Source organism: Streptomyces tauricus (genome assembly GCF_014650955.1).
GTDB classification, from domain to species: Bacteria; Actinomycetota; Actinomycetes; order Streptomycetales; family Streptomycetaceae; genus Streptomyces; species Streptomyces tauricus.
Genome location: NZ_BMVY01000038.1, coordinates 1 through 56,708 on the forward strand (window position 1 = coordinate 1; position 56,708 = coordinate 56,708).

General features: G+C 71.2%; 54 protein-coding genes (1 of these 54 running past the window's edge). 22 read left to right on the forward strand and 32 right to left on the reverse strand.

The genetic code is table 11. The features are described 5' to 3' along the window. Positions 1–179: 179 nt before the first annotated feature. Complete coding sequence (locus IE278_RS35400; RefSeq protein ID WP_189778803.1) at positions 180–740, reverse strand: hypothetical protein; 561 nt, start codon at positions 738–740, stop codon at positions 180–182. A gap of 163 nt (positions 741–903) precedes the next feature. Here IE278_RS35400 and IE278_RS35405 point away from each other — a divergent pair, with 163 nt between their 5' ends. Next, positions 904–1,509, forward strand: a complete 606-nt coding sequence (locus tag IE278_RS35405; RefSeq protein WP_189778675.1) for a TetR/AcrR family transcriptional regulator — start codon at positions 904–906, stop codon at positions 1,507–1,509. A gap of 207 nt (positions 1,510–1,716) precedes the next feature. Here IE278_RS35405 and mqnE read toward each other — a convergent pair whose 3' ends face one another. The 6 genes from mqnE to IE278_RS35435 all read right to left on the reverse strand — a co-directional run bounded on the left by mqnE (position 1,717) and on the right by IE278_RS35435 (position 7,120). Next, complete coding sequence (gene mqnE, locus IE278_RS35410; RefSeq protein WP_189778677.1) at positions 1,717–2,880, reverse strand: aminofutalosine synthase MqnE; 1,164 nt, start codon at positions 2,878–2,880, stop codon at positions 1,717–1,719. A gap of 74 nt (positions 2,881–2,954) precedes the next feature. Further along, positions 2,955–3,410, reverse strand: a complete 456-nt coding sequence (locus IE278_RS35415) for an Lrp/AsnC family transcriptional regulator (protein ID WP_189778679.1) — start codon at positions 3,408–3,410, stop codon at positions 2,955–2,957. Between the two features lie 56 nt (positions 3,411–3,466). Continuing rightward, positions 3,467–4,141, reverse strand: a complete 675-nt coding sequence (locus IE278_RS35420) for a UbiX family flavin prenyltransferase (RefSeq protein ID WP_189778682.1) — start codon at positions 4,139–4,141, stop codon at positions 3,467–3,469. Positions 4,142–4,172: 31 nt separating this feature from the next. Further along, entirely contained in the window at positions 4,173–4,361 is a 189-nt protein-coding gene (locus tag IE278_RS35425; RefSeq protein ID WP_246571186.1) for a hypothetical protein, read from the reverse strand. A 399-nt stretch (positions 4,362–4,760) separates the two neighbouring features. Beyond that, positions 4,761–5,663, reverse strand: a complete 903-nt coding sequence (gene mqnP, locus IE278_RS35430; protein ID WP_189778683.1) for a menaquinone biosynthesis prenyltransferase MqnP — start codon at positions 5,661–5,663, stop codon at positions 4,761–4,763. Next, positions 5,660–7,120, reverse strand: a complete 1,461-nt coding sequence (locus tag IE278_RS35435; RefSeq protein ID WP_189778685.1) for a menaquinone biosynthesis decarboxylase — start codon at positions 7,118–7,120, stop codon at positions 5,660–5,662. The genes mqnP and IE278_RS35435 overlap by 4 nt, the downstream gene beginning before the upstream one ends. Positions 7,121–7,219: 99 nt before the next feature. Between IE278_RS35435 and IE278_RS35440 the strand changes: the two genes are divergently transcribed. Next, positions 7,220–7,600, forward strand: coding sequence for a PLD nuclease N-terminal domain-containing protein (locus tag IE278_RS35440; RefSeq protein WP_189778687.1), 381 nt, complete (start codon positions 7,220–7,222; stop codon positions 7,598–7,600). Between the two features lie 46 nt (positions 7,601–7,646). On the opposite strand, the gene IE278_RS35445 is transcribed toward IE278_RS35440, so the two are convergent. The 5 genes from IE278_RS35445 to IE278_RS35465 form a co-directional block, all read right to left on the reverse strand. Beyond that, complete coding sequence (locus IE278_RS35445) at positions 7,647–7,835, reverse strand: hypothetical protein (RefSeq protein WP_189778689.1); 189 nt, start codon at positions 7,833–7,835, stop codon at positions 7,647–7,649. A gap of 200 nt (positions 7,836–8,035) precedes the next feature. After that, positions 8,036–8,560, reverse strand: coding sequence for a hypothetical protein (locus tag IE278_RS42590; protein ID WP_246571188.1), 525 nt, complete (start codon positions 8,558–8,560; stop codon positions 8,036–8,038). Continuing rightward, entirely contained in the window at positions 8,544–9,035 is a 492-nt protein-coding gene (locus IE278_RS35455) for an RNA polymerase sigma factor (RefSeq protein WP_189778691.1), read from the reverse strand. Before IE278_RS35455 ends, IE278_RS42590 begins: the two co-directional genes overlap by 17 nt. Before the next feature lie 131 nt (positions 9,036–9,166). After that, a complete protein-coding gene (locus tag IE278_RS35460; protein ID WP_189778693.1) occupies positions 9,167–9,817 on the reverse strand; it encodes a class F sortase in 651 nt (216 codons plus the stop codon). Then, positions 9,814–10,191 (reverse strand): Tat pathway signal sequence domain protein, encoded by a 378-nt coding sequence (locus IE278_RS35465; protein ID WP_189778695.1) that lies wholly within the window; start codon positions 10,189–10,191, stop codon positions 9,814–9,816. The genes IE278_RS35460 and IE278_RS35465 overlap by 4 nt, the downstream gene beginning before the upstream one ends. A gap of 362 nt (positions 10,192–10,553) precedes the next feature. On the opposite strand from IE278_RS35465, the gene IE278_RS35470 reads away from it, so the two are divergent. Together IE278_RS35470 and IE278_RS35475 are read left to right on the forward strand one after the other, a co-directional pair. After that, positions 10,554–11,702 (forward strand): sensor histidine kinase, encoded by a 1,149-nt coding sequence (locus tag IE278_RS35470; RefSeq protein ID WP_246571207.1) that lies wholly within the window; start codon positions 10,554–10,556, stop codon positions 11,700–11,702. Between the two features lie 24 nt (positions 11,703–11,726). Next, a complete protein-coding gene (locus tag IE278_RS35475) occupies positions 11,727–12,728 on the forward strand; it encodes an aldo/keto reductase (RefSeq protein ID WP_189778807.1) in 1,002 nt (333 codons plus the stop codon). A 43-nt stretch (positions 12,729–12,771) separates the two neighbouring features. Here the strand turns inward: IE278_RS35475 and IE278_RS35480 are convergent, their stop codons facing one another. Continuing rightward, positions 12,772–13,632 carry an alpha/beta fold hydrolase gene (locus IE278_RS35480; protein ID WP_189778697.1) on the reverse strand — a complete coding sequence of 287 codons (861 nt, stop codon included), beginning with the start codon at positions 13,630–13,632 and terminating at the stop codon, positions 12,772–12,774. 93 nt (positions 13,633–13,725) lie between these two features. On the opposite strand from IE278_RS35480, the gene IE278_RS35485 reads away from it, so the two are divergent. From IE278_RS35485 to IE278_RS35500, 4 genes are all read left to right on the forward strand, one after another. After that, positions 13,726–14,187 carry a GNAT family N-acetyltransferase gene (locus tag IE278_RS35485; RefSeq protein WP_189778699.1) on the forward strand — a complete coding sequence of 154 codons (462 nt, stop codon included), beginning with the start codon at positions 13,726–13,728 and terminating at the stop codon, positions 14,185–14,187. A 173-nt stretch (positions 14,188–14,360) separates the two neighbouring features. After that, positions 14,361–14,828: a nucleoside deaminase gene (locus IE278_RS35490; RefSeq protein ID WP_189778701.1), complete on the forward strand. Its 468-nt coding sequence runs from the start codon at positions 14,361–14,363 to the stop codon at positions 14,826–14,828. Then, complete coding sequence (locus IE278_RS35495) at positions 14,821–15,804, forward strand: isopenicillin N synthase family dioxygenase (protein WP_246571192.1); 984 nt, start codon at positions 14,821–14,823, stop codon at positions 15,802–15,804. Before IE278_RS35490 ends, IE278_RS35495 begins: the two co-directional genes overlap by 8 nt. 155 nt (positions 15,805–15,959) lie before the next feature. After that, positions 15,960–18,152: a hypothetical protein gene (locus tag IE278_RS35500; RefSeq protein ID WP_189778705.1), complete on the forward strand. Its 2,193-nt coding sequence runs from the start codon at positions 15,960–15,962 to the stop codon at positions 18,150–18,152. On the opposite strand, the gene ccsB is transcribed toward IE278_RS35500, so the two are convergent. The 7 genes from ccsB to hemL all read right to left on the reverse strand — a co-directional run bounded on the left by ccsB (position 18,153) and on the right by hemL (position 26,212). Further along, positions 18,153–19,274, reverse strand: a complete 1,122-nt coding sequence (gene ccsB, locus IE278_RS35505) for a c-type cytochrome biogenesis protein CcsB (RefSeq protein ID WP_189778707.1) — start codon at positions 19,272–19,274, stop codon at positions 18,153–18,155. Further along, on the reverse strand, positions 19,271–21,100 hold the full coding sequence (gene resB / locus IE278_RS35510; protein ID WP_189778708.1) for a cytochrome c biogenesis protein ResB: 1,830 nt from the start codon (positions 21,098–21,100) through the stop codon (positions 19,271–19,273). Before resB ends, ccsB begins: the two co-directional genes overlap by 4 nt. 3 nt (positions 21,101–21,103) lie before the next feature. Further along, positions 21,104–21,871 carry a cytochrome c biogenesis CcdA family protein gene (locus IE278_RS35515; protein WP_189778710.1) on the reverse strand — a complete coding sequence of 256 codons (768 nt, stop codon included), beginning with the start codon at positions 21,869–21,871 and terminating at the stop codon, positions 21,104–21,106. Positions 21,872–21,877: 6 nt separating this feature from the next. Continuing rightward, positions 21,878–22,501: a TlpA family protein disulfide reductase gene (locus IE278_RS35520; RefSeq protein WP_189778712.1), complete on the reverse strand. Its 624-nt coding sequence runs from the start codon at positions 22,499–22,501 to the stop codon at positions 21,878–21,880. A 54-nt stretch (positions 22,502–22,555) separates the two neighbouring features. Continuing rightward, positions 22,556–23,806 carry a polysaccharide deacetylase family protein gene (locus IE278_RS35525; RefSeq protein WP_246571197.1) on the reverse strand — a complete coding sequence of 417 codons (1,251 nt, stop codon included), beginning with the start codon at positions 23,804–23,806 and terminating at the stop codon, positions 22,556–22,558. Positions 23,807–24,221: 415 nt separating this feature from the next. Continuing rightward, on the reverse strand, positions 24,222–24,896 hold the full coding sequence (locus IE278_RS35530) for a histidine phosphatase family protein (RefSeq protein WP_189778716.1): 675 nt from the start codon (positions 24,894–24,896) through the stop codon (positions 24,222–24,224). After that, on the reverse strand, positions 24,893–26,212 hold the full coding sequence (gene hemL / locus IE278_RS35535) for a glutamate-1-semialdehyde 2,1-aminomutase (protein WP_189778718.1): 1,320 nt from the start codon (positions 26,210–26,212) through the stop codon (positions 24,893–24,895). The genes IE278_RS35530 and hemL overlap by 4 nt, the downstream gene beginning before the upstream one ends. Positions 26,213–26,351: 139 nt before the next feature. Between hemL and IE278_RS35540 the strand changes: the two genes are divergently transcribed. The 3 genes from IE278_RS35540 to IE278_RS35550 all read left to right on the forward strand — a co-directional run bounded on the left by IE278_RS35540 (position 26,352) and on the right by IE278_RS35550 (position 30,136). After that, positions 26,352–27,014, forward strand: a complete 663-nt coding sequence (locus IE278_RS35540; RefSeq protein WP_189778720.1) for a hypothetical protein — start codon at positions 26,352–26,354, stop codon at positions 27,012–27,014. A 198-nt stretch (positions 27,015–27,212) separates the two neighbouring features. Further along, positions 27,213–28,376, forward strand: coding sequence for a 4-hydroxybenzoate 3-monooxygenase (locus tag IE278_RS35545; RefSeq protein WP_189778809.1), 1,164 nt, complete (start codon positions 27,213–27,215; stop codon positions 28,374–28,376). Positions 28,377–28,438: 62 nt separating this feature from the next. After that, positions 28,439–30,136, forward strand: a complete 1,698-nt coding sequence (locus tag IE278_RS35550) for a methyltransferase (protein WP_189778722.1) — start codon at positions 28,439–28,441, stop codon at positions 30,134–30,136. Between the two features lie 72 nt (positions 30,137–30,208). Here IE278_RS35550 and IE278_RS35555 read toward each other — a convergent pair whose 3' ends face one another. Continuing rightward, entirely contained in the window at positions 30,209–31,522 is a 1,314-nt protein-coding gene (locus IE278_RS35555; RefSeq protein WP_189778811.1) for an ABC transporter permease, read from the reverse strand. A gap of 5 nt (positions 31,523–31,527) precedes the next feature. Then, positions 31,528–32,352, reverse strand: coding sequence for an ABC transporter ATP-binding protein (locus tag IE278_RS35560; protein ID WP_189778724.1), 825 nt, complete (start codon positions 32,350–32,352; stop codon positions 31,528–31,530). Positions 32,353–32,670: 318 nt separating this feature from the next. Here IE278_RS35560 and IE278_RS35565 point away from each other — a divergent pair, with 318 nt between their 5' ends. Genes IE278_RS35565 through ppk2 form a run of 3 tightly spaced genes read left to right on the forward strand, consistent with a single transcriptional unit; the run spans position 32,671 to position 35,026 of the window. Continuing rightward, on the forward strand, positions 32,671–33,813 hold the full coding sequence (locus tag IE278_RS35565) for an inorganic phosphate transporter (RefSeq protein WP_189778726.1): 1,143 nt from the start codon (positions 32,671–32,673) through the stop codon (positions 33,811–33,813). Between the two features lie 37 nt (positions 33,814–33,850). Beyond that, entirely contained in the window at positions 33,851–34,084 is a 234-nt protein-coding gene (locus IE278_RS35570; protein ID WP_189778728.1) for a hypothetical protein, read from the forward strand. 48 nt (positions 34,085–34,132) lie between these two features. Beyond that, a complete protein-coding gene (ppk2, locus tag IE278_RS35575; RefSeq protein WP_189778730.1) occupies positions 34,133–35,026 on the forward strand; it encodes a polyphosphate kinase 2 in 894 nt (297 codons plus the stop codon). 142 nt (positions 35,027–35,168) lie between these two features. Here ppk2 and IE278_RS35580 read toward each other — a convergent pair whose 3' ends face one another. Then, positions 35,169–36,611 (reverse strand): sensor histidine kinase, encoded by a 1,443-nt coding sequence (locus IE278_RS35580; RefSeq protein ID WP_246571201.1) that lies wholly within the window; start codon positions 36,609–36,611, stop codon positions 35,169–35,171. Then, positions 36,612–37,337: a response regulator transcription factor gene (locus IE278_RS35585; RefSeq protein ID WP_189778732.1), complete on the reverse strand. Its 726-nt coding sequence runs from the start codon at positions 37,335–37,337 to the stop codon at positions 36,612–36,614. Positions 37,338–37,574: 237 nt separating this feature from the next. Here IE278_RS35585 and IE278_RS35590 point away from each other — a divergent pair, with 237 nt between their 5' ends. Continuing rightward, a complete protein-coding gene (locus tag IE278_RS35590) occupies positions 37,575–38,894 on the forward strand; it encodes a glycosyltransferase family 4 protein (protein WP_189778814.1) in 1,320 nt (439 codons plus the stop codon). 228 nt (positions 38,895–39,122) lie between these two features. Here IE278_RS35590 and IE278_RS35595 read toward each other — a convergent pair whose 3' ends face one another. The 3 genes from IE278_RS35595 to IE278_RS43110 all read right to left on the reverse strand — a co-directional run bounded on the left by IE278_RS35595 (position 39,123) and on the right by IE278_RS43110 (position 41,570). Beyond that, positions 39,123–39,791 (reverse strand): CE1759 family FMN reductase, encoded by a 669-nt coding sequence (locus IE278_RS35595; protein ID WP_189778733.1) that lies wholly within the window; start codon positions 39,789–39,791, stop codon positions 39,123–39,125. Further along, the gene (locus IE278_RS35600; protein WP_189778735.1) at positions 39,788–40,894 is read right to left on the reverse strand and encodes an LLM class flavin-dependent oxidoreductase; all 1,107 of its coding nucleotides are present in this window, start codon (positions 40,892–40,894) and stop codon (positions 39,788–39,790) included. Before IE278_RS35600 ends, IE278_RS35595 begins: the two co-directional genes overlap by 4 nt. 280 nt (positions 40,895–41,174) lie before the next feature. Beyond that, the gene (locus IE278_RS43110) at positions 41,175–41,570 is read right to left on the reverse strand and encodes a hypothetical protein (RefSeq protein WP_362007138.1); all 396 of its coding nucleotides are present in this window, start codon (positions 41,568–41,570) and stop codon (positions 41,175–41,177) included. A 413-nt stretch (positions 41,571–41,983) separates the two neighbouring features. Here IE278_RS43110 and IE278_RS35610 point away from each other — a divergent pair, with 413 nt between their 5' ends. Continuing rightward, the gene (locus IE278_RS35610; protein ID WP_189778737.1) at positions 41,984–42,778 is read left to right on the forward strand and encodes an SDR family NAD(P)-dependent oxidoreductase; all 795 of its coding nucleotides are present in this window, start codon (positions 41,984–41,986) and stop codon (positions 42,776–42,778) included. 120 nt (positions 42,779–42,898) lie between these two features. On the opposite strand, the gene IE278_RS35615 is transcribed toward IE278_RS35610, so the two are convergent. Beyond that, complete coding sequence (locus IE278_RS35615) at positions 42,899–44,092, reverse strand: RtcB family protein (RefSeq protein ID WP_189778738.1); 1,194 nt, start codon at positions 44,090–44,092, stop codon at positions 42,899–42,901. Between the two features lie 206 nt (positions 44,093–44,298). Here IE278_RS35615 and IE278_RS35620 point away from each other — a divergent pair, with 206 nt between their 5' ends. The 3 genes from IE278_RS35620 to IE278_RS35630 all read left to right on the forward strand — a co-directional run bounded on the left by IE278_RS35620 (position 44,299) and on the right by IE278_RS35630 (position 47,844). Continuing rightward, the gene (locus IE278_RS35620; RefSeq protein WP_189778818.1) at positions 44,299–45,165 is read left to right on the forward strand and encodes a DUF3558 domain-containing protein; all 867 of its coding nucleotides are present in this window, start codon (positions 44,299–44,301) and stop codon (positions 45,163–45,165) included. Between the two features lie 149 nt (positions 45,166–45,314). Next, positions 45,315–46,232 carry a DUF3558 family protein gene (locus IE278_RS35625; RefSeq protein ID WP_189778740.1) on the forward strand — a complete coding sequence of 306 codons (918 nt, stop codon included), beginning with the start codon at positions 45,315–45,317 and terminating at the stop codon, positions 46,230–46,232. 196 nt (positions 46,233–46,428) lie between these two features. Next, complete coding sequence (locus tag IE278_RS35630) at positions 46,429–47,844, forward strand: DUF2637 domain-containing protein (RefSeq protein WP_189778820.1); 1,416 nt, start codon at positions 46,429–46,431, stop codon at positions 47,842–47,844. 129 nt (positions 47,845–47,973) lie between these two features. On the opposite strand, the gene lysS is transcribed toward IE278_RS35630, so the two are convergent. Further along, positions 47,974–49,716, reverse strand: a complete 1,743-nt coding sequence (lysS, locus tag IE278_RS35635) for a lysine--tRNA ligase (protein ID WP_189778743.1) — start codon at positions 49,714–49,716, stop codon at positions 47,974–47,976. Between the two features lie 318 nt (positions 49,717–50,034). On the opposite strand from lysS, the gene argS reads away from it, so the two are divergent. The 3 genes from argS (at position 50,035) to IE278_RS35650 (ending at position 53,932) form a co-directional block, all read left to right on the forward strand. Beyond that, positions 50,035–51,810 carry an arginine--tRNA ligase gene (gene argS / locus IE278_RS35640; RefSeq protein WP_189778745.1) on the forward strand — a complete coding sequence of 592 codons (1,776 nt, stop codon included), beginning with the start codon at positions 50,035–50,037 and terminating at the stop codon, positions 51,808–51,810. A gap of 288 nt (positions 51,811–52,098) precedes the next feature. Beyond that, positions 52,099–53,025 (forward strand): phosphotransferase family protein, encoded by a 927-nt coding sequence (locus tag IE278_RS35645; RefSeq protein ID WP_189778747.1) that lies wholly within the window; start codon positions 52,099–52,101, stop codon positions 53,023–53,025. 109 nt (positions 53,026–53,134) lie between these two features. Next, complete coding sequence (locus IE278_RS35650) at positions 53,135–53,932, forward strand: DUF4253 domain-containing protein (RefSeq protein ID WP_189778768.1); 798 nt, start codon at positions 53,135–53,137, stop codon at positions 53,930–53,932. A 25-nt stretch (positions 53,933–53,957) separates the two neighbouring features. On the opposite strand, the gene IE278_RS35655 is transcribed toward IE278_RS35650, so the two are convergent. The 3 genes from IE278_RS35655 to hemB form a co-directional block, all read right to left on the reverse strand. After that, positions 53,958–54,860 (reverse strand): SAM-dependent methyltransferase, encoded by a 903-nt coding sequence (locus tag IE278_RS35655; RefSeq protein WP_189778770.1) that lies wholly within the window; start codon positions 54,858–54,860, stop codon positions 53,958–53,960. Between the two features lie 136 nt (positions 54,861–54,996). Further along, positions 54,997–56,280 carry a helix-turn-helix domain-containing protein gene (locus IE278_RS35660; RefSeq protein WP_189778772.1) on the reverse strand — a complete coding sequence of 428 codons (1,284 nt, stop codon included), beginning with the start codon at positions 56,278–56,280 and terminating at the stop codon, positions 54,997–54,999. 112 nt (positions 56,281–56,392) lie between these two features. Then, positions 56,393–56,708, reverse strand: partial view of a porphobilinogen synthase gene (hemB, locus tag IE278_RS35665; RefSeq protein WP_189778774.1) — the final stretch only. Its footprint extends 677 nt past the window's final position; 316 of the gene's 993 nt are visible here — the last part of the coding sequence; the start codon falls outside the window, past its right edge — the gene reads right to left on this strand; the stop codon is at positions 56,393–56,395.

Sequence of the window (56,708 nt, forward strand, 5' to 3'; positions counted from 1 at the left end):
AAGCGGCCATCACCCTCGCCTCACTCCTGATGTGGGCGTGACATTTGACGACAGGCCCTAGGTGAGTGAGGGCAAGGCCCGGATGGCGGGTGCGGGCCGTGACGGTTGGCCGCGCCGTTCCCCGCGCCCCCGGTACGCACCGCAGAAGCCGAGCCGGTGGGCGGCGGGGCAGGGGCGGGTCACGAATCGGCGTGGTTGCGGTTCAGGCGGAGGGCTGAGGTGAGGAAGAAGAGGCCGCCGAGGAAGGCGTAACCCGCGAGGTTCTTGAGTGAGGCGTCGTCGCCGGCGGCCGAGGCGAAGAACGACGTGCCGGCGAGCGTGGAGATGGCACCGCTGATGATCATCGGCCACTGACCGCCCAGCTTCCGGCGGACCGCGCCCGCGACGAGCTGGACGACTCCCGACAGGACGGCCCACGCCCCCCAGACCCGCAGAACGGCCGGGATGCCGGACGTCGCGGCGACGGCCAGGCCGATGACCGTCAGCGAGCTGACCACGATGTTCACGAGCAGCGCCGGGGCCTTGACGCCCTCGGCCCGGGCCGCCCGGAGGTCGACGACCGCCGCCGCCACGTCGAACAGCGGGTAGATCACCAGCAGCGTCACACTCACCGGCCCCAGCGTGTCGGCGGTCGCGAACAGCAGGGCCGCCCACACCGCGGCGAAGGCGAAGCGCACGAAGTACAGCTTGCGCAGGGCCGCGGGAACGCCACCGGGGGCGGTTCCGACGAAGGGGTCCACGGGCGAGTTCACGGACGAATTCATGGAGGTGTTCACAGGAGTGCCTTTCAGCGGTCCGGTCCGGACGAGAGGGAGAACGTTCGGTCACATCACAGCTAAGAGGTAGCCGGGTACGACTGTCAAGACCGAACGTTCTGCCTCTTCACTTTGGTACGCTGACGCCATGAGCAGGAACCCAGAAGGCGCCAGCACCTCCGAAGCGCGTGCGCGGCTGCTGAACACCGCGACCCGGATCTTCTACGCGGAAGGGATCCACTCGGTCGGCATCGACCGGATCACCACGGAGGCCCAGGTGACCCGGGCCACGCTCTACCGGCACTTCGCGGGCAAGGAAGAACTCGTCCTCGCGTACCTCGACCAGGCGGACCAGGGCATCCGGGGCCAGATCGCCGCGGCCCGGGCGAGCAGTGAGTCACCGGTCGAACAGGTCCTGGCCGTCGGCAGGTCCATCACGGAGGGCATCCGCTCCCCCGGGTTCCGCGGCTGCGCCTTCCTGAACGCGGCGGCCGAGTATCCCGACGCGACCCAGCCGATCCACCAGGCCGTACTGGCCCACCGGCAGTGGTTCCTGAACACGGTCACGGAACTGCTGGCCCGGACCGGCGACGAACCCGCCGAGGCGGGCGCCCGTCACCTCGTCATGCTCAGGGACGGCGCGATGGCAGCCGGCTGCCTCTTCGACCCGAACCTGATCTCGGAAACCTTCATGCAGGGCGTAGAAGGAATCCTCAGAGTCCGCCGCGAAGCCACCCGGACAGCAACAACCTGACCCCCACAGAGCCAGGGGCGCGGGGAACGGCGCAATCTTTTCCGCCTTCAGGGGCGCGGGGAACGGCGCAATCCTTTCGCCCCTCAGGGACGCGGGGAACGGCGCAATCCTTTGCGCCCTTCAGGGGCGCGGGGAACGGCGCAATCCTTTGCGCCCTTCAGGGGCGCGGGGGCCCCGGGGGCGGCAGCCCCCGAGGTGAACCCCGACTCAGAACCGCATGGGCTGCGGAACCTCCCGCCGCCCCGCGGGCGCGGCCTCGTACTCGCGAATGATCTCGTACCGGGTGTTCCGCTCCACCGGCCGGAACCCCGCGTCCCGGATCAGTTCGAGCAGATCCTCACGGGTCAGCTTGTTCGGCGTGCCGTAGTTGTCGGCGTCGTGCGTGATCTTGTACTCGACGACCGAGCCGTCCATGTCGTCCGCCCCGTGCTGCAGCGCGAGCTGCGCGGTCTGGACGCCGTGCATGACCCAGAAGACCTTGACGTGCGGCACGTTGTCGAACAGCAGCCGCGACACCGCGAAGGTCTTCAGCGCCTCCGCGCCGGTCGCCATCTGCGTACGCGCCTGCAGCCGGTTGCGTACCTTGCCGTCCTTCATGTCGACGAAGTCGTGCTGGTAGCGCAGCGGGATGAAGACCTGGAAACCGCCGGTCTCGTCCTGCAGTTCACGCAGCCGCAGCACGTGGTCCACCCGGTGGCGGGGCTCCTCGATGTGCCCGTACAGCATCGTGCACGGGGTCTTGAGGCCCTTCTCGTGCGCGAGGCGGTGGATGCGCGACCAGTCCTCCCAGTGGGTGCGGTGGTCGACGATGTGCTGCCGGACCTCCCAGTCGAAGATCTCCGCGCCGCCGCCGGTGAGGGATTCGAGACCCGCGTCGATCAGCTCGTCGAGGATCTCGGAGGCGCTGAGCCCGGAGATCGTCTCGAAGTGGTGGATCTCGGTGGCGGTGAAGGCCTTCAGGGAGACGTTCGGGAGGGCCTTCTTCAGTTCGCTGAGCGAGCGCGGGTAGTAGCGCCACGGCAGGTTCGGGTGGAGCCCGTTGACGATGTGCAGCTCGGTGAGGTTCTCGCCCTCCATCGCCTTGGCGAGCTTCACCGCCTCCTCGATGCGCATCGTGTACGCGTCCTTCTCGCCCGGCTTGCGCTGGAACGAGCAGTAGGCGCACGACGCGGTGCACACGTTCGTCATGTTGAGGTGGCGGTTGACGTTGAAGTGGACGACGTCACCGTTCTTGCGGGTACGCACCTCGTGGGCGAGCCCGCCCAGCCAGGCCAGGTCGTCCGACTCGTAGAGCGCGATGCCGTCCTCGCGGGTCAGCCGCTCACCGGCCCGGACCTTGTCCTCCAGCTCGCGCTTGAGCCCGACGTCCATGCGTGTACCTCTCCCTGTGACCTGCGCGTATTCGTGTGGATCGTGCAACGTCCAACCGTACTCCCGCGCCCGTCCTACTCCTCCTCGGGCAGCTCGCCCACCCTGTTCTCCCACTTCGTGGAGAGCACGATGGTCGTACGGGTCCTGGAGACGCCCTTGGTCCCCGACAGCCGGCGGATGGTCCGCTCCAGGCCGTCCACGTCGGACGCCCGGACCTTGAGCATGTACGAGTCGTCACCGGCGATGAACCAGCAGTCCTCGATCTCGCTGAGGTCCTTCATCCGGCGTGCCACGTCCTCGTGGTCGGCGGCGTCGGAGAGCGAGATGCCGATGAGGGCGATGACGCCGAGTCCGAGCGAGGCCGAGTCGACCGTCGCGCGGTAGCCGGTGATGACACCGGCCGCCTCCAGGCGGTTGATGCGGTCGGTGACGCTGGGCCCCGACAGTCCGACGAGGCGACCCAGCTCCGCGTAGGAGGCCCGGCCGTTCTCCCTGAGAGCCTGGATGAGCTGCCTGTCCACCGCGTCCATGCGATCGATAGCCTTCCGCTGAAAAGTTCCTGAAGTATGAGTGGGTAGCGCTGTGTTCAGGTGGTGCGGGAGCCGCCGCCGAGTTCGCCCTCCCAGCGGCGGTAGAGCGTGTGCCCGACGCCCGCCGCGTCCAGCACCCGCCCGGCGACGAAGTCCACCAGGTCCTGGATGTGCGTGGCCCCCGCGTAGAACGCCGGGGAGGCCGGCAGTACGGTCGCGCCGGCGTCGTCGAGCGTGACCAGGTGGCGCAGGGTCTGCCCGTTCAGCGGGGTCTCCCGGACGGCGACGACGAGCCTGCGCCGCTCCTTGAGGACGACGCTCGCGGCGCGCTGCAACAGGTCCTTGGACAACCCCAGCGCCACCCCGGCGACACACGCCGTGGACGCGGGCACGATGAGCATGCCCTTGGAGGGGTACGAGCCCGAGGACGGCCCCGCCGCCAGGTCCCCCGCGCTCCAGTGCCGTACGTCGTCGACGTCCACCGCGAACGTGCCGGGCTTGCCGTCGGCCCCCCGGCCGAGCCACTCCCGCAGGTCCTCCTGCCAGTGGGCGTCCCGGAAACTGATCCCGGTCTCGTCGAGCAGGGTGAGCCGCGAGGCCCGCGAGACGACGAGGTCGACGCTCTCACCGGCCGCGAGGAGAGCGCGCAGCACAGCAGCGGCATACGGCGTTCCGGACGCGCCGGAGACCCCCACGATCCAAGGCCGACGCTCTGTTTCTCCTGCGTTCACACCTTGAGCCTACCGGCGCGGGACCACTGACTCAGGACTGGAGCCGCGCCTTCGGGCCGACGGGCAGCCGGGCTGTGCCGAGCGTCAGCACGCCGAGCGGCGAGTCGGTGGTCAGGGCGGTGCCGTACGGGACGACATCGCGGCCGCGGTAACCGTCGGAGCCCGGGTTCCACATCGTCACGCAGTGCCCCCGCTGGTACACCTCTCGCGGTATCGCCAACTACCTGGTGGTCGACCCGCTCCAGTCCGTCACCCGACCGGGAGACGGGTCCGCCAGTCCGCTGAGCCGCACATACGGACGGTCGGCGTCCGGGACGGTCACGGTGGCCTCCCTGGGGTCCTGCTCTCGATGGTAGGCCGCACGGTAGCGGGACGGAGAGGCCCGGCGTCGCGGCGATACGCAGGGTGTCGTTCGGCATGGGCTCCTTCGTCTCCGCCGACGCCCCCGCCCTCATCAAGAAAGCCCGCGCCGAGGCGGACGCCACCGGCTGAGGCGCTCCGGCCGAGCCACTCCCACCGTATACGCCGGCTGAAGGTATTCAGCCCGTCCGGCGTTCGAGGACCGGGGGTTCGGGGGCCGCGCCCCCGGGTCAGTGACGGATCTCAGGCTCACCGTCTCTCAGACGGTGAGCCCCCGCACCAGCAGGTCCAGCAGCGCGCACACGAACAGTGCGATACCGATGAAGCCGTTGACCTGGAAGAACGCCCGGTTCAGACGGGACAGGTCGGTCGGGCGGACGATCGTGTGCTCGTACAGGAACGCGGCCGCCACGATCAGCAGGCCCAGCCAGAAGAAGACTTCCGCGTCGGTGGCGAGCGCGTACCAGACCAGGAGGCCGGTCGTGATCGCGTGGCAGCCCCGCGCGCCCCAGATCGCAGCAGGGACACCGAAGCGCGCCGGGACCGACTTCACGCCGACCTCGCGGTCCGTCCGGACGTCCTGGCAGGCGTAGATCAGGTCGAAGCCGCCGATCCAGATGCCGACCGCGAGGCCGAGGATCACGGCGTCCCACGACCACTCGCCGGTGATCGCCAGCCAGCCGCCGATCGGGCCCATCGCCTGGGCGAGACCCAGGATGGCCTGCGGGAAGTTCGTGAACCGCTTGCCGTACGGGTAGACCACCATCGGGATCACCGCGATGGGCGCCAGCGCCAGGCAGAGGGGGTTCAGAAGGGCCGCCGCGCCGAGGAAGAAGACCAGGGCCACCAGCGCGCCCGTCCAGGCGTGCTTCACCGACATCGCGCCGGTGACCAGCTCGCGGTGGGCCGTACGCGGATTGCGGGCGTCGATCTCCCGGTCGATGATCCGGTTCACGGCCATCGCGAAGGTGCGCAGCCCGACCATCGCGACGGTCACGAGGAGCAGCCGGCCCCACTGGATGTTGCCGTCCGTCAGGAACATCGCCGTCAGCGCCGCGATGTACGCGAACGGCAGCGCGAAGACGGAGTGCTCGATCATGACGAGGCGCAGGAACGCCTTGGTGCGCCCGGGCTGCGGGATCGCCGCTGATGCGCTGCTCACGAGAGTCCGTACTCCTTCCAGCGGCGGTCGACCTTCGCCGCCGTATCCGGGTCCGAGAGGACCATCTCGGGCCAGCCGCCGTCCCGTGTGTAGCCCTCCTCGGGCCATTTGCGGGTGGCGTCGATGCCCGCCTTGCCACCCCAGAACTGCTGGTAGGAGGCGTGGTCGAGATGGTCGACCGGCCCTTCGACGACGGTGAGGTCACGGGAGTAGTCCGTGTTGCCCAGCGCGCGCCACGCGACCTCGTGCAGGTCGTGGACGTCGCAGTCGGAGTCGACGATCACGATCAGTTTGGTCAGCGACATCATGTGGGCGCCCCAGACGGCGTGCATCACCTTCTGGGCGTGCTTGGGATACTTCTTGTCGATCGCGACGATCGCGCAGTTGTGGAAGCCGCCCGCCTCGGGGAGGTGGTAGTCCACGATGTCCGGCACGATGATCTTGAGGAGGGGGAGGAAGAACCTCTCCGTCGCGCGGCCCAGCGGTCCGTCCTCCGTCGGCGGCCGGCCGACCACGATCGACTGGATCAGCGGGCGCCTGCGCATCGTGACGCAGTCGATGGTCAGGGCCGGGAAGGGCTCCTGCGGGGTGTAGAAGCCCGTGTGGTCGCCGAAGGGGCCCTCGGGAAGCATCTCGCCCGGCTCCAGCCAGCCCTCGATGACGACCTCGGCCTGCGCCGGCACCTGGAGCGGCACCGTCTTGCAGTCGACCATCTCGATCCGCTTGCCCTGGAGGAACCCGGCGAAGAGGTACTCGTCGATGTCGCCGGGCAGCGGCGCGGTGGAGGCGTACGTCACGGCGGGCGGGCAGCCGAAGGCGATCGCGACCGGCAGCCGCTCGCCGCGGCGCGCGGCCACCGCGTAGTGGTTGCGGCTGTCCTTGTGGATCTGCCAGTGCATGCCGATGGTGCGCTTGTCGTGGCGCTGGAGGCGGTACAGCCCGAGGTTGCGGATACCGGACTCGGGGTCCTTGGTGTGGGTGAGGCCGAGGTTGAAGAAGGACCCGCCGTCCTGCGGCCAGGTGAAGAGCGCCGGCAGCTGGTCCAGGTCGACGTCGTCGCCGGTGAGCACGACCTCCTGGACGGGGGCGTTGTCCGACTTCACCTTCTTCGGCGGTACGTGCGTCATGGCGCCGAGCTTCCCGAAGGCCTCGCGCACCCCCATGAAGCCCTGCGGCAGCTCGGGTTTCAGCAGTCCGCCGATCTTCTCGCTGATCTCGGCGTACGACTTCAGGCCGAGCGCCTTGAGCAGGCGGCGGTCCGTCCCGAAGACGTTCATCGCGAGCGGCATCGCCGATCCGCGTACGTTCTCGAAGAGCAGCGCGGGGCCGCCCGCCTTCTGGACGCGGTCGACGATCTCCCCGACCTCCAGGTACGGGTCCACCTCGGCCTTGATGCGCTGGAGGTCGCCCTCGCGCTCCAGCGCCCGGAGCAGGGAGCGAAGATCGTCGTAAGCCATGCGTTCCAGTATCGGCTACTCGCTACGCTGGCTCTGTAAGGGGGGCGGCTCAGCCGGCCCCCGGCTCCGCACGTACTCCACAGCAGGGGGAACCACCGCATGCTTCGGGTGCTGATGATCCTGGTGCCGCTGGCACTCAGCATCTACGCCTTCATCGACTGCATCACCACCGATGAGAAGGACGTCCGCTACATCCCGAAGCCTCTTTGGGCCATCCTCGTGCTGCTGTTCCCGCTCGTCGGCTCCATCTCCTGGCTGATCGTTGGCCGGGTCCGCACCCCGCGCGACGTCTCCCCGTCCCGCCGGGGCGGCTGGGTCGCGCCCGACGACAACCCCGACTTCCTCAAGTCCCTCAGGGACGAGAGCAAGGGCGGCGCGGACGGCACGGAGGACGGAAAGAGCGACGGCAACGGCCACGGCAAGGGCAAGGACGACACGGGCGGCGAGGGTCCTGAGGACACCGCCCCGCCCAAGCCCTGACGGACGGCGCCGAGCCCGGGCTCGGGCCCTGACGCTCGGCGCCGGGTCAGCTCCCGGCGGACGCGGCCAGCCGGTTGAACGCCTGCGTGGTGCGTGGATGGGCCATCTCGTCCAGCAGGTGCCGCCATTCGAGATCGTCCGAGGCGCCGGAGTGCGTGTCGTCCCAGGCGGCGAGCAGCGAGGTCAGCTCGTTCTCGGGGGTCGCGACGGTGGTGGCGGTCGTGGAGATGTTCATGGCGCTTCCTTCCTGGCGGCGGGGCGGCTTCTGCTGATACTCGGTACCCGGGTCGTACTCGGTACTTCGGGCTGAACTTCCTTCTGGACTTTCCGAGTTCAACCTTGCCGCCCTCCGCCCGCCGCCGCCATGAAGGGACCTACCAGACCCGCGGTGGGGCCAGCCCCACCGCGGGAGTACGGCTGACGCCTGGCACTCCGTCACCACGGGCTCTTGGAGGGGGACTTCGCGGACGGCGTCGGTGTCGCCGCCGGTTTCCCGGTCGGCGCCTCGGTGGGTGCCGACGAGTCCGCGGGCGGCTTGCTGGGGGCGGCCGCGGAGGGGCCGGTCGACGCGCCGGGGCTCACGGCCGGGGGCTTCTCACCCGCCTCGGTGGCCTCGGTGGGCCCGGTCGTCCTGCCGCCGTTCGACTCGCCGGTCTCCGGTGACGGCGGTGGGGTGGGTGAGGCCGGAGGGCTGCTCGTGGACGGCGGGGCGAGGGGGACCGTCGGGGTCACGGGCCGGTCGGGCGCGGCCAGGCGGACCGGCAGCGCGACGAGAGCCGTGACGGCGCACAGCAGGCCCGCCCCGGCCGCGGCACGGAGCAGCTTGCGGCGGGCCGCGCCGCGGCGGATCGCCTCGTACCGGCCGGGGGGCGGGCCGAGGTAGTCGGACGCGGGCCGCAGGATGACGGCGAGGGGGTCGTCGGGTTCGAAGTCCGGGCCGTCGTCAGAGTGTGTGATCAACGCTTCTCCTCAGATGGGCGCGGAGCAGTTCGCGGGCCGCGTGGAGATCGGCCTTGACGGTTCCTTCCTTGCGCCCGGTCAGCACGGACACCTCCCGGATCGGCATGTCAGCGTAGTAGTGCAGCAGGATCGGGACGCGCAGCCGCTCCGGCAGCGACTGCACGAGCAGGCGCACCGAGGGGTCCGCCTGTTCGGTCTCGGGGCGGACGGCGGCCTCGGCCGTCGCACGGCGCACCGCCCTGCGTTCGCGCTCCAGTTTGCGCCAGTGGTCCCGGACGATATTGGCCGCGGTCACGTAGAGGAAGCCGCGGGGCTCGGCCACGGAGGTCCAGCGGGCCCAGAGCCGGGTGAACGCCTCCGAGGCGATCTCGTGGGCCGTCTCGTCGTCGTCGACCAGCCGGCGGCACCAGCCGGCCAGACGCGGGTAGAGCGCGGCGAACAGCTCGGACGCTGCCTCCTCGCGGGACCGTTTCAACGCTCTCCTGGTCGTGACGACATGGGGTGGGGCTCGGGGGGCTTGTCGGACTTGTGGGCTCACCCGGAAGGATCCCGGACCGACGGTTTACGGTTCCGTCGGCCCGGGCTCCGGCGTGCGGATAGGGCGGGTCAGGAGCTTCCTGGGCTGCTCGAACTCAGCTCCGCGAAGACGATCACGCTGTCGCGGTAGCCGTCGCCGCTGCGGGGGCCGCCGCACGTGATGAGCCGCAGCTCCGGCCGGCCCACGTCCCCGTACACGTCCTCCGTCGGGAACCGGGCCTGCGCGACCGTCCGTACGCCGCTGACGGTGAACTCCGCCGCCGTGCCGTTCTCCAGGCGCGCCTCGATCCGGTCGCCGCGCCGCAACCGCCTGAGGTCACGGAAGACGCCCTCCCCGTACGTGCCGACCGTGACATGGCCGAGGATCACCGACGGACCCACCTGGCCGGGCGTCGGCGAGTGGCGGTACCAGCCCGCCCGGTCGTCGGCCTCGACCGGCGGCACCTCCACGCTGCCGTCCGGGGCCAGCCCCAGCCGCATGACCGGGGTGTCGACCCCGATGGCCGGGATACGCAGCCCGACGGGCACCGAGCGGGCGAGGGCGCGCACGTTCTTCCCGGCCGGCCGCGAGGCCTCCCCGGCGGATCCCGGAGACGGTGACGCGCTCCCGCCGCGGTCGGCGTCCGACCCGCCGGCCTCGCCGCCCCCTCCCCCGCCGCAGCCCACGAGCAGGGTGGCCATCGCCGCGGTGACGAAGGCGCGCCTGGACGGCAGGGTCACGCCCCGGTCGCCCGTCGGCGGCGTACGACATAGACGGCCGCGCCGCCCAGCGCGAACGCCGCGGCGGCGCCCGTGCCGATCAGGGCGCCCTCGCCACCGGAGTCCGACCCGGTCGTCACCTCACCGGTGTCGGGCGCACCGCTCGGTACGACGGAGACCTCGCTCTCGGCGGGCGCCTTGGTCGGGTCGCCCGGCGCGACGCTCGGTTCGGTGGTCGGGGCCTCGGTGCCGGTGGTGGGCTCGGTCGGTTCGGCGGTCGGCTTCACCGAGGCGGGGGCGGGGGTCGGGGACGTTCCGTCGGCGAACGCGGGCACCGTGCTCGCCAGCACGGCGGTGCACGCGAGTGCCAGGGCGCTGAGGACAGTTCGGCGCATGGGGGCTCTCTCTCGTCGGTCCGTCCGCACGGTGGTACGGCGGACGGCTGGGTTACGGATGGCGAGCGGAGAGACGAGGCAGCGGCGGACCGGGTTGTAAAGAGAAGGCAAAGTCCTCGAACGGGTACGACGACACCGCCACCGCCCCCGTCGCCTGCCGCCTCCCCCTGGTACCTGTCCGGTCGGTCACGGCGAGGACGCGGGGTGTGGCACGCACGTCTGTGCTCACAAGGCACCGCGGCTTTCCCGCGCCGTGACCGACCGGACAGGTCCTAGGCTTGGCCGGCGTCCGGCGGGCCGGGTCGGGGGCGCCCCGGGGGCAGCGCGGCCGGACGGGGAGGAGCGGGACGCGCGTGATCCGGGTGCGGGCAGCAGGGGGCGACGAGGTACCGGTCCGGGGCCCCGTGAGAGCCGTACCGGCCGACGTGGTGCTCGTCGCCCTCGCGGCCGTGGACGTGGGGCTCCAGCTCGACCACTACACCCCGCTGGAGTCGGCCCTGTCGGCCGCCGCCTGTGCGGCGCTGGTGGTGCGGCGGCGCTTCCCCCTGGCGGTGTTCCTGCTGTCGCTGCCCGCCGCGCTGTTCTCGTCGGTCGTGGTGGTGCCCCTGGCCGCCCTCTACACCCTGGCCGAACGCGGCCGGGACCGGCGGTTGCTCGTCGTCTGCGCCATCGCGTCGGCGCTGGCGTCCGCGCTGCCGTGGCCGCTGTCGGAGTACACGGAGGACGACCGCTTCTGGACGTTCGTGGACTTCGTCTATCTGCTGGCGACGGCCGCCGCTCCGGTGTTCCTGGGCCAACTGGTGCAGGCCAGACGCGATGCCGCCGACCGGCTGGCCGAGGTGGAGGAGGCGCGCGAGCACGAGCGCCGGCTGCACGCCCAGGGCGTCCTGGCCCGCGAACGGGCCCAGCTGGCACGGGAGATGCACGATGTCGTCTCCCACCAGGTGAGCCTCATCGCCGTCCGGGCCGGGGCCCTCCAGGTCGGCGCGAAGGACACCGAGACACGCGAGGCGGCCCGCGCGATCCGCGGGCTCAGCGTGACCACCCTCGACGAACTGCGGCACATGGTCGCGCTGTTGCGTGCCTCCGGCGGCCGTACGGCCGAACCGGCGGCGCAGCCGACCCTGGCCGACCTGCGGCAGCTGATCGACACCAGCGGTATCGAGGTGACGCTGAAGGGCGAACTGCCGTCCGGCATCGGGGCACCGGCCGAGCGCGCGGTCTACCGGACCGTGCAGGAGGCCCTGACGAACGTGCGCAAGCACGCGCCCGGCGCCACCGCGACGGTGTGTCTGTGGCACGAGGGCGACGCGCTGGGCGTGACGGTCGTCAACACCCCGCCGACCCGTCCCGTACTCGAACTGCCAGGCTCCCGCGTCGGGTTGATAGGGCTGGGCGAACGGGCAGAGAACCTCGCGGGCTCCTTCGAGGCCGGCCCCACGCCCGCCGGCGGCTACGGAGTACGCCTGCACCTGCCCTCACCGACCACCGACAGCGGTACGACCGGATGAGAACGGATGCATGAGAGCGGACATATGAGGGCGGACGACCTCGTCCCACTGGGCCGCACCGCCCTGCGCGTCAGCCGGCTCGGGCTGGGACTCGCCTCCCTCGGCGGACTGTTCGAGCCCGTCCCGGACGAGGACGCGGCCGACGTCCTCGCCACCGCCTGGGAGCTGGGCATACGGCTGTACGACACGGCCCCCGTGTACGGCTACGGCCGCTCGGAGACCCGTACCGGAGCCGCTCTCGGCGTACGGCCGCGGGACGCGTTCGTGCTGTGCACCAAGGTGGGGCGGATCATCGAACCGGGTGGCCCCGACACCCAGCCGATCTGGGCGGACCCACCGCCGGGCGTCGGGCCGCGGCTCGACTACTCCTACGCCGGGGTGCTGCGCTCGGTCGAACAGAGCCTGGAGCGGCTGGGGCTCGACCGGATCGACGTCCTGCATGTGCACGACCCCGACGAGGACTTCCCCGCCGCGGTATCGGAGGCGTACCGCGCGCTGGCCGAACTGCGTGCCGCGGGGGTCGTCGGCGCCGTCTCGATCGGGGTCAACCACGCGCCGGTGGCGGCCCGTTTCCTGCGGGAGGCCGCGTCGCCGGGGCCCGACTGCGTGCTGCTGGCCGGGCGGTACACCCTGCTCGACCGTTCCGGGCTCGACGAGTTGCTGCCGCTGTGCGCGGAACGCGGGGTCGCCGTCCTGGCCGCGGGCGTCTACCAGTCCGGCCTGCTGGCGGATCCGCGCCCGGGGGCACCCCACGGATACACCTCCGTGCCCGCCGAACTGGCCGCGCGGATAAGGGCGTTGCGCAGGGTGTGCGCGGACTTCGACGTGCCGCCGCTCGCCGCCGCCGTGCAGTTCCCGCTCGGACACCCCGCGGTCACGAGCGTGGTCGTCGGTGCCCGGTCGGCCGACGAGGTCGCACAGAACGTGCGGCTCTTCGACCACCCCGTACCGGCGGACTTCTGGACCGCCCTCAGGACGACGGGCCTGCTCGACGAGGAAACCCCGAGCCCCGGCCCTCACCCCTGAAACTCCCGGTGAGCGACCGGACGGGGCCTCAGCGGACAGCGCCTCAGCGGCCGGACGGGTCCCCATCGACGAACCCGGCGACGGTCGCCGCGAAGAAGTCCGGGTCGTCCACCCACGGGAAGTGTCCGGCACCCGGCTGGACCACCACCTCACCGCGGGGGAACAGCCCGGCGATCCCGTCGGCGACAAGCGGCAGCGGGCCGCCGTCCAGCTCCCCCGCGAGGACGAGCACGCGCGCGGGCAGCCCGGCGACGGCGGCCCGCACCCCGGCGGGATCGGCGAACGCCCCCGCGGACGCGTACACGTCCGCCGCCACCTCGTTGGTCTGCGCGGCCTCGGCCGCGGCGTGCGCCCGGGCGGCGGCGGTCCACCTCCCGTAGAAGAACGGGGTCGCGGCGTCGAAGTCGGCGTCGGTGGCGGACCCGTCCCAGATCCTCAGGTACGCCGCGTGGGCGCCCTCGAACCACGGCTCGCCCGCGCGCAGGGCCGCCGCCTCCCGCCGCTGCTCCGGGGTGAAGCCGACGCCGAGCGCACGGGCCCGCGCGGCGACGAGCGTGAGCGTGCGGACGCGCCGGGGATACCGGGCCGCGTACAGGATCGCGAGGTCACCGGCCGCCGAGTGCGCGAGCAGGTCGATCCGGTCGAGGCCGAGGTGTTCGCGCAGGGCCTCGACGTCGTCGACCTGCCGGTCGCAGCGGTACGTCGCCGGGTCCGCGGGCACCTGGGACCCGCCGGTGCCCCGCAGATCGGGCAGCACCAGCCGCCGGTACGCCGACAGCCCGCCCAGGTCCCCGAGATAGGCCGACGCCCGCATCGCCCCACCCGGCAGACAGAGCAGCGGCTCACCCGCACCCTCCTCACGGTGGACGAGCCAAGTGCCGTCGGGAGCACGGAAGTGAGCCATGCCCTCATCCTCGTCGCACCCCCGCACGAGGGACAACGCGTCAACGGCGTTTACCCGGTTGACGACCCGCCCGCCCCACGATTGCCTGCTGCGATGACTGATCTCCGTATCGAGCGGGTCCGTGACGACGGGACGGCGTCCAAGGGGCTCCTGGAGGACTGGCGGCACGTCCACAACGTGATCGTGCCGCCGGCCGCGCTGTCCCTGGACGAGGTCCGCGACCGGGCCGGGCGGTACCACCTGGAGGTGGCGTACCTCGACGACGTGCTGGTCGGCTGCACGACGGTACGGCCGCCGCAGAACGGGCGGGCGACGGCCACCGTGATCGTTCGCGTGCTCCCCGGCCACCGCCGACGGGGGTTCGGCGGGCGGCTCCACGAGCGGGGCCTGGCGCTGGCCCGCGCGCTCAGCGCCACGACGTTCGAGACCGTCGTGCTGGCCACCAACGAGGAGGGACTGCGGTTCGCGCAAGCGCACGGCTACGCCGAGTCCGACCGCTACACCCTGCCGGGCGAAAGCACCCTCTGGATCGACCTGAGGTCAGACAAGGGCTGAGCGCACAGTTCCAAGGGGCTGCACCCCGCCCCACCCAGGGGCGCGGGGAACGGCGCAATCTTTTACGCCTCAGGGGCGCGGGGAACGGCGCAATCTTTTGGTCTTTGGCCTTCAGGGGCGCGGGGAACGGCGCAGGGGACTGACCCGGGGGCCGACCGGGGAGAGTGGACCCCATGAGCGACCACGTGCGCATCGACAGAACGCGCGACCGCGAACGGCTCGCGACCGCCGTCGAGGAGGCCAGAGCCGGCCTGGCGGAGGGCGGCATCCCCATCGGCGCCGCCCTGTACGCGCCGGACGGCACCCCGCTCGGCCGGGGCCGCAACCGCCGCGTCCAGGACGGCGACCCGTCCACGCACGCCGAGACGGCCGCCTTCCGCAACGCGGGACGGCAGCGCTCCTACCGCGGTACGACGATGGTGACCACACTCTCCCCGTGCTGGTACTGCAGCGGCCTGGTCCGGCAGTTCGGGATCTCCCGGGTGGTCATCGGGGAGGCCCGGACCTTCCACGGCGGACACGACTGGCTGGCCGAGCACGGCGTGGAGATCGTGCTCCTGGACGACGCTGAGTGCGTCGCCATGATGCGCGACTTCATCGAGAAGAACCCCGCACTGTGGAATGAGGACATCGGTGAGTGACACCGCCCCCCGCACCGGCCCCCGCGTGCCGACCGTCGATCTCGGGCCGTGGCTGTCCGGCGACCCCGAAGCCCGTGCCCGGACCGCCCGCACGGTCGACAGCGCGCTCCAGAGCGCCGGCTTCCTGCTGGTGACCGGTCACGGCGTCGACCCGGACCTGCGGGTACGCGTCCGCGAGGCGGCCCGCGCCTTCTTCGTACTGCCCGCCGAGGCCAAGGAGCCGTACGCGGTGAAGGTCGGCGGCCGGGGCTGGCTCGGCCCGGGTGCCGAGGCCAACGGCTACGCGGAGGGCACACCGACCCCGCCCGACCTGAAGGAATCCCTGAGCTTCGCGACGCACGAGCCCTTCGACGACCCGAGAATCAACGCGGAGTGGTGCGCGCCGAACGTCTGGCCGGCCGAGGCCCCCGGGCTCCGGGCCCTGTGCGAGGAGTACCTGGCCCGGATGGGCGAACTGGAGAACCATCTGCTCGCCCTGCTCGGCGAGGCACTGGGCGTGGAGCCCGACTTCTTCACCCGGCACATGGACCACCCGACCTACGGCTTCAACATCAACTGGTACCCGGGCAGGGAGGTCGTCGGCGAGCCCGAGGAGGGGCAGTTCCGCATCGGGCCGCACACCGACTTCGGCACGGTCACCATCCTCGACCGGCAGGCGGGCAAGGGCGGACTGCAGGTCTGGACGGACGCCGGCGGCTGGGAGGACGCGCCCTTCGACCCGGCGGCGCTCACCGTCAACATCGGTGACCTGATGGCCCGCTGGACCGGCGACCGCTGGCGCTCGGGCCGCCACCGCGTCCTGCCCCCGCCGGCCGACGAGCCCACCGAGGAGCTGATGTCCCTCGTCTACTTCGGTGAGTGCACCCCGGGAACCCGCGTCGAGTCGGTTCCGGCCCCGGTCGGCCGGGTGGCGTACGAACCCGTCGACTCCCATGTGTACCTGCGGTCGAAACTCGACTCGATCACCGTGAACTGAACCGGGCCCGGTCGGACCCCGTCGGCGGCGCCGACATTTCCGTAAGCCCGCGGACATCATCCGGTCCACTCCGAAGCAACGCCCCCTGGCCGTCCCACGGTTGATACACCTCACCTCTACGAGAACCGGACCCACGGGTCCCAGGGGGAGATGCGGTGCGCAGAGGGCTCCACGGCCAGGGGGCGCTGTTCGACACGGAACCGCCCGGCCTCGCCGCACGGCTCGTCGGCCTGCGCCCGTTCCAGCACGGGTCCAGTCCCTGCGAACACCCGAAGGAGATCCCCTTCGTGGTGTTCGCCGGGCCCCGCGGGATCGGCAGGAGCGCGGTGCTGGCGGAGCTGCGGGCCGCGTACGAGGGCCGGACGCCCCTCGCGCTGATCGACTGCGAGGCGGAGAGGTTCGCGCACCCTCCGGCGGGTCGGCCGCACGAGGTCTGGTCGCCCCTGTCCCAGGCGCTGGTGACGATCGCCGAGCAGCTCGCGGAGCCGGTGGCCGACGCGGGCCGGATTCGGTTCCCGCGGCTCGCGGCGGGCCTGCTGGCCGTGGCGGCGGGCGGCTGGAACGACCGTGACGTGCCCCGCATCCGCCGGGAGGCCGAACGGATCCTGCTGCTGAACGACACGGGTTCCTGGGTCGGCGGACAGACGAGCCGCTGGGTCGGCCGGGTCTCGGCCCGCCTCACCGACCCGCTCACCGGCCCACTGCCGGGTACGGGTCCGGTGGTCGAGCCGGTCGTCGAGGCCGTCCTGGAAACGTTCTCCGAGGGGGTCTCGCCCACGCACCGCCGGCTGCGCAAGGCCGCCGCCTGGTACCGCGACCACCCGAACGCCGACGGCAACCCCAAGCTCGGACTCCTCCTGCTGTCGGGGCACTTCAGGGCGGGCGGCGACCCCCGCACCCACGCCGAGGGCCATCTCGTACGGGCCCTGCTGGCCGATCTCGACGACGCGTACGGCGGCTCGTTGCCGCGCGGGCACCGGCCGGGGCGGCCGGTGGTCCTCGTCGACAACGCGCAGACCGCGCCGGGAATCGGGCTGATCGGAGCGGTCCTGCGGGACCGGGCCGAAGGCATCGCCGACCGGGTGGCGTTCTTCGCCGGTCTGCGCGGGCACGGCCATCCGGCCCTGCGCAACGCGACCCGCGGCGCCCTGTCCGAGCTGGCCCGCACGAGCGGCTGGGAGCCCGGCGGTACGGCCTCGTCGCGGGCGCTGCTCGTACGGCTGTCACCGCTGTCCCCCGACGACACGCCACGCGTCGTGGAGGCGGCCTGCCGGGGTCTGGCCGTGCCGTCCCGGCTCCCGGGCGCCGCCCACCGGCTGACCGGCGGCAGCCCGCTCGGTACGACGCTGTTCGCCGAGTCGGCCCGGCAGAACCTGCCCCGGGGCGCGGGCGCACCCGGTGAACTGCTCACCGCGGACCTCGTACCACCGGAGAAGTACGACGGGCGCGAGGCGTGCGAGGCGCACAAGGGACACGGGGTGCACAAGGGGCACAAGGGCCACGAGGGGCACGGCGGCCGTCCCGCCTACCGTGAGCTTCTCGACCGGCTGGTGCCGGACGGCCGCCGGGACGAGCTGGCGCTGCTGGCCGTGGCCCACGACCGCGAGTCGGCGTGCGCGCTGGCCGCGGCCCGGCTCCCCGGCGACTTCGGCGCGGTGGGGGTACTGGCCCTGGAGGCGCGGCTCGCCGAGGAGGGCCTGCCCCCGGTCCCCGGCCAGTTCGTCGGCGACCCGTTCCTGCGGGCACTGCTGCTGCTGGAACTGCACCGCAGGGAGCCGGACCACCGCACCTGGAAGGCCGCCCACCGCACACTCGTCGCCCACTACACGGACATCCCGGGAGCGCCCGACGGGCCGGGGTCGGCGGAGCAGCGCGTCCTCTACCGGCTGCACCACGAACTCGCCCTCGGCGCCGCCGAACCGGCCGTCACGTATCTGCGCGACACCTTCCCCCGTAAGGACACGAAGGCGTGGCTGCGGGCGCTGGTGTTCCTCGCGTCGGCGCCGTACCACCCCGCGCCCGTCCCGGACGGCTACGGCGGCGCCGCGTCCGACGCCCGCACCGGGGTCGCGCTCGGCCGCGTCGGCACCGGCCCGCCACCGCCGGAGGGCGCGGACACCGCCCTGCACCTGCGGATACGCCGACTCCTGTACGGGGTCTGGCAGGTGACCGACCCGCTGGCGCTGCCCGACCCGGTGGTCGCCGAGCGGCTGCGGTCCGAGCTGGAGCATCTGTCGCGGCTGCGGTCCACGGACGTGGAGCCGCTGCTGCGGGCCTCCGTGCACTGGCCCGAGGACGCCCTGTCCGGCCGCCCGCTGCGGCTCGGCCGGACCGCGTCCCGGCCCTGACTAGACCCCGGCGTAGGAGTGCTTGCCGGTGACGAAGATGTTGACCCCGTAGTAGTTGAACAGCCAGCAGGCGAAGGCGGCGAGCGCGATGTACGCGGCCTTGCGGCCCTTCCAGCCGGCCGTGGCACGGGCGTGCAGATAGCAGGCGTAGGCGACCCAGGTGATGAACGACCAGGTCTCCTTGGGGTCCCAGCCCCAGTAGCGGCCCCACGCGTCGCCCGCCCAGATCGCGCCGGCGATGATCGTGAACGTCCACAGCGGGAAGACGGCGGCGTTCACGCGGTACGAGAACTTGTCGAGCGACGCCGAGGCGGGCAGCCGCTCCAGCACGGAGGTCGCGAACCGGCCGGGCTTGCCGCCGGTCGCGAGCTTGTTCTCGTAGCTGTCCTTGAAGAGGTAGAGGATCGTGCCGACCGCGCCCACGTAGAAGACCGCGCCGCAGAAGATCGCCGTGGAGACGTGGATGTACAGCCAGTACGAGTGGAGCGCGGGCACCAGCTGGTCGCTCGCCGTGTACAGGACGGTGACGGCGAGGCCGAGGTCCAGCAGGACCGTGGTGACCAGGAAGAGGCCCATCCAGCGGACGTTCTTCTTCATCGCGAGCAGCGCGAGGTACACACCGACGGCGACGGTGGAGAAGGTGATGTTGAACTCGTACATGTTGCCCCACGGCGCCCGCTGCACCGACAGGGCGCGGGCGAGCACACCGCCGAACGCGATGAGGAACGCGAGCACGGTGAGGGAGATGGCGATCCGGCCGTACAGGTCGCCCTGTACGTCCCCGCCGTGCGCGCCGGGCCCGTCCGGTACGTCCCGGGCGCCGGCCGCGGCCCGTGTGACGACCTTGGGCCGCTCCAGCACGGCGGTGCCGCCCGCGTTCTGCACGGTGACCGCCGGGGCGGCCGTCTTCTTGCCCTCCTTGTCGGCGGTCAGCGCGGCGGCCGTACGGCCGACCTTGCTGCGGCTGCCGAGGAGCCATTCGGCGATGTACGCGAAGAAGGCCAGCGTGTAGACGGCCATCGCGGAGTAGATCAGCGTGTTGCTGACGTTCGCGAGGTGCTCGTTGGTCGCGGCGGCCAGATCGGTCGCGGCGGAGAGGTCGGTCGCGGCGGCGAGCGTCACTTCGTCTCAGCCCCTTCGGCAGGTACGGCGGGAGGTTCGGGGGTGGGGGGCTCGTTCTGGGGCTGGTCCGGGGTGTCGGGTACGCCCGGCGCCATGTCGTACAGCCGGCCGGCCAGGACGCCCAGTTCCTCGGGGACCTTGGCGGACTCGCTGCGGCCGAGGCCCGCCATCTCGACGACCGTGACACCGTCGGGGCCGGTCACGGCCCGCACCCAGACGCGGCGGCGCTGGATGAAGAGGGAGGCGGCGAGGCCGAAGATGGCGCCGAAGGCACCGGCGAGGGCCCAGCCCGCGCCGGGCTGACGGGTGACCTGGAAGTTCGCCCACTCCTTGACGCCCTTCTCGAAGGTGATCGAGCCGGCGCCGTTCGGGAGCCGCATGGTCTCGCCGGGCTTCAGGTTCTCCCGCAGCTGCTCGCCCTTGGAGTTCTTGAACTCTTTCATGTTCTTCTTCTCAAGCTGGTACACGCTCTGCGGCAGGCCCGCGTCGACCCCGAGGTCGCCGTGGTACGCCGCCAGGTTCAGCACCGGGTTCAGCAGGGCGGGGAACTGCGAGACCACCGCGGTGCCGTCGCCGCCGTACGCCGGGAGGAAGAACGCCTGGAAGCCGAGCTGCTCCTGCTTGCCCTTGGCGTCCTGGTAGCCGTCCATGACCTTGATCGCGCCGGTCGAGGTGACGTTCGAGTCGAGCGGCAGCAGCGGCACGGCCTGCTGGTAGACGATGTCGCCCTTGCCGTCCCGGACGGTGACGACGGGCGCGTAGCCGTGGGCGGTGAGGTAGACCTTCGAGTCGTCGATGTCCAGCGGCTCGTTGACCTTGACGGTCTTCTTCTGTTCCGCGCCGTCCGCGCCCACGCTGTAGTCGACCTTCGCCTGGTACGTGCGGGGCGTGCCCTTGTTGGGGCCCGTCTCCTCGTACGTGCCCTCGAAGTCCTCCAGGACGAAACTGAACGGCTCCAGGTCGTCGGTGTCGAAGAGGCTGCCGGACTTGAAGTCGTCGTACTGCGTGAGGGTGTTGGCGAAGCCGTCGCCCTCGACGATCAGCTTGTTGCCCTCGGACTTGAAGAGCTGGCCCCAGGCGAAGGCGACCAGCATCACGATCAGCGCGATGTGGAAGGCGAGGTTGCCGACCTCGCGGAGGTAGCCCTTCTCGGCGGCGACCGCGTCCCCGTCGAGGTGGGCACGGAAGCGCCGCTTCTTGAGGAGCTTGAGCGCTTCTTCGCGGACCTCCTCGGGCCCGGCCTCGGTCCGCCAGGTCGTGTACGCGGGCAGCCGGGTCAGCAGGCGCGGCGCGCGCGGCGGCCGGCCGCGCAGTTGGCCGACGAACTGCCAGGTGCGGGGCACGATGCAGCCGATGAGCGAGATGAAAAGCAGGATGTAGATCGCGGAGAACCAGGCGGAGCTGTAGACGTGGAACAGCCCGAGCTTCTCGTAGATCGGCCCGATCGTGGTGTGCCGGGCCTGGAAGTCGGCCACCTTCGTCTCGTCGGTCCCGGACTGCGGGATCAGCGAGCCGGGAATCGCGCCGAGGGACAGCAGGAAGAGCAGGATCAGCGCGACCCGCATCGAGGTCAGCTGCCGCCAGATCCAGCGGGCCCAGCCGATGACCTCGCGGCCGGTCCACGCGAGCCATCCCGTGGCGCCCGGGGTGCGCGCGCCGCCGAAGGAGCCGGGCATGAACGTCTCGCGGGGCGCGGTGGACAACTGGGCCCCGGCGGCGCCGAGATCGCCGGCGTCCCGCACGGCGGTGTCACCCGTGCCGTTCCTGTCGCCCCGGTCGCCGTTCCCGCCCTCGGTCCGCACGTCGGTGTCCCGTTTCGTGCTCATGAATCAGATCCCTACCGTGAAGCCGTCGGACCAGCCCTGCATCTCCTGCACGATGCCGTCCCACGCGCCGGTCAGCAGGAGCAGACCGGTCGCGATCATCATTCCGCCGCCGATCCGCATCACCCACACATAGTGGCGCTTGACCCAGCCGAAGGCGCCGAGCGCCTTGCGGAAGGCGACGGCGGCGACGACGAAGGGCACGCCCAGACCGACGCAGTACGCGACCGTCAGTATGGCCCCGCGGCCGGCACTCGCCTGGTCGGAGGAGAGCGCGAGCACGGAGGCGAGCGTCGGTCCGATGCAGGGCGTCCAGCCGATCCCGAAGAGCGCGCCGAGCAGCGGGGCCCCGACCAGACCGGCGACCGGCCGCCTGTGGAAGCGGAACTCGCGCTGGGTCAGCCAGGGCATCATCCCCAGGAAGAACACCCCCATGAGGACCATGAGGACGCCGAGCACCTTGGACATCGTGTCCTTGTGCTCCTGGAGGGTGTAGCCGAAGTAGCCGAAGAGCGCCCCGCCGGAGACGAACACGGCGGTGAAGCCCAGGACGAACAGCGAGGCCCCGGCGACCATCCGCCCGCGCCGCGCCTCGGCGAGGTCGGTGCCGCTCACTCCCGTGACGTACGAGAGGTAGCCGGGCACGAGGGGCAGTACGCAGGGGGAGAAGAAGGAGACGAGTCCGCCGAGGAGCGCGATCGGGATGGCCAGTACCAGCGCCCCGGTGAGGACGGTCTGGTTGGGGTCGGTGCCCGCGGCCACGAGAAGAGACACGAGCGGTCACTTCTCCGCGAGGATCGGCTTGAGCATCTTGCGCAGATTGTCCTCGCTGAGCGCGGACAGCGACCGCGAGGCGACCTTCCCGTCCCGGTCGAGGACGAGCGTGGAGGGGATCGTCTGCGGGTTGAGCGTGCCCTTCTCGAAGCGGAGCATCAGCTTGCCCGTCGGGTCGTACAGACTCGGGTACTCGACGCCGTGCGCCTTCTCGAAGGCGATCGCCGGAGTGGTGCTCGTGTCCCGGGTGTTGATGCCGACGAACTGCACGCCCTGGTCCTTGAGGTCCTCGGAGACCTTGACGAAGTTCTTGGCCTCCAGGCGGCACGGGCCGCACCAGGAGCCCCAGACGTTCAGGACGACGATCTTGCCCTTGTAGTCGGCGACGTCGAGCTGCTTGCCGTCGATGGTCCTGCCCGACAGCTCGGGCGCCTGCGCGCGGCTGCCCTTGTCGACCGTGGCGATGCCGTCGGAGCCGGTGACGAAACCGGTGTCACCCGACCCGCCGGACTTGCCCCCTGATCCGCACGCGGACAGGAGCAGCGCCGCGGCGACGGCCGCTCCGGTAGTTGCGGCGGCGCGGCTACGGGTCCGGTCGGTGCGCTGGACGGCACGGCTGGCGGCACTCATGTGAAAAGTTTCGCATGTCCGTTCCGGGGATCTTGCGCACCCCCCTCACGCCGCTCAGGCGGCCTGGTGCCGCCCGAGAAACGCGTTCCAGCCACCGGCCGGCTCCTCCCCCACACCCAGGGTCCGCAGCTTCTCCAGGACGGCCGTGTCCTGCACGTCGAGCCAGTCCACGAACTGGCGGAACGACACCATGCGGACGTCCTTCTTGCCCGCGATGTGCTTCAGCGCGTTCTCGACGGCGTCCATGTAGATGCCGCCGTTCCACTCCTCGAAGTGGTTGCCGATGAAGAAGGGGGCGCGGTTCGTCTCGTAGGTACGCGTGAAGCCCGCTATGTACGAGTCGGTCGCCTGCCTGCGCCAGGCCGGGTAGTTGGCGGGCGGGGCCTGGGTGGAGTTGACCGACTGGTTCGCGAGGATGTTGTAGTCCATGGAGAGGACCTCGAAGGTGTGCCCGGGGAAGGGCATCGCCTGGAGCGGCAGGTCCCAGACGCCTTCCTTCTTGCCCGGCCAGACCTGGGTGCCGCCGGGCGAGGAGGCGTCGTAGCGCCAGCCCAGCCCGCGGGCGGTGGGCAGCAGGTTGTCCTGGCCCTTGAGGCAGGGGGTGCGGCCGCCGACGAGTTCCTTCTCGTAGTCGAAGGGCAACGAGGGCACCTCCTTCTCGCTCCAGCCCGTGTTCGTACGCCACTCCTTGACGAAGCTCTTCGCCTGGTCGATCTCGCTGCGCCACTGGGCCGGCGTCCAGTTCTCGACCGTGCCGGTGCCGCCGCAGAAGTGGCCGTTGAAGTGGGTGCCTATCTCGTGCCCGTCGAGCCAGGCCCGGCGCAGGTTCTTCAGCGTCGACTTGATGTGGCTGTCCGTCAGATAACCGATGTCGGACGCGCCCGGCGCGTTGTTCGGCGGAAGGTACTTCCGCTTTTTCGACTCGGGGAGGAGATAGAGCCCGGAGAGAAAGAACGTCATTCGCGCGTCATGCTCTTCCGAGAGCTTCAGAAATCGCTCGAAGAGTCCGTTGCCTACGTCTCCCGCGCCGTCCCAGGAAAAGACGACGAACTGCGGCGGGGTTTCGCCGGGTTCAAGGGGCACGGGCTTCTCGGGCTGCTTCGGCTGCTTGCCGGTGAAGGTGGTGGAGCCGTCACCGAGGGGACGGGCGGGACGGCCGGCACTGCTGTCACCAGGCTTTCCGGAACCACCGACGCCGGTGGAGCCGCCTCCCAGAGCGGTGCCGCAGCCGGCGATCCCCATGGCGGCCGCGGCTCCGGCCCCGGCTCCCAGGCCCAGCATTCCCCTTCGACTGATGTCGCGCATTTCCGTCCCCATTCGTCGTGCTCGGCGCCCAAGCAATCTGGACACGTGGTTAGAGGGCACGACGAAGAGGGGGGTTCCCCGACACACTCAGATATTTCGGTGACGCTCGGATGGCGAACTTGTGACGAACGCGAGGGAACCGCTCCGCGGTAAGGAACGGGACCACCCGCTGTTCGACTGCGGGCCGTAGGGGGCGAGCCGCGCCCCTAAAGCGGCGGGGCCCGGGGGTACGCCGTTTGACTGCGGGCCCCGTGGAGGTGAACCGCGCAGTTCCCCGCGCCCCTGAAGGGGCGGGGCCCGGGGGGTCTCGCCTAGGCCCCCCGCCCCCACTTTTGGGCTTTTAGGGGCGCGGGGAACTGCGCAACCCCACCCCCGCTCACCCGCACCATGCGAACAAGCCCAGCCAGCGCAGCGCCTACGCGCCGAACGCCTTCGACTTGCCCCGTACCGGCTTGGCGCCGGCCAGCAGGTGCGCGGGTACCAGGTCCCGTGCCGGCTCCGTGTAGCCCACCGACACGATCTTGTCCCCCCGGTACGTGAACGTCGTCAACGACGCCAACGTGCACTGCCGCTTCCGCGGGTCGTGCCACAGCCGCCGCCGCTCCACGAAGGACCGCACGATCCAGATCGGCAACTGATGGCTGACGCACACGGCCTCGTGCCCACGCGCCGCGTCCCGCGCCGCGTCCAGCGCTCCCATCATCCGTACGACCTGCTCCAGATACGGCTCGCCCCAGGACGGCTTGAAGGGGTTGACCAGGTGTTTCCAGTTCTCGGGGTTGCGCAGTGCCCCGTCCCCGACCCCGAAGGTCTTGCCCTGGAAGACGTTCTCCGCCTCGATCAGCCGCGCGTCGGTCGCGAGGTCGAGACCGTGCGTCTCGGCGACCGGCGTGGCCGTCTCGCGGGCCCGCTCCAGCGGGGAGGAGACGACGTGCGTGATGTCACGCGGCGCGAGGTGCTCGGCGACCCGCTCGGCCATCCGCTGTCCGAGCTCGGACAGGTGGTAGCCGGGCAGCCGCCCGTAGAGCAGCCCGTCCGGGTTCTCGACCTCGCCGTGCCGCATCACGTGTACGACGGTGATGTCACTCATACTGCCGTGGCCTCCGCTGCTGCCCGTGCCGCCGCCGGAAGGGCGTCGGCGATCCGCTGTACCGCCCGGTCGTCGTGCGCCGTCGACACGAACCAGGATTCGAACGAGGACGGCGGCAGGTAGACGCCCTGCGCCAGCATCGAGTGGAAGAAGGCGTTGAAGCGGTACGACTCCTGCGTCTTCGCGTCCTCGTAATGACGTACGTCCTCCCCCGTGAAGAAGACGGAGAACATGTTGGACGCGTTCTGCAGGGTGTGCACCACACCTTCCTTGGTGAGGGCGTCCGTGACGAGCGTACGGATCTGCTCGGAGACCGCGTCGAGCCGGGTGTACGCGGCGTCGTCGAGCAGCCGCAGCTGGGCGAGGCCCGCGGCGGTCGCGACGGGGTTCCCGGACAGCGTGCCGGCCTGGTAGACGGGACCGACGGGCGCGAGGTGCCCCATCACGTCCGCCCGCCCGCCGAAGGCCGCGGCCGGGAAGCCGCCGCCCATGACCTTGCCGAAGGTCATGAGGTCGGGCGCGACACCGTCGACCCCGTACCAGCCGGCCCGGCTCGTACGGAAGCCGGTCATGACCTCGTCGGAGATGTACAGGGCGCCGTCCGCCGCGCAGGCGTCCTTGAGTCCCTGGTTGAAGCCGGGCAGCGGCGGCACGACACCCATGTTGCCGGGCGAGGCCTCGGTGATCACACAGGCGATCTCGCCGGGGTGCGCCCGGAAGGCCGCCCGCACGGCTTCGAGGTCGTTGTACGGCAGGACGATGGTGTCCCCGGCCTGGGCACCGGTGACGCCGGGGGTGTCGGGCAGCGCGAAGGTGGCGAGCCCACTGCCCGCGGCGGCCAGCAGGGCGTCCACGTGCCCGTGGTAGCAGCCGGCGAACTTCACGACCTTGGCGCGCCCGGTGAACCCGCGCGCGAGTCGGATGGCGGACATGGTCGCCTCGGTGCCGCTGGACACCAGCCGGACCTGCTCGACGGGCGCGACGCGAGCGACGATCTCCTCGGCGAGCGCGACCTCGCCCTCCCCCGGCGTACCGAAGGAGGTGCCGCGGGAGACGGCGGCCTGGACGGCCTCGATGACCTCGGGGTGGGAGTGGCCGAGGATCATCGGCCCCCAGGAACAAACGAGGTCCACATACTCCCTCCCGTCGGCATCGGTCAGGTATGGACCGTTACCGGACACCATGAACCGGGGCGTACCGCCCACGGCGCGGAACGCGCGGACGGGAGAGTTCACGCCGCCGGGCGTCACGGCCGCCGCACGGTCGAAAAGAGTCTGCGAAACTGGGGCTTCGTACGGATAGCTCACACGGACCATGGTGTCAGAGGCTGCGAAGATCCTGCGGACAGGTGTTTCAACGCACGTTTCGGCGTGCGGCCGTGGGGGAGGTCACTGTCACGATGATCGGGTTGCGTGGCGGGGGTCGCGCACCCTAGAAAAGCAGTCGGGTGGAGATATGCATCGCGGTGGCGGACTGGGCGAGGGGACCGATGACCTCGGTCCTCGGCGTGCCCGGCGGGGGAAGCACCGGCGCGAGGCGGAGGCGGCCGAGGCACGGCAGGCACAGGGATCGCAGGGCGAACCTGAGCGGATCGACCCGTCCGCGCGTATGGACGGTATGGACTACACGGACCGCGGGGCAGACCAGCTCAGGCCAGGAAGCAGCGGGAATGGTGGCCGGGTGGGGGTGACCTACAAATACTTCGGGGCACCGGACGGCGCGACCGCCGCCCGCGTCCCCATCTCCATGCGCCCGGAGGAGCTCGGCGGTGACGAGCTCGGTATGAACGGCATGTTCACGAAGATCAAGCCGGAGACGATGGCCGCGATGGTCCTCACCGGCATCGAGGGCATACCCCTGCACAAGGTGCCCCCGCTCGAACTGGTCGTCCTGCACCCCGACTACGCCGTCGTCAGGCTCCCCATGACGGTCGTCGACCCGCTCCGCGGCATAGGCGAGGAGGCCGTGGGCGCGGCAGCCTTCATCTGGTCGACGGTCCCGGACCGCGGCGGCCCGCGTGACGCGTACAACGTCTATCAACTCCTCCACGAGTGGCAGGACTTCAGCCACCGTCTGCACGAGGCGGGGCATCAGCCGTACTGCCTGGTCTGGCCCTGAGCCGACGCTGACCGGATCGTGCCGCGGCGCCTCACGCGGGGACTCGGCGCGGCGCGGTGTTCCGTATGATCGCCCGCTTTGTCGTTCGAGCCGCGCATTCGGGTGAATCAGGTGCACTGACCGGTTTTGGGCTCCTTAATATCTCGTCCCGTGACAGACGGGAAGAGCCGCCCGGAGCCGGTCGGCCGCACGACTGATGTGGCCGTCCTAGGGGCCGGTCCCGCCGGACTCGTGCTCGGCAACATCCTGGTGGACCGGGGCATCGGCTGCGTGGTCCTGGAGCGGGCCGAGCGCGCGCACCTGCGGACCCGGGCGCGTGCCGGGTTCCTGGCCGCCGGCACCGTACGGACCCTGGAACGGCACGGTCTCGCCGAGGGGCTGCGCCGGCACGGGCAGGTCCACGGCGTCTGCGAGTTCCGTACCGGGGACGGCCGGTTCCGGCTGGACTACGGCGGGCTCGGGCAGCGGGAACGGCACACCGTCTACCCCCAACAGGACCTGGTGTCCGACCTGTTGACGCGGTTCCTGGCCCGCGGCGGACAGATCAGGTTCGGCACCGAGGCCGTGGCCGTGCACCACGCCGACAGCGAGCGGCCCGAGGTGTCCGCCCGCGAGGCCGACGGGCGGCCCCTGCGGTGGCGGGCGCGGTACGTGGCCGGCTGCGACGGACGGCACGGCGCGGCCCGGCGTTCACTGCCGGCCGGCACGGTCCGCCACCACCGCGATCACGGCGTGACCTGGCTCGGTCTGCTCGCCGAGGCACCGCCCAGCCTGGACGCCGTCGGATACGCGGTCCACGAGCGCGGGTTCGCCGGACACATGGCCCGTACCAGCGAGATCACCCGCTACTACCTGCAGTGCGAGCGGGGCACCCCGGCCGGCTCCTGGTCCGAGGAGCGGATCTGGGAGGAGCTGGAACTGCGGATGCGGGCACGGGAGTACGGCCCGCTGCGCCGCGGGCGCGTGGTGCAGCGTTCCGTGGTCGACCTGGAGTCCGACGTGCTCGAACCGCTGCGCCACGGCGCGCTGTTCCTCGCCGGTGACGCCGCCGGACTGATCAGCCCGTCCGCCGCCAAGGGCGCCAATCTCGCCGTCCTCGAAGCGGCGGCCCTGGCCGACGCCCTGACCGACGCCCTCACCCTCGGCGACCCCGCGGGCCTCGACGCCTACTCCGCGCGCTGTCTGACCCACATCTGGCGTGCGCAGGAGTTCTCGCACTGGATGATCGGGCTGCTGCACGGCCCGTCCGGCACGGACGGCGAGTCGCTGTTCCACAACTCCCTGCGCCGCTCCCGCCTCACCTCGCTGCGCACCTCCCGCAGCCAGCAGGACTGGTTCGCCGAGCACTACGTCGGCATCTAGCCCGCCCCACCCCACCCGCCCGTACGCAGTCATCCGAACCCCGGAATGAGGATCCACCCGCAGTGATCACGGCATTGTCGGGCGATACGTCCCGTCTGCGCGAGACGGTCGAGTTCGTCAAGGAACAGGACACCGCCACGCTCCTCCCGCTCCTGCTCCCGGGGCTCGACGGCCCGGAGCTGCGGGCCCTGGTGGAGCGCTGCGCCTTCTCGCACGCGGCCCTGCTCGTCTTCCCGCCGGACGAGGCCGCGCTGTACACCGCACTCGCCGACTGCGGACTCGTCGTGGACGCGCCACCCCGGCCGAGCGTCGTCGTACGCGAGCGGCTCGCCGTACGCCACGAGCGCCCCGCGGCGGAACTCGACGTGGGCATCCTGCGGCCCGTGGTGCGGTGCCCGGACGGGACGCGGCGCATGGTCGAGGTGTTCGCGCTGACCGTGCCGCCGGGGTCGGACCTCGACACGGTCGCCGCGCAGGAGCGGGAGGGGCAGCGCGAGACCCATGTCGCCTTCGAGGTCGAGGCACCGGACCCGCTGGTGCTGCGCGGCCTGTGCGCGGTCTTCGCACGGTACGGCGCCACCCCCGACGGCGGCGGCTACAACCCGCACGAGAACGGCACGGTGTTCTACTTCACCGCGCCGGCCGAGGCCAAGGCCGGCCACCGGCGCGTGGAGCTGTACGTCCCCGGCGACCACCGTGACGTCCTCGCCGCCCACCTCGACGACACCCACCGTGGGGCGCAGCACGCCGAGACCCTGCTGCGCCTGCTGACCGGCGCGTGGACGACCCAGGCCCTGGCCGCGTTCGCACGGCTGGAGGTGGCCGACGCGATGGACCGGCAGCGCGGCGTCGGCCTGGCGGACCTGGCACGGGAGGTCGGCGCCCTCGCACCGAACCTGGCCACCCTGCTGCGCTACCTCACCATGCTCGGCGTGGTGAGCGAGGGCCGCGACGGGTTCCGGCTCACGGACACCGGCGCGCTGCTGCGCGCGGACGCCGAAGGCTCGATGCGACCGCTGGCGCTGATGTACGGGGGACCGTTCTACGAGTCCTTCGCCGGGCTCGGGCACACCGTGCGCACCGGCCAGGTCGCCTTCGAGCGGCACTTCGGCGAGAACCACTTCGACCATTTCGCCCGCGACCCCGAACTCGCCGAACTCTTCGACCTGTCGATGGCCGCCGGGGCGCGGATGTTCGACCCGCTGCCCGCGCACCCGGTCCTCGCCTCGGCGCCCGAAGGCGCCACCGTGGTCGACATCGCGGGTGGCAACGGGGAACTGCTCGGCCGGATCCTGTCCGCGCACCCCCGGCTGCGCGGCTGTCTGCTGGAGCGGCCGCGGACCGTCGAGAACGCCCGGCGCCTCCTCGGCTCGGCCGGGCACGCGGAGCGGTGCACGTTTGTGGGCGGCGACTTCGCGGACGTGCCCGCGGGGTGTGACGTCTATGTCCTGTCCCGGGTTCTGCACGACTGGGACGACGACCGCTGCCGGGAGATTCTGCGGCACTGCGCCCGTGCGATGTCCGACGCGGCCGAGCTGCTCGTCGTCGAGCGCGTGCTGCCTGTCGACGGGGCGGCCTCGCTGGCCACTGCGTGGGATCTGCACATGATGTGCAACGTCGGGGGGCGGGAGCGGACCGCCGACCACTACGCCCGCCTGTTCGCGGACGCGGGCCTCAGCCTCCTGAGCCGTGCGCCCCTGCCCTTGGACGCCCACGTCCTGCACGCCCGCAAAGCCCCGCGCAGTTCCCCGCGCCCCTAAAGACAAAAGACTGCGCCGTTCCCCGCGCCCCCATAAGGGGCGCGGGGAACGGCGCAATCTTTGAACGGCACCCTAAGCGGCCAGCGCTACCGTGGTGATGGGTGGGGTTCGTAGTACCCGCCACGCCGTGAGCAGGCTCGTTCCCATCGTCGCCGCCGCGCCCACCGCCACGACCCCGAGCCAGATCCCGAGACCTTCGTCCGGCAGGACCGCGTCCGTGCGAACCGTCGTGAAGGAGACGATCCCGGCCAGCGCGGCCCCCGTACCGAAGAGCACCCCCGTCACCGTGAGGATCAGCGACTCGATGCCCACCGTCCCGAGGACCTGCCCCGGAGTCGCCCCCGCGAGCCGCTGCTGCCCGAACTCCTTGCGCCGGTAGGTCGTCGCCGCGTACAGGGAGTTGACCAGCATGATGCAGGAGAAGACCACGATGATGCCGACGACCGTCAGGTTGAGCGTTTCGAGGTTCTTCGCGTCGACCGACTTGGGGACACCCGCGGCGTCGATCGCGTCGTTCTCGACGGCCTGCATCTGGAGCGTCGCCGTGGCCATGCCGATGAAGAGGGTCAACGGCACCAGGACACCGGACAGTTGGGCGACCCGCACGCGCAGGCCGCGTACGGCGAGGTAGCCGCTCGGCCCCGTCAGCGGCAGCCGGCCGAGCAGCGCCCGCAGCAGCCTCGGCGACAGGAGCGCCAGGCCGACCGAGAGCAGGATCGCCCCGTACGCGGGCGGTGCCATCAGCGCGGCGTCCGTCGAGGACAGCACGAAGGTGGCGCAGATCGACAGGCCGCCGAGGGCCAGGGACCCACGGAGGAGGAACGTGCGCCCCCTCTCCCGGGACCGGCGCCGGCCGGTGGTGACCCGGCGCACCGCGAGGAACGCCGCCCCCGCCGCCGCGAGCACCGTGATGTCGAGACCGGAGTACAGGGCGATGGGCCCGAAGGTGTGGTCGACGGACTCGGCGACCTGCCCGCTGTCCTGGAAGACGTCGAGCAGGACCCTCCCGCCGAGCATCGCGGGGCCGATGGCGAGCAGCGCGCCCACCAGCGCGACGGCCACTGCCTCCCCGACGACCATCCGCTTGATCTGCGCGGGCGTGGCCCCGGAGCAGCGCAGCAGCTCGATCTCGGCGGAGCGCTGGCGCACGTTCACGGTGAGGGTGGAGGCGACGGCGAAGAACACCAGCAGGGTGCCGTAGCCGCCGACGACGCCCGCCGCGGTGGACAGGGTCTCCGCGCTCACGGAGTCGACCCCGGGCGCACCGGCCGTGTCGTGCATCGAGTTGAACGTCATGATGATCGCCGCGCCCAGGAACGCGGACAGCAGGGTCGCGGCGAAGCGCCCGGGGCGCTGCCGGACGGAACGCATGGCCAGCACGAACATCATGGTCACGCCCCCGCCATCACGTCGTCGCCGACGTGCGCGAGGCGCTCGGCCACCGCGTCCACGGTCGGCCGGCGCATCTCGCCCACGAGCCGGCCGTCGGCGAGGAACAGCACCGAGTCGGCGTACGAGGCGGCAACCGGGTCGTGGGTCACCATGACGACCGTACGGCCGTGGACGCGTACCGCGTCCTGGAGGAGCCGCAGGACGTCCCGCGCGCTGCGGGTGTCCAGGGCGCCGGTCGGCTCGTCGGCGAAGATCACGCTCGGTTCGGTCACCAGGGCGCGGGCGATGGCGACGCGCTGGCGCTGGCCGCCGGAGAGCTGGTCGGGCCGGTGGCCGAGGCGGTCGCCGAGACCGACGGCGGTCAGGGTCTCCCGCACCCGGCCCCGGTGCACGCGGCGCCGGGCGAGCTTCAGCGGCAGGACCGTGTTCTGCGCCACGGTGAGCGTGTCGAGCAGGTTGTACTGCTGGAAGACGAAGCCGATCCGGTTGCGCCGGAACTTCGTCAGTTCGGCCTCGGTGCCGCCGGTCATCTCCGCGCCGTCGACCATCACGATGCCGCTGTCGGGCCGGTCGAGCCCCGCCGCGCACTGCAGCAGCGTGGACTTGCCGGAGCCCGAGGGGCCCATCACCGCGGTGAAGGTGCCGCTCGCCAGGCTGAGCGTCACCTCGTCCAGCGCGGTCACGGCGCTGTCGTCGCTCCCGTACGTCTTGCTGACCTTGACCAGCCGCAGGGCCGGCTCGGCGGCGCCCGTGCCGTGGTCCTGAACACGTCGATCGGTTCGATCCGTTCGCCCGGTTCGCTCGGTTCCGGTTCGGCGAAACATGTCATCAGCCTCCGTCGGGCACGGTCCGCGCCCCCTGTCGGGCACTGCCTGTGCCCCGCGAAAGACGCTACGGAGAAGGGGCGGCGGGCACATGGGGCGCAGAACCCGTATCGGGGGGTGTACTCAGCGACACCCCCGCCCCCGGGAGACCCCCGAACGGCCGTCGGTCGGCTCCCGGTCGGCCCTCTGACGGCCCCGTCGGCCCCGGTCGGACCCGGGTGCGGCGGGCTTCCGTTCGGCGCCGCCCTTGCCACACGCTTGCAGGCCCTTTGCCTGGACGTCGCCGTCCGTATGCCTCCGCTTGCTTCCATCGCACCCATGGACCACATCACGTTCCTCGTGGCTGTCGTCATCGTCACGGCCCTCGCCTTCGACTTCACCAACGGCTTCCACGACACGGCGAACGCGATGGCCACCTCCATCGCCACCGGTGCCCTGCGGCCCAGAACGGCCGTCCTGATCAGCGGCGTCCTGAACGTCGTCGGCGCGTTCCTGTCCACCGAGGTCGCCAAGACGATCTCCGGCGGCATCGTGGACGACACCCTCGTGACCCCGGGCATGATCTTCGCCGGGCTGGTCGGCGCGATCCTGTGGAACCTGACGACCTGGCTGCTGGGCCTGCCGTCGAGCTCGTCGCACGCGCTGTTCGGCGGGCTGATCGGGGCTGTGTGGGTGGGCGCCGGCGCACACGGCGTGCACTTCGACAAGGTCGTCGAGAAGATACTGGTCCCGGCGGTCGCCTCACCGCTGGTGGCGGGCGTGGCCGCGCTGATCGCCACGTACCTGGCGTACCGGATCACCGCGAGGTCCCGGGAGAAGTCGGTGACGAAGGGGTTCCGGCTCGGCCAGATCGCCTCGGCGTCGCTGGTCTCGCTCGCGCACGGCACCAACGACGCGCAGAAGACGATGGGCGTCATCACGCTCACCCTGATCTCGGCCGGGGCGCTCGGGCACGACGCCGGGCCGCCGCTGTGGGTGATCGCGTCGGCGGGGCTCGCGATCGGCCTGGGTACATATCTGGGCGGCTGGCGGATCATCCGGACGATGGGCAAGGGGCTCACCGACATCCGGTCGCCGCAGGGCTTCGCGGCGGAGGCGTCCTCCACGGCGGTGATCCTGACCTCCGCGCACCTCGGTTTCGCGCTGTCGACCACGCAGGTGTGTTCCGGCGGCATCCTCGGCGCGGGTCTGGGCAGGCGTCTTGCCGAGGTGCGGTGGGGCACGGCAGGACGGATGGTGTTGGCGTGGCTGGTGACACTCCCGGCCGCCGCGCTGGTCGGCGGCCTGTCCGCGAGCGTGGTGACGCACGGCGGGAACTTCGGCATCGTGGTCATCGCCCTCGTGGCACTCGCCGTGGCCGCCTTCATCGTCCTCGTGTCGCGCCGCGACCCGGTGCACGCGTCCAACGTCAACGAGACCCACGAGGTGGGCCTCCGCGGTCCGGCCCCGGCCTCCGCCTGAACCGGTTCACGTCACGCAGTGAGGGGAGTACCGAACGATGCAGCTGGACTGGACCGGCCTCGCAGAGGTCGCCGCGGTGAGTACGGGAGTCACGGTCGCGACGGTCGTCGTCTTCGCCCTCGGTGTGCTGGGCCTGGCACGCGCGGAGGCGGCGCGGGAGGGCGACGGCGCCACCGACGCGGTGGGCCTGGGCGTGGCCGGGCTCTGCTTCCTGGCGTGCGCGGCCGTCGTGGCGTACGGGATCTACTTGATCGTGCCGCAGTTCCACTGACACCTGGCGGTTGCGCCGACAGTCCGCACTGACACTCCTGGGAGAGACATGACCGAGCTGCTGAGTGGCATGAGCGTCGACTACAGCGACCACGACGACCCGGTGCTGATCCGGCCGGACGGCACCCCGGTGGACACCTGGCGCGAGAACTACCCGTACGAGCGGCGCATGGAGCGCGCGGAGTACGACCTCCACAAGCGGCTGCAGCAGATCGAGCTGCTGAAGCTGCAGGGCTGGATCAAGGAGACGGGGCGCCGGCTCGTCGTCGTCTTCGAGGGGCGGGACGCGGCCGGCAAGGGCGGCACGATCAAGCGCTTCACCGAGCATCTGAACCCGCGCGGCGCCCGGGTGGTGGCCCTGGAGAAGCCGACCGAGCGCGAGCGCGGGCAGTGGTACTTCCAGCGCTATGTGGAGCACCTGCCGACCGCCGGGGAGATCGTGCTCTTCGACCGTTCCTGGTACAACCGCGCGGGTGTCGAGCGGGTCATGGGCTTCTGCTCGGACGACGAGTACCGCCGTTTCATGCGGCAGGCGCCCGGTTTCGAGCGGATGCTCGTCGACGACGGCGTGGATCTGGTGAAGTTCTGGTTCTCGGTGTCGCAGGGCGAGCAGCGCACCCGTTTCACGATCCGCCAGGTGGATCCCGTACGGCAGTGGAAGCTCAGCCCGATGGACCTCGCCTCGCTGGACCTGTGGGACGACTACACGGCCGCGAAGGTCGCCATGTTCCGCGAGACGGACACCGAGCAGGCCCCGTGGACCGTGGTGAAGAGCAACGACAAGAAGCGGGCCCGCGTCGAGGCCATGCGCAGTGTGCTGGCCCGCTTCGACTACACGGACAAGGACCACGAGGTGGTCGGCGAACCGGACCCGAGAGTGGTGGGCGAGGCGGCAACCCTCCTGGAGGAGGGCGAGGACGACGACCTGAGGGAGGGCTGGTAACCGACGCCGCTCCTCGGTCGGTCCCGCGGCCTCGCGGGCTCCGCAGGCGTCACCGGCCCACGGGCCTCATTGGCCGTGCTGGCCCCGCTGGCCTCGCATGCCTCATGGGCCTTGCCGGCCCCGACGACCCCGCCCACCCCGGTCAGCCGGCGACCGTGAAGCCCGTTGCCGAGCCGCCGCCCTTCCTGCGGCCGGCGAACGGTTCTCCCCCGTGCGCCGCCGCCACCTCCCGGACGATCGAGAGGCCGAGCCCGGAACCGGGCAGGCTCCGTGCGTCCGGTGCGCGGTAGAAGCGGTCGAAGACGCGGTCGAGATCCTCCTGGGCGATGCCGGGCCCCCGGTCCAGGACCTCGACCCGGACGGTGTCACGGTCGGCGCGCGTCACGACGAGCTCGATCGGCCCGCTCCCGCCGCGGTCGAACTTCGCCGCGTTGTCCACCAGGTTGGACATCGCCCGCTGCAGTGCCGCGGGCCGCCCGTCGACCACCGTGTCCCCGGCGACCCGTACCGTCACGGTCCGCCCCGTGCGCCGGCGTGCCGCCACCGCCACGTCGTCCGCGAGGTCGCCGAGGGTCACCCGCCGCGGCGGCTCGGTGTCGGACTGGCCGGCCGCCAGCGCGACCAGCTCGTTGACCAGGTCGGTCAGCTCGCGGGACTCCTGGGCGAGGTCGTCGACCAGCTCCTCGCGCACGGCGGGCGGCAGTTCGTCGATCCGGCGCAGGATCGAGATGTTCGTACGCAGCGAGGTCAGGGGCGTACGCAGCTCGTGTCCGGCGTCCTGGACGAGACGCCGCTGGTCGTCCTCGGACTGGGCGAGCCGGCCCAGCATGCGGTCGAAGGAACGGCCGAGTCTGGCCACCTCGTCGTACCCGGCGAACGGCACCTGGATCCCGAGCCGCCCGGTGCGCGCCACGTCTTCGGCGGCCCCCGCGAGCCGCACCAGCCGCGAGGTGATGCGCCGGGCCAGCCACCAGCCGAAGAGCCCCGCGGCGGTCACCACGGCGCCCACCAGCAGCACGGTCCGCTGCTGGAGGTCGCGCAGCAGGTCCTCCGTACCGCTGAATTCCTGCGCCACCTGTACGGCGCCCCGTCCGCCGCCGAGCGAGACGGTCGCGACGCGGTAGACGTCGTCGCCGACGTCGACGTCCCGGTGCTCCACCAGCCGCCCGGCGGATTGCGCGGCCGCGATCGGGCGGTCGGCGGCGTCCACGGGCAGCGGCGTGCGGCCCCGGTCGACGACCGACCCGTCCGGCCCGAGGACCTGGACGACCGTGCCGCTGGGCCGGACGAGTTCGCCGCGCGGACCGCCGTCGGCGCCGGCGGTGGCGAAGTCCGCGGGCTCCAGCGGGTTGCGGCGCACCTCGTCGAGCAGGTCCTGTACGACGCCCTCGAACACGGTCTGCTGGTCCACGCGTACGAGCCGGGCGGCGGCGTCGTACGACAGGAAGCCGACGAGGACGGTGACGGCCGCGGCGACGGCCGCGAACGACACGGTGAAGGTGGTCCGCAGCGACGACAGCCGGGCCCGCGCCACCCACCGCCCGACCCGGCCGACCCGCCCGGTCCGCACCCCCGTGGGCCGCACTCAGTCCTCCCTCAGCACGTACCCCACGCCCCGCACGGTGTGGATCAGTGAGGGCGCGGCGGGCACACCGGCCGTACCGGGCCCGTCGAGCTTGCGCCGCAGGTAGCCGACGTACACGGCGAGGTTCTTGGACCCCGGTCCGAAGTCGTAGCCCCAGATGCGGTCGTAGATGGTGGTGTGGTCCAGGACGATGCCCGCGTTGCGGACGAGCAGCTCCAGCAGGTCGAACTCGGTACGCGTCAGCTCGATCTCCCGCGCGCCCCGCCAGACCCGCCGGGCCTGCGGATCGATACGCAGACCCGCGGCGGCGATCTGGCCATCGGGCGCGCGCTGCGGTTCGCTGGGTACGTCGTCGGAGGCGCCCGTGCGCCGCAGCAGGGCCCGGAGCCGGGCGAAGACCTCCTCGACGTCGAAGGGCTTGACCACGTAGTCGTCGGCGCCGGCATCCAGGCCCGCGATGCGGTCCGCGGTCTCGACGAGCGCGGTGAGCATCAGGATGGGGGTGCGGTTGCCCTCGGCGCGCAGCACCCGACAGACCTGGAGGCCGTCGATGCCGGGCATCATCACATCGAGAACGAGCACGTCAGGAGGGGTGCGGTGGGCCTGTGCGAGCGCCTGGACACCGTCGGCGACGGCGGTGACCTCGTATCCCTCCAGGCTCAGGGCCCGTTCCAGGGCGTGGCGGATCGCGCGGTCGTCCTCGGCGAGCAGCAGATTGTGGGGCACGGGACCAGTCTGCCAAGCCCTTCTCTACGTACTACCTGATGAAGGGGCGTTACGGCCGGGCCTCTTACCCGGCTCTCACCCCGCCGGGACCGGTGGCTTACCTCGCCCCGCCACTGTGTCCCCTGTGCCGGGGGCGAGCGCCGCGACGGGGAGGGCCACGCACCGATGAAGCGCACTGGACGCACGGAGCGTACGGAACGCACGGAGCGTACGGCGGGCGAGGAGACCGCGAAGCCAATGAGCCGTACGAGGCACGGCCGTAACCGCCGCACGGGCCGCACGAAGATCGTGTTCCTGCTGCACAACGCGTACGCCATCGGGGGGACCGTCCGTACGACGCTCAACCTCGCGGCGGCGCTCGCCGACCACCACGACGTGGAGATCGTGTCGATGCGGCGGCACCGGGACGAGCCGCGGTTCACCGTCGACCCGCGGATCACGGTCGTACCGCTGGTCGACGAACGGGACGGCAGCGCGGACCTCACGGACCCCGACTACGCCCGGCCCGCCACGGACTTCCCGGCCTCCGAGAAGCGGTACGAGCAGTACACCCGGCTGACCGACCTGCGGGCCGCCGCCTACCTCACGGACTGCGACGCCGACGTGATCATCGGCACCCGGCCCGGTATCAACGTCTACGTCGCCCTCTTCGCGCCGCGCCGGGCCCTGCGCATCGCCCAGGAACACCTGCGGCACGACCAGCACAGCAAGCGGCTGCGCGGTGTACTGGCACGGCACTACCGGCGGCTGGACGCGGTGGTGACGACGACGGAGGCGGACGCGGAGGTGTACCGGCGGCGGATGACCCTGCCGGGCGTCCGGGTCGCGGCGGTGCCGAACATCGTGCCGGCGCCCGAGGGCATCACCCGCGACGAGACGACGAAGGTGGTGGCCGCGGCGGGCCGGCTGGTCACCGGCAAACGCTTCGACCTGCTCATCGAGGCCTTCTCGGCGGTCGCCTCGAAGGAACCGGACTGGCGGCTGCGGATCTACGGCGGCGGCGCGCAGCGCGACCACCTCCAGGACCTGGTGACCGGCCTCGGCCTGTCGGAGCACGTACGCCTCATGGGTCCGCGCACCCCCATCGAGGCGGAGTTCGCGAAGTCGGCGATGGTGGTGTCGGCCTCGGACGCGGAGTCGTTCGGGATGACGCTGGTCGAGGCGATGCGGTGCGGGGTGCCGGTGATCAGCACGGACTGTCCGCTGGGGCCGGCGGAGATCATCACCGAGGGCGTCGACGGGCGGCTGGTCCCGGTGGGCGACTCCCGCGCGCTGGCCGAGGCGATGCTCGACCTGATCACGGACGAGCCGCTGCGCCGGGCGATGGGGGCGGCGGCCCTGGCCGGCTCCCACCGCTACGACGCCGAGCCGATCGTGGCGCGCTACGAGGCGCTGTTCACCGAGCTCAGGTCGACCCGCCCGCGTCGCTCCTGGGCCCGCACCCGCGCCCGCACGGCCGGCTGGGCGCGCCGCCGGATCCGCAGGCTGCGCCGGGTACTCCCGGGCCGCCCCCAGCCGCAGCTCAACAGCGACGGCACGAGGACGGCGGGGCCCTGAACGGGCCCCGCCTGTCGGGGCCACGATCCCTGCCGCCCCTGAGAGGCAGCTGACGCGTCCCGGATCCACCGCCGAGGCGAGTGACGGCTGAGCGCGCGGTTCCCCGCGCCCCCAAAGCCCCCCGCGAGGGGCGCGGGAAACTGCGCGCCCCACCGACCCGCACCCGCACCCGCACCCGACAACCAACCCCCAGGCCACTCGGCCCGGCCAGACGCGACGAGCCCTCTCCTACTCGGACCGCACCGCGGCAAGCTGTTCCGCGAACGGGACCACATCGAACCCACCGACCCGCACGGACTCACTCCCCCGCGCCGCGGGCAGGGGCACGGGGGCGGGCCCGGGGACGGGAGCAGAGGCAGAGGCGAAGGCAGGCCCACCGATCCCCAGCAGCGCGGCCAACTCCCCCGCGGCCCGCTCGATCCGTTCGGCCAGCCCCTCCGCACCCCAGTCCTCCGAAGCCGCGTAGACCCCGGTGGGCACCACCACCGCCCGCAGATACGCGAACAACGGCCGCATCGCGTGCTCCAGCACCAGCGAGTGCCGAGCCGACCCCCCGGTCGCCGCGACCAACACCGGCTTACCCGCCAGCGCGTCCCGGTCCAGGACGTCGAAGAACGACTTGAACAGCCCGCTGTACGAGGCGGAGAAGACCGGCGTCACCACGATCAGCCCGTCCGCGGCAGCCACCGCGTCGAGAGCGGCTCGAAGCGCCGGCCCCGGAAACCCGGTGGTGAGGTTGTGCGCGATCTCGACCGCGAGATCCCGCAACTCGACCACCTCGACCTCGGCCGGGGCCCCCGCAGGGGCCCGCCCCACCACCGCCGCGGCAAGCCGGTCCCCCAGCAACCGCGTGGACGACGGAACACTCAGCCCCGCCGAGACGACGACCAGCTTCATGACGCGGCCACCTCCTGCCCGGCCTCGGCCGCGGCGGCGGCAGCGACCCGGGCCGCGTGCGTGGGCGCCTCCGGCACCCCCGCCGCCCGCCCCTTCGCGAACTCCTCGCGCAACACCGGCACGACCTCCTCACCCAGCATGTCGATCTGCTCCAGCACGGTCTTGAGCGGCAGACCCGCATGGTCGACGAGGAACAACTGCCGCTGGTAGTCACCCGCGTAGTCCCGGAAGGCCAGCGTCTTCTCGATGACCTGCTCCGGCGAACCGACCGTGAGCGGCGTCTGCTCGGTGAACTCCTCCAGCGTCGGCCCGTGCCCGTACACCGGCGCGTTGTCGAAGTACGGCCTGAACTCCCGTACCGCGTCCTGCGAGTTGCGCCGCATGAAGATCTGCCCGCCGAGTCCGACGATCGCCTGCTCCGGTGTGCCGTGCCCGTAGTGCGCGTACCTGGACCGGTACAGCTCGACCATCTGCTTGGTGTGGTCGGCCGGCCAGAAGATGTTGTTGTGGAAGAACCCGTCCCCGTAGTACGCGGCCTGCTCGGCGATCTCGGGCGAGCGGATGGAGCCGTGCCAGACGAACGGCGGTACGCCGTCCAGCGGCCGCGGCGTCGAGGTGAACGACTGCAGCGGCGTACGGAACTTGCCCTCCCAGGTCACCGTCTCCTCGCGCCACAGCCGGTACAGCAGGGCGTAGTTCTCGACGGCGAGGTTGATGCCCTGGCGGATGTCCTTGCCGAACCAGGGGTAGACCGGGCCGGTGTTGCCGCGCCCCATCATCAGGTCCACGCGCCCGTCCGCGAGGTGCTGGAGCATCGCGAAGTCCTCGGCGATCTTCACCGGGTCGTTGGTGGTGATGAGGGTGGTGGAGGTGGAGAGGATGAGGTTCTCGGTGCGGGCGGCGACCCAGCCGAGCATGGTGGTCGGCGACGACGGCACGAACGGCGGGTTGTGGTGCTCGCCGGTGGCGAAGACGTCGAGCCCGACCTCCTCGGCCTTCTGCGCGATGGCGACCATGGCCTTGATCCGCTCATGCTCGGTCGGGGTCCGGCCCGTGGTGGGGTCCGGCGTGACATCGCCGACGGTGAAGATCCCGAACTGCATGGCTACCTCATCCTCCAGGTTGTTGACGATTCAACTATACCCACAAACGCCCCCTCACCCGGGACTATTCCCCACCCCCCCCACTCCCACCTGCGGCCCGGTTGAGGCTGGCCGCGCCGTTCCCCGCGCCCCCCCCGGGGCCCCGGGGGACCTTTCAGGGGCGCGGGGAACGGCGCAATCTTTTGGGCCTTTCACCCCAGAGGGGCGCGGGGAACGGCGCAATCTTTCGCCTTTCGCCCCAAAGGGGCGCGGGGAACGGCGCACCCCCACGTCCTGGACGCTAGAAGACGTAGCTGTCCCCCGTGTCCAGCACCAGCACCTCCTGCCGGTCATTCCGGTGGTTGCGGTCCACCGCCCCGCCACCCCACACCGTGTCGATGCCGAGCACCACCTCCGACGGCTCACCCCTCAGCCGTACCGCCATGGTGAGCGTCCGCCCCCAGCCGTCCGCGGGCAGCGCACCCGTCCGGCACAGCACGGTCCGCGCGCCCGACCGTGCGCAGCCAGCCGGCAGCCGCTGCTCGTCCGCGAGCGGCGCCGACCAGCGCAGCCGGACCGTCGCGTCGGCGACCCCGAAGGGGCCGTGGTTCTGCGGCGTCATCCGCAGCTCGACCTGCCCGCCGTCCATCCACAGCCGCCCGTGAAAGGCAAGATCGGCCTCGGGCGCACCCGCCACGCGCGCACCCACCGACCCCGCCGCCCCCAGACCGGCCGCAACAGCCGCTGCGGGCGCCAGAGTTGCTCCACCCACCACAGCCGCAACAACCACAAAGGCGGCCGTGACGGCCGCAGTGGCCCCCACCCGCCCACAAAGATTGCGCATCTCTCATGTCCTCCGCGTCGGCCCGCCGTGTGTCACGTCCCTGACCCCGTGGGTCACCGCATGTATGCCACCCCGGCCGCCCGACGAGCGCCGCCCATCAGGTGAGACGTCCGCGGCGCCGCACGTCGCCGACGGCCGTGACCCCCGCCCGTCCGCCCGCCCCACCGGTCCCGCCCGCCTATCCTGGCCGGGAGAGCAATCGACCGTACGAGCGAGCGGCGGCCCCAGTGCGCCCCGCCCGCCCCCCCTCCGCCGAGGAGCACCCCATGACCGCCCCCGCATCCGCCGCGTCCACCGCGCCCGCCGCCGCGTCCCGTATCGCCGTCGTCACCGGCGCGAGCAGCGGAATCGGTGCCGCGACGGCCCGGCAGCTGGCGGCGGCGGGTTACCGGGTGGTCCTCACGGCCCGCCGCAAGGACCGTATCGAGGCGCTCGCGGAGGAGATCAGCGCGGCGGGCGGCGAGGCGATGGCCTACGCGCTGGACGTCACCGACCGTGCGGCGGTCGACGAGTTCGCGACGGCGTTCAAGAAGATCGGCGTCCTGATCAACAACGCGGGCGGCGCGCTCGGCGCGGACCCGGTCGCGTCCGGCGACCCCGCGGAGTGGCGCCAGATGTACGAGACGAACGTCATCGGCACGCTGAACGTCACCCAGGCCCTCCTCCCGGCGCTGACCGCGTCCGGTGACGGCACGGTGGTCGTCGTCTCCTCGACCGCGGGCCACGGCACCTACGAGGGCGGTGCCGGCTATGTGGCCGCCAAGCACGCCGAGCACGTTCTCGCCGAGACCCTGCGCCTGGAGATCGTCGGCACTCCGGTCCGGGTCATCGAGATCGCCCCCGGCATGGTGAGGACCGACGAGTTCGCCCTGACCCGCTTCGGCGGCGACACCGAGAAGGCGGCGAAGGTCTACGCGGGGGTGGCCGAGCCCCTCACCGCCGAGGACGTCGCCGAGACGATCACCTGGACGGTCACGCGCCCCTCGCACGTCAACATCGACCTGCTGGTCGTACGCCCCCGGGCCCAGGCCTCCAACACGAAGGTCCACAGGGAGCTGTAGTGCCGGGCCTCCGGCCCCGCCCGGGACGAACGCCGTAAGACGACGTCCATGCCGCATGAATTCACATGAGTTCATGCGGCATGGATGTCACGCCACGTGAATTCACACAGCGTGGATGCGTCAACCCTTCACACACACGACCTGCTTCAGCTTCGCCACCACCTCGACCAGATCCCGCTGCTGGTCGATGACCTGATCGATCGGCTTGTACGCGGCCGGGATCTCGTCCACGACACCGGAGTCCTTACGGCACTCCACGCCCCGCGTCTGCTCCTCCAGGTCCTTGACCGTGAACCGGCGCTTGGCCGCGTTACGGCTCATCCGCCGACCCGCGCCGTGCGACGCGGAGTTGAACGCCTTCGCGTTTCCGAGACCCTTCACAATGTACGAACCCGCGCCCATCGAGCCCGGGATGATGCCGTACTCGCCGGAGCCCGCGCGAATGGCGCCCTTACGGGTGACCAGCAGGTCCATGCCCTCGTACCGCTCCTCGCTCACGTAGTTGTGATGGCACGAGATCTCCGGCTCGAAGGTCACCTTCGCCTTCTTGAACTCCCGGCGGACGACGTCCTTGGAGATCGCCATCATGATCGCGCGATTGTGCTTCGCGTACTCCTGCGCCCAGAAGAGATCGTGCCGGTACGCCGCCATCTGCGGGGTGTCCGCGATGAATACGGCGAGGTCGCGGTCGATCAGCCCCTGGTTGTGCGAGAGCTTCTGCGCGATACCGATGTGATGCTCCGCGAGTTCCTTGCCGATGTTCCGGGAACCGGAATGCAGCATTATCCAGACGGAGTCGTCCGAGTCGAGGCAGAGCTCCCAGAAGTGGTTTCCGCCGCCCAGGGTGCCCATCTGCTTGGTGGCCCGCCCCTGACGGAACTTCACCGCTTCCGCGACCCCGTCGAACCGCCCCCAGAAGTCGTCCCATCCCCGGGTGGCGAGGCCGTGGAAGCCGCCGGGATCGACCGGGCTGTCATGCATCCCCCGGCCGACCGGAATCGCCTCCTCCACCTTCGACCGCAGCCGGGACAGGTCGCCCGGCAGGTCGTTGGCCGTCAGGGACGTCCTGACCGCGGACATACCGCAGCCGATGTCCACCCCGACCGCCGCCGGACACACCGCACCCCGCATCGCGATGACCGATCCGACCGTCGCGCCCTTCCCGTAGTGCACGTCCGGCATGACGGCCAGGCCCTTGATCCAGGGGAGCGTGGCGACGTTGCGAAGCTGCTGCATCGCCACGTCCTCCACCGACGCCGGGTCCGCCCACATACGGATCGGAACCTTCGCCCCCGGCATCTCCACGTACGACATATCGTCCTCATTCCCCCGGAAAACCAACAGAAGTCTTAAATCGCAAAACCGGCGCCAAGGCCAACGTTTGGGACAACGGACCGGCGTCCACGGCAGTGCGTGCGATACACATTGTCTCCAGGGCCCACCCCCGTGCGGCAACCGAATAACCACAGGACACCCTGGTCGTGAGCACAGTCGAGCGACCCGTCGAGAGGAGCCCCACCGTGCAGCGGAAGGCGTACGTACCCGGCGTCGCCGCGCTCCTCGCGGCGCTGCTGGCCGGCTGCACCGGCGGTTCGTCGGACGGCGGCGGCCAGGACGACCCGAAGCCGGGCGGCACGACGTCGACGGCCGCCGCGGCACAGCCCGGCAAGTACCGCACACTCCCTGAGCCCTGCGGCGCGGTGTCGCACAGCACCCTGGACTCGCTGCTGCCGGGCATCGAGCAGCTGACGGACGAGGAGCAGCGCGAGAGGGCCTACGAGGGCACGGCGACGGTCACGTACGACACGGACCGGAAGGTCGGGTGCCGCTGGAAGGCGGAGTCGGCGACCGCGACGGACCATCTGCTGGTCGATTTCGAGCGGGTGGTCTCGTACGACAACACGGTGAGCGACGACGACCGCGCGGAGGAGATCTACCTGAAGAAGGAGGTGGCGGCGGACCTTCCGGCACCGGCCGCGTCACCCTCCGACTCACCTGAGACACCCGACTCCTCCAAGTCGTCCGAGTCGTCCGGGTCCGGGTCGACCCCCGACGCCGGCGACAGCAGTTCCTCCGCGGACGCCGACCCCTCCACGGACCCTTCCACGGACCCCTCGACGAACCCCTCCGGCGGCGCCCCCGGCTCCACGCCGAGCGCCCTCCAGCCCCGCACGCTCGAGGATCTGGGCAACACGGCGTTCCTCGACGACGCGCTGAACGACTCCAAGCAGCGGACGGTGACTGTGGTGTTCCGCACGTCCAACGTGGTCGTGACGATCCAGTACGACGAGCAGCCGGCGACCACGACGGACGTCCCGAGCAGCCAGGACATGCAGGACAGGGCGCGGAAACTGGCGGGTCAGCTCGCCGAGTCGTTCAGCGATTAGGGACGTTCGGCGGGGGTTTCGGCCTCGGCGGAACCTGAGCCACACATGTCCCGTTCGGGCTACCGTGGCTCCTCGGACCCGACCGAGTGCGGTCCGGCACAGAACGCGGCCGTCCGCACGTACACCCGAGCGTCTTGAGTGAAGGAACCATGCACCGATCCGTACAGCGACCCCGTCAGCGACTCACCCGCATCCTGGTCGGGGCGGCCGCCGTCCCGGTGATGCTCGTCGCCTCCGGCTGCTCCTCGGACTCCGGCGACGGCTCCGGCGACGACGCGAAGAAGGACTCCGCCTCCTCGGCGTCGTCCTCCGCCACGGAGGCGGCCGCGGTGGTGAAGGAGGCGACGTACGCGAAGCTTCCCGAGCCGTGCAAGGTGTTCTCGTCGAAGACACTGAAGGACCTCGTCCCGGAAGGCACCAAGTCCGGCAAAGAGGGCAAGTCCGAAGACATCGACACACGCGGCAACTGCTCCTGGGACAGCCTGGACAACAAGGGCGTGAACGGTTCGCAGTTCCGCTGGCTGAACGTGTCGCTGCTGCGGTTCGAGTCGGACCAGACCCGGGGCACGGGCGAGAAGCTCGCCTCGGAGTACTACACGAAGCACGCCGAGGACGCGCGTGCGGTGGAGGACGCGAAGAACATCAAGTCGCAGCCGGTGTCCGGCACGGGCAACGAGGCGACGCTGGTGACGTACGACCTGAAGAAGAAGGAAGGCACCTTCAAGCAGCAGACGCTCGTGACGCGCGTGGAGAACGTCGTCGTGACGGTCGACTACAACGGCGCGGGCCTCGCGGGCGACGACTCCCCGAAGGCGGCCGACCTGGCGAAGTCGGCGGAGAAGGCCGCGAAGGAAGCCGTACGGGCCGTCGTGACCGCCAACGGCGGCGGCGACGGAGCCGGGGCCGGTGCGGACTCCGACGCGTCCCCGAGCAAGAACGCCGGTGCGAGCGCGTCCCCGAGCGGTGCCGCGAGCAAGAGTTCCGGCAAGGGTTCGGACCTCGGCGCCGGCTCGGACGACTCCGACGACAGCGCGGGCCCCAGCAAGTCCGCCACCAAGAAGAACTGACACAGGGCCCGATTCGGGAACCGGCGCGTCCATTTCGACCGCCGTCCGACTCGCAGCCCGACCAGGACATTTGGTGGAGCCCGGCCCCGACGGAGGCCGGGCTCCACCCGTACCGGGCATCCGCACCCCGTACACATGTGCCACTCTGTTGCGCGCAACAGGTCGTAAGGGGAGGGGAGTACGGGTGGCCGCGCCTATGCAGCTCACCAAGACGCACAAGATCCTCATCGGAGTGGTCGTCTTCGGGGCGGTCGTCATCGCCGCGATCGGCTTCGCCGGTTCGTACGCGGCGGTCCGCGAACTCGCCCTGGAGAAGGGTTTCGGGAACTTCAGCTACGTGTTCCCGATCGGCATCGACGCGGGCATATGCGTCCTGCTCTCGCTCGACCTGCTCCTCACCTGGATCAGGATTCCGTTCCCGCTGCTGCGCCAGACGGCGTGGCTGCTGACGGCCGCGACGATCGCCTTCAACGGCGCCGCCGCCTGGCCCGACCCGCTCGGCGTGGGCATGCACGCGGTCATCCCGATCCTGTTCGTGGTCTCCGTGGAGGCGGCCCGGCACGCGATCGGCCGGATCGCCGACATCACCGCCGACAAACACATGGAGGGCGTACGCCTCACCCGCTGGCTGCTCTCCCCGCTCCCCACGTTCCTGCTGTGGCGCAGGATGAAGCTGTGGGAGCTGCGCTCCTACGAGCAGGTCATCAAGCTGGAGCAGGAACGTCTCGTCTACCAGGCGCGGCTGCGCTCCCGCTTCGGCCGTTCCTGGCGCCGCAAGGCCCCGGTGGAGTCCCTGATGCCCCTGCGGCTCGCCCGCTACGGCGTCCCGCTCGCCGAGACCGCGCCCTCCGGCCTGGCGGCGGCGGGCATCGAGCCCGCGCTGCTGCCCCCGGCACCGCAGCCCGCACTGGAGCTGGCAGAGGCACCCGCGGCCGACCGCACCCCCGCGGCGGCACCCGCCGTACGGGACGACGCGGCTCCCGACCGGGCGCGGCGCCCCGCTCCTGAGGACGACGAGTTCCCCGAACCTCCCGAGCAGCCGGAGCAGGCCGAGCCGCAGAACCCGTGGCTGCACGCCCGGGACCCCCAGTCCGTCGCGTACCAGGGCGGCTACGACCCGACGTACGACCCGGAGGACGCGTACGGCCAGTGGTACGCGGAGCAGCAGCGGGCCGAGGAGTTCGAGGAGCAGCAACGGCTCCAGGACGAGCGGCGCTTCCAGGACCGGCGTCGGTTCGAACAGGAGGCGTTCCCGCAGCAGGAGACCTTCCCGCCCCAGCAGGAGGCCTTCCCGCAGCAGCAGTACGCGCAGCAGGAGCCGCAGGCCCCGGCCCCCGAGCCGTCTCCGGAGGACACCGGTACCTTCCCGATCCCGACCGGCGCCGGCGGTACCCGTGAGCTGGGTACGGGCGGCGGCACGGAGCCGACCGAGGAGGACTACTACCTGGTCTTCAAGAAGTCGATAGACGGCAGCTATCCGACCTCGGGCCAGTTCCGGGGCAACGTGGAGGACACGTACGGCACCACGCTCCCGCAGCGCGAGGCCGACCGGATGGTGGCCCGCTTCACCAACCGCCACACGGCGGAGCTCCAGGAGGACCACATCGCCTAGGAGCAGGCCTTTACGTGTGAGGGGCGCCCGGAGATCTCCGGGCGCCCCTCACACGTGAAGGCAACGTCGATAAGCCGGCTCAGTAAGTGGCTCAGTAAGTACTGCCGCCGCCTACCCCACCCACCCCGTCTACTCCCCGAGCAGCTTCCTGACCCGCTCCTGGCCGACGGCGAGGAGCAGGGTGGGCAGGCGCGGGCCGGTGTCACGGCCCACCAGCAGGTGGTAGAGCAGCGCGAAGAACGTGCGCTGGGCGACCTTGATCTCCGCCGGGAGTTCCTTGGGCGTGGCGTCGGCGGAGAAGCCGGCCTGGACCTTCGGAACGCCGTAGACGAGGTGGGTGAGCCCGTCCAGCGACCAGTGCGTGTCGAGGCCGTCGAGCAGCAGGCGCAGCGAGGCGCGCCCCTGGTCGTCGAGGGACTCGATGAGCTTGGTGTCGGCCTCGTCGCGGACGACGGTGCGCTGGTCGGCGGGGACCTGGGTGTTGATCCAGGCCTCCGCCTTGTCGAGCCGCGGCCGGACCTCGTCGAGCGAGGTGATCGGGTCCGAGGGGTCGAGTTCGCCGAGGATGCGCAGGGTCTGGTCCTCGGCGCCGGCGGTGATGTCGGCGACGGAGGCGAGCGTGCGGTAGGCCATCGGCCGGGGTGTCCTCGGCAGTTCGCCGGCCGCGGTGCCGACGGCGCGCGCGTAGGCGGCGACGTCACCGGGCAGGGCGGAACCGTCGGCGACCTTGCCGCCGAGCTTGTCCCACTCGTCGTAGAGCCGCTGGATCTCCTGGTCGAAGGCGATCTTGAACGACTGGTTGGGCCTGCGGCGGGCGTAGAGCCAGCGCAGCAGCTGCGGCTCCATGATCTTCAGCGCGTCACCAGGAGTGGGAACGCCCCCCTTCGAGGACGACATCTTCGCCATCCCGGAGATCCCCACGAAGGCGTACATGGGCCCGATGGGCTGCTTGCCGCCGAAGATACTGCCGACGATCTGCCCGCCGACCTGGAAGCTGGACCCGGGAGACGAGTGATCGACACCGCTGGGCTCGAAGACGACACCTTCGTACGCCCAGCGCATCGGCCAGTCGACCTTCCAGACCAGCTTGCCGCGGTTGAACTCGCTGAGCCGGACGGTCTCCGAGTAGGCGCACTCCGTGCAGCTGTACGTCAGCTCGGTGGTGTCGTCGTCGTAGGCCGTGACGGTGGTGAGGTCCTTGCCGCAGCCGCCGCAGTAGGGCTTGTACGGGAAGTACCCGGCGGACCCGGTGCCGTCGTCCTCGGCGGCGGCGCCGGACCCCTCGGCGGCTTCGAGCTCGGCCTCGTCGACGGGCTTCTGGCCCTGCTTCTTGGCGGGGGCCTTCTTGGTCCGGTACTGATCGAGGATCGCGTCGATGTCGCCCCGGTGCTTCATCGCGTGCAGAATCTGCTCGCGATAGACACCGGAGGTGTACTGCTCGGTCTGGCTGATCCCGTCGAACTCGACGCCCATCTCGGCGAGCGCCTCGACCATGGCGGCCTTGAAGTGCTCGGCCCAGTTCGGGTACGCGGACCCGGCCGGGGCGGGTACGGAGGTCAGGGGCCTGCCGATGTGCTCGGCCCAGGACGCGTCGGTCCCGGGAACGCCGTTCGGCACCTTCCGGTAGCGGTCGTAGTCGTCCCAGGAGATCAGGTGCCTGACCTCGTGGCCGCGCCGCCTGATCTCGTCGGCGACCAGGTGCGGGGTCATGACCTCGCGGAGGTTGCCGAGGTGGATGGGGCCGGAGGGGGACAGTCCGGACGCGACGACGACGGGTTTGCCCGGGGCTCGGCGCTCCGACTCCTCGATGACCTCATCCGCGAAACGGGAGACCCAGTCGGTGGTCTCGGTGCTCTGAGCCACGATCGGCACGTCCTTCTTTCCTACGATGCACACGGCTGACGACGCCATTGTCCCAGCTAGCCCCCCAACCACGAAAACGCCTTTACTCGCCCCCGCCGCCCCTACCCGTTCCCGTCACGTACTCGGGGGCTCCGCCCCCGAACCCCCGCTCCTCAAACGCCGGAGGGGCTTGTCCTTCAGCCCGTCCGGCGTTTGAGGACAAGGGGGCGAGGGGCCGCAGCCCCCATGCGTGGCGGGAACGGGTAGGGGCGGCGGGGGCGAAAAAGGCCTTTACCACCGTGGGATACTGGGCTGATCCATGCCCACGAGGAGAACGGCTCCCACCCCATGGCCTCGGTCACGTCCCTCACCGCCCACGTCCACCAGCGCCTCACGGACGCCCTCACGGCAGCCCTGCCGGAGACCGCGCCCGCGGACCCGCTGCTGCGACGCAGCGACAGGGCGGACTTCCAGGCCAACGGAATCCTCGCCCTGGCGAAGAAGGCGAAGGCCAACCCCAGGGACCTCGCGACCCAGGTCGTCGACCGGATCGTCACCGGTGACCTGATCAAGGACGTCGAGGTCTCGGGCCCCGGCTTCCTGAACATCACGATCACGGACCGCGCGATTACGGAAACGCTGGCGGCCCGCGCCACGGACCCCGCGGACCGTCTCGGCGTACCGCTCGCCGACCACCCCGGCACGACGGTCATCGACTACGCCCAGCCGAACGTGGCGAAGGAGATGCACGTAGGCCACCTCCGCTCCGCGGTGATCGGCGACGCGGTCGTACGGATCCTGGAGTTCGTCGGCGAGAGCGTCGTGCGGCGGCACCACATCGGCGACTGGGGCACCCAGTTCGGCATGCTCATCCAGTACCTGGACGAGCACCCGCACGAGCTGGACCGCTCGGCGGACGCCGCGGAGACGGGCGAGGAGGCGATGTCGAACCTCAACCGCCTCTACAAGGCAGCGCGCACGCACTTCGACTCCGACGAGGAGTTCAAGACGCGGGCGCGCCGCAGGGTGGTCGACCTCCAGGCGGGCGACCCGCACACCCTCGCCATCTGGCAGCGGTTCGTGGACGAGTCGAAGGTCTACTTCTTCTCGGTCTTCGAGAAGCTGGACATGGAGATCCGGGACGCGGACATCGTCGGCGAGTCGGGCTACAACGACATGCTGGACGAGACGTGCCGCCTCCTGGAGGAGTCGGGCGTGGCGGTCCGCTCCGAGGGCGCCCTGTGCGTGTTCTTCGACGACGTGAAGGGCCCGGACGGCAATCCGGTCCCGCTGATCGTGAAGAAGTCGGACGGCGGCTACGGCTACGCGGCGACCGACCTCTCCGCGATCAGGAACCGCGTCTTCGACCTGAAGGCGGACACGCTCCTGTACGTGGTCGACGCGCGGCAGTCCCTGCACTTCAAGATGGTCTTCGAGACGGCACGCAGGGCGGGCTGGCTGAACGAGGAGACGACGGCGCGGCAGCTGGCCTTCGGCACGGTCCTCGGCAAGGACGGCAAGCCGTTCAAGACGCGTGAGGGCGAGACGGTCCGGCTGGTGGACCTCCTCGACGAGGCGATCGACCGTGCCACGACGGTGGTCCGCGAGAAGGCCGCGAAGATGGGCCTGTCCGAGGAGGAGATCGTCGAGAACGGCCGGTTTGTCGGGGTCGGCGCCGTGAAGTACGCGGACCTCTCCACGTCGGCCGTGCGGGACTACAAGTTCGACCTGGACCAGATGGTGTCGCTGAACGGCGACACGAGCGTGTACCTCCAGTACGCGTACGCACGTATCCAGTCGATCCTCCGCAAGGCCGGGGACGCGCGTCCGGTGGCGCACCCGGAGCTGGCGCTGGCTCCGGCGGAGCGTGCGCTGGGGCTGCACCTGGACCAGTTCGGCGAGCTGCTCATGGACGTGGCCGCGGGGTACGAGCCGCACAAGCTGGCCGCGTACCTCTACCAGCTGGCGTCGCACCTGACGACGTTCTACGACCAGTGCCAGGTGCTGAGCGACGCGAACTCCAAGGAGGTCGTCGAGAACAGGTTGTTCCTCGTCGACCTGACGGCCCGCACGCTCCACCGGGGCATGGCGCTGCTCGGCATCAGGACCCCCGAACGCCTCTGACGCCGTTCACCCATTCGGGTGAGCGGCCGGTGAGGACGCGTACGCTCCTGTCCCTCTCCCCGCTCCGCTGTCTCCCCGGCCTCGCTCTGACCTGCGCCGCCCTGCCTTTCCGTGCAAGCAAGGGCCAAAGGTTGAGCTGTCCGGGTGCACCCCGGAGTATGCGATGCTGCGGGCCGCCGACCCCGACTCCGGGGTACGTGAGCCTCGCCGAACCGCACGCTGGGAGCGCGATGAGCACTGCACTGCCCTTCTCCACCCCTCCGGCCGGCCGGAGGGTGTGCGCCAGTCATGCTGCCACTTGTTGAGACCGGCGAGGAGCTGTACGCGGTCGTCCGGGACGAGGCCCTGCTGCGGCCGGCCGTGGCGGACCTGTGCGAGCGCCTCGGCCTGGTCCCCAAGCAGATGGTCCGCTACATCGAGGGCTCGCTCCCGGTGTACTCCATCGGCGCCGCGCACGTACTGAAGCTCTTCCCCGCCTTCGAGAAGCTGGACGCCCGGCGCGAGGAGCGGGTGCTCAGCCATGTGTACGGCAAGCTGCCGGTCCCGACACCGCAGTTGTACTCGGCCGGCGCGTACAAGAACGGCTGGTCCTTCGTCCTGATGTCCCGGCTGCCCGGCGAGAGCCTCGCGGACGCGTGGCCGCGGATCCCGGCGGCGGACCAGGACCGGATCGTCACGGAGGCCGGTGAGACGCTCGCGGCCCTGCACGCGCTGAGCCCCGCGCCGCTCTCGGGTGTCGTCGGCCCGTCCGACTGGGGCCTGTTCGTCGACGCGCAGCGCGCGAACGCGGTGGAGCACCAGCGCGAGGCGGGACTGGCGGAGGTCTGGCTCGAACAGATCCCGTGGTTCCTGAACTCGGTCCCGCTGCCCGCCCCTTCGCGACGGGTGCTGCTGCACACCGAGTTCATGCGCGAGCACCTCACGGTGGACCCGGACGGCTGGCGGCTGACGGGCCTCTTCGACTTCGAGCCGGTACTGGCCGGCCACCCCGCCTACGACTTCGTGAGCGTCGGCCTGTTCCTCTCCTGCGGCCGGCCCCGGCTCCTGAAGCGCTTCTACGAGGCCTACGGGCGCCCGCCGTTCGACCCGCACACGGTCATGGCGTACACACTGCTGCACGTCTACAGCGACCTGTCCTCGTATCTGCGCATGCTGCCGAAACCGCCGGAGCCGACGCTGGACTCGCTCGCGCGGACCTGGTTCGGCACCGACTGACGGACCGTCACGGAGAGGCGCGGAGAGTCGAGGTGAGTCGCGGCCGGCGCGGCCCCGGCCGCTGCGCCCCCTGGGGCCGTTGTCAGTGGCGGGCTCTAAAGTCACGGGCATGGCGACTCTTCCGAACCAGCTGCCGACGCTCGCGGCCGACCCGGCCGGCCGCTCGCTCGGTCTCGACCTCCCGCCCGGTGCCCTGCTCGACACGACGGTCGACGGCCCCTGGGACGAACCGCTGCTGTGGCGCGCCGACGCCCCGGCGGCGCCGGGCGACTGGCTGCGGCTGGCGTCCGCGCGCCGCGCGGCGGGCCTGTGCCCGGTCCTGGTCGGCGGGCGGCCGGACAGCGAACCGCACCCGGACAAGTGGGAGTTGGATCCGGATCTCGCGTCCTACCCGGGCGACCACGACGCCGAAGAGGTCCTCGCGGAGCTCTGGGGGGAGTACGCGGCCGAGGCGCAGGACGCCGACTGGCCCGGCCTCGCCGCGGCGGGCGTCCCGGACGTCGACCCGGACGGCTGGGCCGCGGAGGTGGCGGACGCGCTCGTCGGCGGCGCGAGCCGGCTGATGGAGCCGCGCCTCGCGCTCGTCCCGGCCCGCCGCAGCGCGGACATCCCGGCCGCCATCGGCTGGTGCGGTCCGGTCAGTCTCACCGAGGACGTGGCGGAGCTGTGCGCGGTCCTGCGTTCCTGGGAGGACCGCTTCGGCGTCCGGGTCGTGGCCCTCACCTTCGACCAGCTGATCGTCTCCGTCGCGGCCCCGCCCAGGACCCTGGCCGAGGCGGAGGCGATAGCCGCCGAGCACTACGCGTTCTGCCCGGCCGACATCACCCAGGGCGGCCACGCCTCGCTGCGGGCGTACGCCGAGCGCGAGGTGCTCGGCGCACGCTCCTGGACCTTCTGGTGGGACTGACCCGGCCGGTCCCGCCGCCGCGGACTCAGGGCTTGCGGCCGGTGACCGCGTATACGTTGATGTCCGCGTCCGTCACGTCGTTGATGTCGCGGTAGCGGACCTTCTCGATGTCGTCGAGGCCTTCGAGGTAGCCCGCCTCGGGCTGCTCGGGCACCGGCGCCGCGTTGTCGGGCCGCCAGTGGTGGGCGGGGACCACACCGGGCTCGTCCACCTCAAGACCGTTCTCGGTGAGGAACCGCTCGACCTCCGCCTTCGTACGCAGCACGAAGGTGAAGCCCCGCTCGGTGTACGTCCGCTGGACCGCGCGGACGTTCTCGGCGTTGAGGTCCTCGGTGAGATGGCTGAGCACGAGCCGGCTGCCCGGGGGCAGCGCGTCGATCAGTTCGCGGACGATCGGATAGGCCCGCTCGTCCTCGACGAAGTGCAGGATCGCCACGAGCGCCAGCGCGATCGGCCGGTCGAAGTCCAGGGTCTTGGCGGCGGCTTCGAGGATCTGGGCCGGGTTCTGCAGGTCGGCGTCGATGTAGTCGGTAAGCCCCTCGGGCCCGCTGGTGAGCAGGGCGCGCGCGTGCGCGAGCACGACCGGGTCGTTGTCGACGTACACGACCCGCGCGTCCGGGGCGAGCCGCTGGGCGATCTGGTGCACGTTCTCCTGGGTCGGCAGCCCGGTGCCGATGTCCAGGTACTGCCGGATGCCCTCCTCGCCCGTCAGCGTGTTCACGGCCCGGCGCAGGAAGTCACGGTTGTGCCGGACGTCGAGATAGCCGCGCGGGTTGGCGGCGAGCGCGGCGGCCGCCGCGGCCCGGTCCACCGGGTAGTTGTCCTTGCCCCCGAGAAAGACGTCATAGACACGAGCCGGGTGTGCCTTGGTGGTGTCGATCCTCCTTCTCAGCTCGGCGGGGTCCTGGCTGAGAGCATCACCGGGCATAGAGCCTCTCCCTGGAGAGTCGCGTCAATCAATGGGCAACAACCTAACTCCCACGGGGACTTGATGGTGCCCCGACGCCACGATCCGTGTTTCGCCCGCCCCCGATCCGGGCAGGAACAGAGGCTCTTGCGGTGACTCAGCCCGGCACATCGGGCTCGTACTCGTTGCGCCCCCAGGCGGAGTCACCGAGCGGATAGTCGTACGCGGGCCGCCCGACGTTCCCGCTCGTCCTGAACGGCTTGCCGTTGTCGTCGACGCGTACGGTCCCCTTCTTGTCCCCGCTCGACCACTCCAGCTCCAGATACCAGCTCACGTCGTACGTCCGGGCGTCCGCGAAGATGTAGAACACCTCGGGGTCGGACTCGCTCACCTTGTACGGGAAGTCGCGCTGCCCGGCCCTGGGCGAGGTCTCGGGCCGCCCGGCGTCGAGATTCACACCGAACGACGTGGTCTCCACACCGCCACCGCAGCCGACGCCCATCGCGAAGTCGTTCCAGGCGAGCGGGGCGCCCTTCTCCACCACCCGCACATGCAGATCGTCCAGGACGACGGTGGCCTTCCCGGTGCCCTGGACGGTCAGCGCGAGCATCTGCTGCCCGGCGGCGACCCCGCCGAGGGCGCTGACCCATCCGCGCGCGTCGGGCTCACTCGGCGGCGGGGGCACCTTCTCGGGCTCGCGGTCGAAGAGGTAGTGCTGACTGCACGGGCTGTCCCACTTGTACGGGTTGACGGCGACGACGGGAGCGGTGGCTCCCTCGACGGCCCCAGTGCCTCCCGCCGACCCCGCTGACGCACCCGGCCCGCCGCTCCGTGAGGCGGAGGGACCGGCGGACGCCGAGGGACTTCCCGACGGGGAGGCGGACGGCGAGGCCGACGGCCCCTTCGCGTCGGCGGCCCCGCCGGTTCCCCGATCACCGTCGGCGGACCGGGCGGCGGCCCCCACGGGCTGCTTGCCGCCCCCGCCTCCGCCCGCCACGAGATTCACCACGAGTGCCGCGGCCACGACGGCGGCGGCCACGGCGGCACCGGCGAGGACGACGGTACGCCGCCGCCGCACGACCGGAGCGTCGGAGGAATCCGGAACGGCGTCCTCGACGGAAACAGAGGCGACCGCCCCCGCGCTCTCCCCTTCGGAGGCAGCGGTGTCAGCCGCGGCGACCTCCGCCACCACGGGCTTCTGCCCCCGCTGCGCATCCGCGAGAACCCACCGCCGATGGAGCTCGACCAGTTCCTCGGGGGTCGCTCTGCACACCCGCGCGAACCGCTCCACGGGCGCGTAGTCCGTGGGTACGGCATCTCCGTTGACGTACCGGTGAAGCGTGGACGCACTCGTGTGCAACCGCTTTCCCAGCACCCCGTAACTGAGCCCGGACCTCTCCTTCAGCTGCCCCAACAGCTCCGTGAACTCGTCCCCCGCCACCGCCCGCACCTCTCTCCACGTACCGGATCCGCCTGCCGGGGGCAGGTCATTTCCCCAGCTCGACCATCCAAGCACGCCCCCCTAGGGCACCCGGCTCAGCAGGCGCGTCGCCTCAACGCAGCTTCTGCGCAACCTCGGTGGCCCAGTACGTGAGGATGTTGCGAGCGCCGGCCCGCCTGATCCCGGTCAGCGCCTCCAGGATCGCCGCGTCGCGATCGATCCACCCCTTCTCGGCGGCGGCCTCGATCATCGAGTACTCCCCCGAGATCTGATAGGCGACGACGGGCACATCGACGGCGTCCGCGACCCTCGCGAGGATGTCCAGATAGGGCCCCGCGGGCTTCACCATCACCATGTCGGCGCCCTCTTCGAGGTCGAGCGCCAGCTCCTTCAGCGATTCCCGGGCATTGGCGGGGTCCTGCTGATAG

Coding starts and splice junctions, on each gene's coding strand:
- IE278_RS35405 (WP_189778675.1), top strand. CDS start 904: ATGAGCAGGAACCCAGAAGGCGCCAGCACCTCCGAAGCGCGTGCGCGG.
- mqnE (WP_189778677.1), bottom strand. CDS start 2,880: ATGGACGTCGGGCTCAAGCGCGAGCTGGAGGACAAGGTCCGGGCCGGT.
- IE278_RS35415 (WP_189778679.1), bottom strand. CDS start 3,410: ATGGACGCGGTGGACAGGCAGCTCATCCAGGCTCTCAGGGAGAACGGC.
- IE278_RS35435 (WP_189778685.1), bottom strand. CDS start 7,120: ATGGCTTACGACGATCTTCGCTCCCTGCTCCGGGCGCTGGAGCGCGAG.
- IE278_RS35440 (WP_189778687.1), top strand. CDS start 7,220: ATGCTTCGGGTGCTGATGATCCTGGTGCCGCTGGCACTCAGCATCTAC.
- IE278_RS35445 (WP_189778689.1), bottom strand. CDS start 7,835: ATGAACATCTCCACGACCGCCACCACCGTCGCGACCCCCGAGAACGAG.
- IE278_RS35465 (WP_189778695.1), bottom strand. CDS start 10,191: ATGCGCCGAACTGTCCTCAGCGCCCTGGCACTCGCGTGCACCGCCGTG.
- IE278_RS35475 (WP_189778807.1), top strand. CDS start 11,727: ATGAGGGCGGACGACCTCGTCCCACTGGGCCGCACCGCCCTGCGCGTC.
- IE278_RS35480 (WP_189778697.1), bottom strand. CDS start 13,632: ATGGCTCACTTCCGTGCTCCCGACGGCACTTGGCTCGTCCACCGTGAG.
- IE278_RS35485 (WP_189778699.1), top strand. CDS start 13,726: ATGACTGATCTCCGTATCGAGCGGGTCCGTGACGACGGGACGGCGTCC.
- IE278_RS35490 (WP_189778701.1), top strand. CDS start 14,361: ATGAGCGACCACGTGCGCATCGACAGAACGCGCGACCGCGAACGGCTC.
- resB (WP_189778708.1), bottom strand. CDS start 21,100: ATGAGCACGAAACGGGACACCGACGTGCGGACCGAGGGCGGGAACGGC.
- IE278_RS35520 (WP_189778712.1), bottom strand. CDS start 22,501: ATGAGTGCCGCCAGCCGTGCCGTCCAGCGCACCGACCGGACCCGTAGC.
- IE278_RS35525 (WP_246571197.1), bottom strand. CDS start 23,806: ATGCGCGACATCAGTCGAAGGGGAATGCTGGGCCTGGGAGCCGGGGCC.
- IE278_RS35530 (WP_189778716.1), bottom strand. CDS start 24,896: ATGAGTGACATCACCGTCGTACACGTGATGCGGCACGGCGAGGTCGAG.
- hemL (WP_189778718.1), bottom strand. CDS start 26,212: ATGGTCCGTGTGAGCTATCCGTACGAAGCCCCAGTTTCGCAGACTCTT.
- IE278_RS35540 (WP_189778720.1), top strand. CDS start 26,352: ATGCATCGCGGTGGCGGACTGGGCGAGGGGACCGATGACCTCGGTCCT.
- IE278_RS35555 (WP_189778811.1), bottom strand. CDS start 31,522: ATGTTCGTGCTGGCCATGCGTTCCGTCCGGCAGCGCCCCGGGCGCTTC.
- IE278_RS35560 (WP_189778724.1), bottom strand. CDS start 32,352: ATGTTTCGCCGAACCGGAACCGAGCGAACCGGGCGAACGGATCGAACC.
- IE278_RS35565 (WP_189778726.1), top strand. CDS start 32,671: ATGGACCACATCACGTTCCTCGTGGCTGTCGTCATCGTCACGGCCCTC.
- IE278_RS35570 (WP_189778728.1), top strand. CDS start 33,851: ATGCAGCTGGACTGGACCGGCCTCGCAGAGGTCGCCGCGGTGAGTACG.
- ppk2 (WP_189778730.1), top strand. CDS start 34,133: ATGACCGAGCTGCTGAGTGGCATGAGCGTCGACTACAGCGACCACGAC.
- IE278_RS35590 (WP_189778814.1), top strand. CDS start 37,575: ATGAGCCGTACGAGGCACGGCCGTAACCGCCGCACGGGCCGCACGAAG.
- IE278_RS35595 (WP_189778733.1), bottom strand. CDS start 39,791: ATGAAGCTGGTCGTCGTCTCGGCGGGGCTGAGTGTTCCGTCGTCCACG.
- IE278_RS35600 (WP_189778735.1), bottom strand. CDS start 40,894: ATGCAGTTCGGGATCTTCACCGTCGGCGATGTCACGCCGGACCCCACC.
- IE278_RS35610 (WP_189778737.1), top strand. CDS start 41,984: ATGACCGCCCCCGCATCCGCCGCGTCCACCGCGCCCGCCGCCGCGTCC.
- IE278_RS35615 (WP_189778738.1), bottom strand. CDS start 44,092: ATGTCGTACGTGGAGATGCCGGGGGCGAAGGTTCCGATCCGTATGTGG.
- IE278_RS35625 (WP_189778740.1), top strand. CDS start 45,315: ATGCACCGATCCGTACAGCGACCCCGTCAGCGACTCACCCGCATCCTG.
- IE278_RS35630 (WP_189778820.1), top strand. CDS start 46,429: ATGCAGCTCACCAAGACGCACAAGATCCTCATCGGAGTGGTCGTCTTC.
- argS (WP_189778745.1), top strand. CDS start 50,035: ATGGCCTCGGTCACGTCCCTCACCGCCCACGTCCACCAGCGCCTCACG.
- IE278_RS35645 (WP_189778747.1), top strand. CDS start 52,099: ATGCTGCCACTTGTTGAGACCGGCGAGGAGCTGTACGCGGTCGTCCGG.
- IE278_RS35650 (WP_189778768.1), top strand. CDS start 53,135: ATGGCGACTCTTCCGAACCAGCTGCCGACGCTCGCGGCCGACCCGGCC.
- IE278_RS35655 (WP_189778770.1), bottom strand. CDS start 54,860: ATGCCCGGTGATGCTCTCAGCCAGGACCCCGCCGAGCTGAGAAGGAGG.